General features: G+C 64.3%; 30 protein-coding genes and 1 other RNA gene. 21 read left to right on the forward strand and 10 right to left on the reverse strand.

Translation table 11 applies throughout. The features are described 5' to 3' along the window. The 3 genes from PHI64_RS16415 to PHI64_RS16425 all read right to left on the reverse strand — a co-directional run. On the reverse strand, positions 1-761 hold a 761-nt coding region (locus PHI64_RS16415), incomplete at its 3' end, for an IS66 family transposase zinc-finger binding domain-containing protein (RefSeq protein ID WP_299884894.1). Between the two features lie 70 nt (positions 762-831). Continuing rightward, positions 832-1164, reverse strand: a complete 333-nt coding sequence (gene tnpB, locus PHI64_RS16420; protein WP_299884897.1) for an IS66 family insertion sequence element accessory protein TnpB — start codon at positions 1162-1164, stop codon at positions 832-834. Further along, positions 1161-1565: a transposase gene (locus PHI64_RS16425; protein ID WP_299884900.1), complete on the reverse strand. Its 405-nt coding sequence runs from the start codon at positions 1563-1565 to the stop codon at positions 1161-1163. Before PHI64_RS16425 ends, tnpB begins: the two co-directional genes overlap by 4 nt. Before the next feature lie 387 nt (positions 1566-1952). Here PHI64_RS16425 and PHI64_RS16430 point away from each other — a divergent pair, with 387 nt between their 5' ends. The 6 genes from PHI64_RS16430 (at position 1953) to recR (ending at position 7210) form a co-directional block, all read left to right on the forward strand. Then, entirely contained in the window at positions 1953-2648 is a 696-nt protein-coding gene (locus PHI64_RS16430; protein WP_299884903.1) for a response regulator transcription factor, read from the forward strand. Beyond that, positions 2645-4063: an ATP-binding protein gene (locus PHI64_RS16435; protein WP_299884906.1), complete on the forward strand. Its 1419-nt coding sequence runs from the start codon at positions 2645-2647 to the stop codon at positions 4061-4063. The genes PHI64_RS16430 and PHI64_RS16435 overlap by 4 nt, the downstream gene beginning before the upstream one ends. A 36-nt stretch (positions 4064-4099) precedes the next feature. Next, positions 4100-4198: signal recognition particle sRNA small type (ffs, locus tag PHI64_RS16440), an RNA gene on the forward strand. Between the two features lie 101 nt (positions 4199-4299). Beyond that, a complete protein-coding gene (gene dnaX / locus PHI64_RS16445) occupies positions 4300-6249 on the forward strand; it encodes a DNA polymerase III subunit gamma/tau (RefSeq protein ID WP_299884909.1) in 1950 nt (649 codons plus the stop codon). Between the two features lie 21 nt (positions 6250-6270). Continuing rightward, positions 6271-6594 (forward strand): YbaB/EbfC family nucleoid-associated protein, encoded by a 324-nt coding sequence (locus tag PHI64_RS16450; protein WP_296569575.1) that lies wholly within the window; start codon positions 6271-6273, stop codon positions 6592-6594. A gap of 19 nt (positions 6595-6613) precedes the next feature. Then, complete coding sequence (gene recR / locus PHI64_RS16455) at positions 6614-7210, forward strand: recombination mediator RecR (protein WP_299884913.1); 597 nt, start codon at positions 6614-6616, stop codon at positions 7208-7210. Positions 7211-7241: 31 nt separating this feature from the next. Here the strand turns inward: recR and PHI64_RS16460 are convergent, their stop codons facing one another. The 5 genes from PHI64_RS16460 to PHI64_RS16480 are packed head-to-tail and all read right to left on the reverse strand — an operon-like array spanning position 7242 to position 21990. Further along, a complete protein-coding gene (locus PHI64_RS16460; protein WP_299884916.1) occupies positions 7242-9350 on the reverse strand; it encodes an HlyD family efflux transporter periplasmic adaptor subunit in 2109 nt (702 codons plus the stop codon). Next, positions 9347-10699 (reverse strand): HlyD family efflux transporter periplasmic adaptor subunit, encoded by a 1353-nt coding sequence (locus PHI64_RS16465; RefSeq protein ID WP_299884919.1) that lies wholly within the window; start codon positions 10697-10699, stop codon positions 9347-9349. Before PHI64_RS16465 ends, PHI64_RS16460 begins: the two co-directional genes overlap by 4 nt. A gap of 3 nt (positions 10700-10702) precedes the next feature. Further along, a complete protein-coding gene (locus PHI64_RS16470; RefSeq protein ID WP_299884923.1) occupies positions 10703-11473 on the reverse strand; it encodes an efflux RND transporter periplasmic adaptor subunit in 771 nt (256 codons plus the stop codon). Continuing rightward, positions 11470-13008, reverse strand: coding sequence for a TolC family protein (locus PHI64_RS16475; protein ID WP_299884926.1), 1539 nt, complete (start codon positions 13006-13008; stop codon positions 11470-11472). The genes PHI64_RS16470 and PHI64_RS16475 overlap by 4 nt, the downstream gene beginning before the upstream one ends. 48 nt (positions 13009-13056) lie before the next feature. Continuing rightward, positions 13057-21990, reverse strand: coding sequence for a cadherin-like domain-containing protein (locus PHI64_RS16480; RefSeq protein ID WP_299884929.1), 8934 nt, complete (start codon positions 21988-21990; stop codon positions 13057-13059). 239 nt (positions 21991-22229) lie between these two features. On the opposite strand from PHI64_RS16480, the gene PHI64_RS16485 reads away from it, so the two are divergent. The 3 genes from PHI64_RS16485 to PHI64_RS16495 all read left to right on the forward strand — a co-directional run bounded on the left by PHI64_RS16485 (position 22230) and on the right by PHI64_RS16495 (position 24905). Continuing rightward, the gene (locus PHI64_RS16485) at positions 22230-23417 is read left to right on the forward strand and encodes a CaiB/BaiF CoA-transferase family protein (RefSeq protein WP_299884931.1); all 1188 of its coding nucleotides are present in this window, start codon (positions 22230-22232) and stop codon (positions 23415-23417) included. Between the two features lie 82 nt (positions 23418-23499). Then, complete coding sequence (gene galE / locus PHI64_RS16490) at positions 23500-24519, forward strand: UDP-glucose 4-epimerase GalE (protein WP_299884933.1); 1020 nt, start codon at positions 23500-23502, stop codon at positions 24517-24519. Positions 24520-24536: 17 nt separating this feature from the next. Next, the gene (locus PHI64_RS16495; RefSeq protein ID WP_366945208.1) at positions 24537-24905 is read left to right on the forward strand and encodes a DUF2237 domain-containing protein; all 369 of its coding nucleotides are present in this window, start codon (positions 24537-24539) and stop codon (positions 24903-24905) included. Between the two features lie 6 nt (positions 24906-24911). Here the strand turns inward: PHI64_RS16495 and dacB are convergent, their stop codons facing one another. Then, positions 24912-26333, reverse strand: a complete 1422-nt coding sequence (gene dacB / locus PHI64_RS16500; RefSeq protein WP_299884939.1) for a D-alanyl-D-alanine carboxypeptidase/D-alanyl-D-alanine-endopeptidase — start codon at positions 26331-26333, stop codon at positions 24912-24914. 263 nt (positions 26334-26596) lie between these two features. Between dacB and petA the strand changes: the two genes are divergently transcribed. From petA to PHI64_RS16535, 7 genes are all read left to right on the forward strand, one after another. Then, entirely contained in the window at positions 26597-27190 is a 594-nt protein-coding gene (gene petA / locus PHI64_RS16505; RefSeq protein WP_299884941.1) for a ubiquinol-cytochrome c reductase iron-sulfur subunit, read from the forward strand. 3 nt (positions 27191-27193) lie between these two features. Next, complete coding sequence (locus PHI64_RS16510; protein WP_299884944.1) at positions 27194-28459, forward strand: cytochrome bc complex cytochrome b subunit; 1266 nt, start codon at positions 27194-27196, stop codon at positions 28457-28459. Then, positions 28459-29217 carry a cytochrome c1 gene (locus PHI64_RS16515; RefSeq protein WP_299884947.1) on the forward strand — a complete coding sequence of 253 codons (759 nt, stop codon included), beginning with the start codon at positions 28459-28461 and terminating at the stop codon, positions 29215-29217. Before PHI64_RS16510 ends, PHI64_RS16515 begins: the two co-directional genes overlap by 1 nt. Positions 29218-29323: 106 nt before the next feature. Then, entirely contained in the window at positions 29324-29920 is a 597-nt protein-coding gene (locus PHI64_RS16520; protein ID WP_296569802.1) for a glutathione S-transferase N-terminal domain-containing protein, read from the forward strand. Between the two features lie 97 nt (positions 29921-30017). After that, entirely contained in the window at positions 30018-30464 is a 447-nt protein-coding gene (locus tag PHI64_RS16525; RefSeq protein WP_299884950.1) for a ClpXP protease specificity-enhancing factor, read from the forward strand. A gap of 100 nt (positions 30465-30564) precedes the next feature. Further along, entirely contained in the window at positions 30565-31053 is a 489-nt protein-coding gene (locus tag PHI64_RS16530; RefSeq protein WP_299884953.1) for a hemerythrin domain-containing protein, read from the forward strand. A 229-nt stretch (positions 31054-31282) separates the two neighbouring features. Beyond that, positions 31283-32161 (forward strand): flagellar brake protein, encoded by an 879-nt coding sequence (locus tag PHI64_RS16535; RefSeq protein ID WP_299884956.1) that lies wholly within the window; start codon positions 31283-31285, stop codon positions 32159-32161. 18 nt (positions 32162-32179) lie between these two features. Here the strand turns inward: PHI64_RS16535 and PHI64_RS16540 are convergent, their stop codons facing one another. Next, positions 32180-33433 (reverse strand): D-amino acid dehydrogenase, encoded by a 1254-nt coding sequence (locus tag PHI64_RS16540; RefSeq protein ID WP_299884959.1) that lies wholly within the window; start codon positions 33431-33433, stop codon positions 32180-32182. A 135-nt stretch (positions 33434-33568) separates the two neighbouring features. Here PHI64_RS16540 and PHI64_RS16545 point away from each other — a divergent pair, with 135 nt between their 5' ends. From PHI64_RS16545 to PHI64_RS16565, 5 genes are all read left to right on the forward strand, one after another. Next, positions 33569-34570, forward strand: coding sequence for a class 1 fructose-bisphosphatase (locus PHI64_RS16545; protein WP_299884962.1), 1002 nt, complete (start codon positions 33569-33571; stop codon positions 34568-34570). A 110-nt stretch (positions 34571-34680) separates the two neighbouring features. Next, on the forward strand, positions 34681-38328 hold the full coding sequence (gene putA, locus PHI64_RS16550; protein ID WP_299884965.1) for a bifunctional proline dehydrogenase/L-glutamate gamma-semialdehyde dehydrogenase PutA: 3648 nt from the start codon (positions 34681-34683) through the stop codon (positions 38326-38328). Positions 38329-38362: 34 nt separating this feature from the next. Then, positions 38363-40105: an autotransporter assembly complex family protein gene (locus PHI64_RS16555; RefSeq protein WP_299884968.1), complete on the forward strand. Its 1743-nt coding sequence runs from the start codon at positions 38363-38365 to the stop codon at positions 40103-40105. 211 nt (positions 40106-40316) lie between these two features. After that, on the forward strand, positions 40317-40631 hold the full coding sequence (locus tag PHI64_RS16560; protein WP_299884971.1) for a c-type cytochrome: 315 nt from the start codon (positions 40317-40319) through the stop codon (positions 40629-40631). A gap of 261 nt (positions 40632-40892) precedes the next feature. Continuing rightward, entirely contained in the window at positions 40893-42077 is a 1185-nt protein-coding gene (locus tag PHI64_RS16565) for a porin (RefSeq protein WP_299884973.1), read from the forward strand. The last annotated feature ends 180 nt before the right edge of the window (positions 42078-42257 follow it).

Consider the following 42257-nt stretch of genomic DNA (forward strand, 5'->3'; position numbering starts at 1 on the left):
GCTCTTAACGCCCGCAGCTTGTGGCGGTTTGAAGCCTGCTCCTGCAAGCCGACTTCGAGGGGCCTACCCTCATCTTTGGTAAAGCATCGCTTCCACCTCAACAACGGTGGTCGCGTTCGTAGCACACAGTGATCGGCGTACTTGGCCACCAGCACGTGAGCCAACAGGCCTGCGGTGGGGAGGCCTTTGTCGATGACCTCAGCCGGCACGGGGGCCTGCACCAGGCGCTCGCAGGCGCGGCAGGCCCACTTGCCGCGCACATGGCGCTCGACCGTGAAGACGCCTGGGGTGTAGTCAAGCTTCTCGGCCACATCCTCGCCGATGCGTTTCATCTGGCAGCCACAGGTGCAGGTGGTGGCGTCGGGTTCGTGGCGGATCTCTGTGCGGGGCAGCTCTGGGGGCAGTGCCTGGCGTTTGGGCGTGCGTTGGGCGGCGGCCTCGGTGGGCGGGGTGCGGGCCTGCAGCTCGGCCAGTTCCTCTTCCAGGGCGGCGATGTCGGCCTGAACGGCTTCTTCAAACAAGGGGCGCTGCTGGGCATCGAGCTGTTCGCTCTTCACGCCGAAGCGAATGCGCCGCAGTTGAGCCAGTTCAAAGCTGAGTTTGTCGATCTTGGCGTCTCGCAGCGCAATGGCCTGGCTGGCCTGTTCAGCGCGCTGGGCATCTTGCTCGATGCGGACAAGCAGTTGAGCGGTGAGCGCACGCAATTCATCCGGGGGCATGGAGGCCAGGGCTTCGGCGTCGAATTGCGGCAAGGAAGACATAGCTTCAAGTATGCCGCAGCCAAGGGCGGCAGCCCATTCGCGCATGCCCTGATTGCAGGCTGGCCGGGATTCAAACGAGGGTGATGGCGCCGGTATGGCCCACGCGCTGCCAGGGCAGGCCCAGTACCAGGGCACCCAGTTGAGTGGTGCTAATGGGCAGGCTGGGCTGGGAGCTGGAAGCCCAGTTGAACTTGCCAGCGTGCAGACGCCGGGCCGCCAGCCACAGGCCGACACCGTCGTGGACCAAGACCTTCATCCGGGTGGCGCGGGCATTGGCAAACACATAGGCATGGTGCGGCTGCGCTGCACCAAAGACCGCGACTACGCGGGCCAGCGCCGTGTCGGGGCCAGCACGCATGTCCATCGGCTCGACCGCCAGCCAGGCCGCATCGATGCGGATCACCGCAGCCAGTCCTGCAGTGCACTCAGGCACTGCGCCGCTGCCGCCATTGGCCAGTACACGGTGATGAGCTGATCGCCCTGGCGTAGTTCGATACGAATGTCGGCGCTCGGCCCGTCCAGTGCCAGAGGAACAAAACCTGGAGACACTGAGGTCCCCTGCGCCTGGGGCGATGGCGCACTCATGGCGAGCAGGGATGCAGCCCGAGTTGCCCGCTTATGAGCCGGATCGCTCTCGAGTACCCAGCGCCGAACGAGGTTGGCATTGAGGCCGTTGGCCAGCGCAACCGCAGCCGTTGAAACGCCGGGTGCTTTGCACGCGGCCACGATCTCTGCCTTAAAGGTCTCGCTGTACCGACCACGACGCCGACCGGCGGTGGGCAGATTGATTGTTGAAGCGTCCATGTGTCCTCCAGAGGATGGTGTTGGAGGACATGATCGTCAGGGGATCACGAGCGATTGAGAAGATGACTTGGCTGGACGCTTACGAAATGAAGACACCCGCCGAGGCGTTCGCATTAGCGGCGTGACCTGTGCAGGATTTGGTGGGTCAATACATTAGCACCTGAGCAGGGTTTTACTGGGTCAATACACGCTTACGATCCCGGGGTGTCGCCGAACCACTTATAGGCCCGTGCTCAGTTCTCCTATCTCATGTCCTCGAGAAAGCGCCAGGGCCGTGGCATTGTGAGGGTTAAGGTGCGTAAAGCCCGGTTAAACCGTGGTTTGCAGTTCGAGTTAACGCAGGGGCGCTCTTATCATTTCAGCGCGTGCTATTTGGGAGGCAGCGGAGTGATTGGAAAGGTGTTGCTGGTTGATGACGATGTCGAGTTGTCGTCCATGTTGAGCGAGTACATCGTGAGGGAGGGCTTCGACGTTGATGTCGTCCACGATGGGGAGGCGGGAGTGGGGGCGGCTCTATCCGGCGCCTACAGTATTGTCGTGCTCGACGTAATGATGCCCGATGTTGGGGGGATTGAGGCTCTGCGCAGGATCAGGGGGCAGAGCCGGATACCTGTCTTGATGCTGACGGCGAGGGGGGATGACGTCGATCGCATCGTGGGACTTGAGCTCGGGGCGGATGACTATGTCCCGAAGCCATGTACGCCGCGGGAGCTTGTTGCGCGAATCAGGGCAATCCTGCGGCGTAGTCAGGATGTGCAGATCAATTCGGATGCGGAGGGAGGCATGCTGGCCGTCGGTCCGCTCGTCATGTGGCCTCAGATGCGTCGCTCCCATTGGCATGGCAGGGAGCTGGGGCTCACCAGTACTGAGTACAACCTGCTTGAGATTCTAGCGCGCAGTGCCGGGAGGGTTGTTAGCAAGGCGGAGTTGTCCGAGCAGGGGCTGGGACGTCCGCTCGCGCGGTTTGATCGGAGTATCGACGTCCATCTCTCGAGCATCAGGCATAAGCTCGGGCCCCGCTCCGATGGGCGCCCTTGGATCGAAACGGTGAGGGGGCTGGGCTACCAGCTGATTCGTGAATGAGGCTCGGGCGCCTCTTTTGGAAGTTCTTCTTCGCATTCTGGTTGGCGCTGCTGCTTGCTGGCGGTGGTGTGGGTGGCGCGGTCTGGTGGCACCAGCAATCAGAGCACGCGCTTCTTGCGGGTGAAGAGGACCACCTGCTGTTGGCCGGGCCGCGTGTAACTTTCAGCCTTAAGGCCGCTGTTGCTGTGTTGAGCCGTGGGGGGGAGGTTGCGTTACGGGATTTTCTGGCGGACATCGGGGAGGATGGGCGGTCTCCGCCGATATTCGCTGTGGATGCGGCGGGCAAGGAGCTGCTTGGGCGCCATGTCGATCTTGCCGCCGAGGCTCAGGCGCGTGCCTGGGCCTTGTTGGACAGTCCAAGGCGCGGTGCCAGGCTGTGGAGTGGCGAGGCAGGGAAAACCTGGCTGCTTTTCGTGCCGGCTGTGGCCACGGTGTCGGACAGGGCCTTTGGGGCGCCGTCTGGCGAGCCTCGTATTCCCTTCGGTCGGCGCGGTCCGCCTCCTCCAAACCCATGGTGGCCGATTCTCGCGGGGCTTGTCGCCAGCGTCCTCTTCAGCGCCTTGCTGGCCTGGTATTTGTCCAAGCCTATCCGTAGTCTTCGCTGGGCTCTGGGCGCGGTTGCAGAAGGGCAGCTGGATGCCCGCGTGCGGCCGCTGCTTGGCAGGCGTCGCGACGAGATCGCCGATCTTGCTGAGGACTTCGACCGAATGGCGCGACAGGTGCAAGCCTTGATCAGCTCTCAGCGTCGTTTGCTTCACGATGTATCTCACGAATTGCGCTCCCCGCTGGCCCGCCTCCAGGCCGCCATCGGACTTGTACGTCAGGATCCCGGGCGCTTTGAAGCAACGCTGGGCCGCATAGAGCGGGAGGCTGTTCGCCTTGACGATCTGGTGGGGCAGTTACTAACCCTGGCTCGACTTGATTCCGGGAAGAGTGATGCGCCCCGGGAATTGGCTGACTTGATCGATCTGGCGGCTGCCGTCGCCGACGACGCCTGCTTCGAGGCACGAGCGCTCGGCCGGGAGCTGAACTTCAAGGGGGATGGGGAGGCTGAGGCAATGGTGTGGGGGGAGCTGATTCAGCGCGCCTTCGAGAACGTCATCCGCAACGCAGTCAAATACACCGTCGAAGGGTCCTGTGTGGATGTGCATGCGGCCCGTGAGGGTGATGTGTTTGTCCTGTGTGTCGAGGATCGGGGCCCCGGTGTGCCAGTTGCTGAACTCGGCGCGATGTTCGAGCCGTTCTATCGTGGAGGCAATGTCGGTGGGGCTGATGGTTTCGGTCTTGGGCTGGCCATCGCCCGCCGTGCCGTGCTCGTGCATGGTGGAACCATTGACGCCGCGAACAGGGACGGTGGTGGTCTGGTGGTGGAGATTCGTCTGCCCATCATGCTGGAAATGGCGCAAAAGGGATAGGCGTGGTGCTGGCCAAGCTGCTAGAATGCCTGCCGTGGCGGGTCTCCCCGCATTGCAGCGCGGTGAACCTGGTCAGGGCCGGAAGGCAGCAGCCACAGCCGTTCCCTGCAAGTGCCGGGGGTCAGGCTCGCCACCCTAATTCCAGAAAAGGGGCGTCCAGGCTGACGCCCCTTTTTTCGTTTTGCGTTCTTGTGCTCGTTCTCCGGCACGCAGGTCGGGCCTGTTAGAATTCCTCCATGGCTTACCAAGTACTTGCCCGAAAGTGGCGCCCGCGCAGTTTCGAGACGCTCGTCGGGCAGGAGCATGTTGTCCGTGCGTTGACTCATGCCTTGCAGACGGGGCGCCTGCATCACGCCTACCTCTTTACCGGGACGCGTGGTGTCGGAAAGACCACCATCTCCCGCATCCTGGCCAAGGCCCTGAACTGCGAGACCGGTGTTACCGCGACACCCTGCAATCAATGTTCAGCGTGTACCGCCATTGATGCCGATCGTTTCCCGGACTATGTGGAGATGGATGCGGCGTCGAACCGCGGCGTGGATGACATGGCGGCCCTGCTGGACCAGGCTGTGTATGCCCCGGTGCAGGGGCGTTACAAGGTCTACATGATCGATGAAGTCCACATGCTCACCGGGCATGCGTTCAACGCCATGTTGAAGACGCTCGAGGAGCCTCCCGAGCACGTCAAGTTCATCATCGCTACCACCGATCCCCAGAAGATTCCGGTCACTGTGCTGTCCCGGTGCCTCCAGTTCAATCTCAAGCAGATGCCTCCTGGGCACATCGTGAGCCATCTGACCCGGCTCCTGGAGGCCGAGGCGGTGCCTTTCGAGCCCGGCGCCCTGCGCCATATCGCCAAGGCAGCCAGTGGGTCGATGCGGGATTCCCTGTCACTGCTCGATCAGGCCATCGCCCACGGGGCCGGCAGGGTGGAGGAGCAGGCAGTGCAGGATATGCTCGGTACTGTCGGTGACGACCATCTCCATGCGGTGCTTGAGTCCCTGCAGAACAATGATGTCCAGGCTCTGATGGCCGCTGCCGATGGCATGGAAGCGCGTAGCCTGTCCTTCGACTCCGCCCTCCAGTCCCTGGCCGGGCTTCTTCACCGGATAGCGCTGTTGCAGCTTGCTCCGTCGGCGCTGTCCGACGAGTTCGAGGCGGCCCGTCTGGCGCCCTATGCTCAGGCCTTCGACCCGGAGTTCCTGCAACTGGCCTACCAGATCGTCATCCATGGCCGGGAAGAGCTACCCTTGGCTCCGGACGAGGCGACGGGTTTCTCCATGACCCTGTTACGCCTGTTCGCCTTCCGTCCAGAGCAGCCCGCTGCGCTGGGGGGGGTGATGGCTGCCGGAGACGGCGGTGGCCAGGCCCGGGCGCTTCCCTCATTGCCCCGCCCGCCCGCACCCAAGCTGCAACCTGAGATAGCACCTGCGCGCGTCGCGTCGTCGGTGGTCTCCGGGGCGCCCCTCGAAGCTGCTGTGGTGAAGGCCTCTCCGCCCTTGCCCGAGGTGGTCACGCCCCCGGCGCCGGTTCTTGAGGCGAAGGCTGTCGTAGCGCCGGCTCCGCCGCCCACACAGCAACCGGCACCTGTTGTCACGCCGGAGCATGGCAGCAGCGTGCCTCCGTGGGAGGATCTGCCGCCGGAGGCCCATGAGCTTCCTTCCGCTCGCCCCGCGCCTGTTGTGCCTCCGGTTGTTGAAGCGCCGGCACCTGCGCCCGTCGAGCCTGTACAGGTGCTTTCTCTGCCGCTCGAGACGTCCCCTGTCCTTGCCGAGTCGCCCGCTGCCGGGGATGCCATCGGTGGCTCCGTGGACTGGCATGCCCTGCAGGAGCAGGTGGGGCTTGGAGGTTTCAACCTTCAACTGGCTCAGCACAGTGAATTGCTGGGCGTTGCGGACAATTGCTTCCGTCTGCGCCTTGCCAGCGATCAGCGACATTTACTGCAGATCAACAAGAACGGTGCCGAGAAGCTGCAGGAAGCCTTGTCGAATCACTACGGGCGTCCGGTGCGGGTGAGTATCGAAGTCGGCGAGATCGCCACCGAGACCCCCGCCCAGCGTAATCAGGCCGAGAAAGCCGAGCGTCACGCCGCCGCCCTTGCATCCCTTGAGCAGGACCCCTTTGTTCGCGAATTGATCGAACGCTTCGATGCGACGCTGGAGACAGCGTCGGTCAAACCCCTCTAACTTAATCCGGAGAGCATCACCATGATGAAAGGCGGCATCGCTGGCCTCATGAAACAGGCCCAGCAAATGCAGGACAACATGAAGAAAATGCAGGACAGCCTGGGCGGCATCGAGGTCGAGGGGCAGTCCGGCGCTGGCATGGTCAAGATCACCATGACCTGCAAGCACGATGTGCGTCGTGTCACCATCGACCCCTCGGTGATGGACGACAAGGAGATGCTGGAGGACCTGATCGCCGCGGCAGTCAACGACGCGGTGCGTCGTGTCGAGTCCACCACCCAGGAGAAGATGGCTGGCTTCACCTCCGGGCTCAACCTGCCCCCCGGCTTCAAGCTGCCGTTCTGATTGTCGGCTGACAGGCTTCATGAGTTCTCCCTCCAGTCTCGATGTGCTGATCGAAGCCCTACGCTGCCTGCCGGGTGTGGGGCCGAAGTCTGCCCAGCGGATGGCCTTTCACCTGCTGCAGCGCGATCAGCGCGGAGCCGCGCGGCTGGCGACAGCCCTGGGCCATGCGCTGGAGGTGCTGCGGCATTGTTCCCGCTGCAATACCTTCTGCGAGGAGGAGGTTTGCAGCCGGTGTGCCAATCCGCAGCGTGACGCTACCCAGCTGTGCGTGGTCGAGATGCCGTCCGATCTGGCGATGCTTGAGCAGACCCACAGTTACCACGGCATGTACTACGTGCTGATGGGCCGCCTTTCCCCCCTGGACGGGATCGGGCCACGGGAGCTGGGACTGGAGAAGTTCCTCGCACGCGCCTGCGATGGTGCTGTGCAGGAAGTGATTCTGGCCACCAACTTTACCAATGAGGGCGAGGCCACCGCCCACATGATCTCCGAGCTCCTGCGCAGCCGGGGCATTCGCGTCAGCCGTATTGCCCGGGGCATCCCCGTTGGTGGTGAGCTCGAACACACTGATACGGGCACCATTGCCCAGGCCTTGGTGGAGCGTCGCGCCCTTTGAGGCTGGTCTGTACCGGGGGCCGCCCGGTGTGTCAAAAGCCCAGCTCCCGAACCCCCAGCGCAAGAATCCGGTTTATGGCGGTGGGGAGCCATGCGCGTCCTTCACCGGCAATACGGATTTCGCCGATGGCGATGCGCTGTTGTTCCGGGATTTCGTTTAGCAGGACGCGTACCCGGTAAAGGGATTCCCGGGGGCTCCGTCCTGCGGCCGGGCCCTGTTGCTGATTCGGCAAGGTCGGAATCGGGCCCCCTGCTGCGGCGTCGAGGGCCGGATGAGGCAGGCTTGTGCTGCGTGTCGAATCAATCTCCACCACCTTGCCCTGCAGGATGCCGAAGGGCTGGCCAGCAGGGTGGAAGCGGGCGGTGTCACCAGGGCGGATGCGGTCCACATCGGCTTCCGGAATGAAGGCCTCGACAACCCAGCTCTCCGGATCAATCACCACCGCCAATGCTTGGCGTGGCGCGACCCATACGCCGGGGGCGAGACCCGCGTCCACGTCCACCAGAAGCCCCTTGAACGGTGCGGCGAGTTGCAGCCGGGCCGCTTCATCACGGAACGCGCCCGCTTCGGCTGCGTATTTGTCGTGCTGGCCCTGCAGTTGGGCACGCCGTTGCTCCCCGTCCGGCAGGCCACTCAGGCCTGCCAGCTCCCGCTCGCTGCTTTCCCGTTGGCCATCGGCGCGCCGGGCGGAGAGTTGCAGCTCGGGCGATTCCACTTCAAACAGCACCTGCCCGGCAGCAACAGGGCCCGCTGTGGCCAGCCTGACCAGGCGGCCAGCCAAGGGCGTATGCAGGGTGTGCTGGCGCTCCGCATGGAGCCAGCCGGTCCCGTTCAGGCTGCCCGGCCAGGGAATCAGGCCTGCGAGGATCAGCAGGGCCATGGCAATCAGAGCCCCGCGCTTGCGGGTTACGGGGATATCACCCCGGCGGCTGCGCCACTCCCGCAGTTCGGTCAGCAGTGGGCGGACCACGAACCAGCCGATCTCCACCAGGAAGAGCAGGATGCCCAGCGCCTTGAAGAACATGTAATACACCGCCACGGCGATGCCGATGAATACGCCCAGGCGATACAGCCAGGTGATCAGGGCAAAGGCGATCAGCCCCCTGTGCTGGCCCGCCGGAAGTCGCTCGGGCCAGGGCTCGTCGAGCCCGGCCACGTGGCGTCGCAGCCAGGTTCGGGCCAGGTTGCCGGCACGCTCATGTAGATTGGGCATGTCGAGCAGATCGGCCAGGATGAAATACCCGTCGAAACGCATGAAGGGGCTGGCATTCACCGCCAGGGTCAGCACCCAGCTCGTGGTGGCGAGGAAGAACAGCGCGCTGCGCAGGGGGCCGTCCGGCACCAGGCTCCAGGCCAGGGTAGCCAGGCCGGCCAGGGCCAGCTCGGCCAGCATGCCGGCGCTGGCGATGGCCAGGCGTTGGCGCGGATTGGCGAGCTTCCAGCTTTCGCTGGTATCGGTGTACAGCATGGGCCACAGCACGACCATCGCCACGCCCATGTGGGCTACCCGCACGCCGTAGCGCGTGGCCGTGAGGGCATGGCCGAACTCGTGGAGAGCCTTGGCACAGGTCAAGGCCAGGGCAAAGCCGACCAGGCCGCCGGTGCTCAGGTTGTCCACGAAGCTGGTGCGGAAGCTGTCCCACTGACGGCCGGCGAGCAGCAGACCGGCCAGACTGAGCAGGGCAATCAGCGCTGCCGTGGCGGGCTGGTAGAGCCAGTCCAGCCGCGGGGCGATGCGCCCGAGCCAATCCTGGGGACGGGCCAGGGGCAGGCGGAAGAACAGGTAATGGTGAAGCAGCCAGGTGAGGATGGACTCCTGCTGACGTGAAGCCCGTTCGGCGAGATTGCGGACACCTGCCGCGGTGGCGATGCGCAGCAGGCTGTGGCGTTCGAGGAAACGGGTGAGGGCCTCCAGGTCGGAGCTGTCCGGTGCCAGCGTGGTTTCCGACTGGATGGACTCGACGACCGCCGCCGGTGAGCCGAGGCCCCAGCGGGCGAGCATCTCGAAGTCCAGCCAGCCGATGCGGTAGAAGCGGTTGCACACCGGGTCGTGGATCATCCACGCCGGCGAGCCATCGCCATTGGCACTTGCCGGCAGCAGGCGCAGTTCTTCCCGCAGGGGGGGGAGCAGGGGCGTCACAGACCGGTCCATTCCCGCAGGCTGGCAAGGGGGCGGCGCATCACGTAGTAGGCGAGGGGCGCCCAGTCACCCGAAACCCGTGCCGTGCCCTTGAGGCCGATGCGGGGTGTTTCCGTGCCGGTGAAGCGCCCGCGCAGGCGGTAGGATGCGACGCCGTCGGGGCTGGTCACGGCCTGGTAGCTGGTTTGCAGCAGCTCACCATCCAGGGGCGAGAGGGGTTGAGTGTGCAGGAACAGGCGCAGGGGGGCACCGGCCTCCAGGTTGAGGGCGTCGCCCACCGGCAGCCATACCAGCACACCGGCGTCGCGGGGGTCGGCCAGCTGCATGACCCGCTCGCCGGTCTGGACGGGGCGGCCGAGCCAGTCATTGGGGTCACCAAATACGGCAATCCCATCCCGTTCGGCGCGGACTTCGATACGTCCGAGCAGTTCGGTGATGGCGGCCAGCTCGGCTTCCTTCTCTTTCACGCGGCCCTGGGCTGCGGCCATGTCTGCCTTGCTGCGGGTGTCGTCAAAGGCTTTCTGCTGGGCCACCAGTGCGTCGGCTTGGGCGATGGCCAGCGCCTTGACGGCAACCTCGCGGCGGTTGGAGAGGGTGGTGTCGTCCAGGGAGAACAGCGGCTGCCCGGCCTTCACCGGCACATTAGGTTGTACGTGGAAGGTCTTGATGACTCCGTCCTGGGGCGCGGCGACGGCCGGGGCGTGGAGGGCCACGACTTCAGCGGGGGCCAGGGTGGACAGGCGCACCGGGATCAGCAGGCTGGCCGCCAGGGCAAGAGCTGTCCATCGTGCAGCCCGGGTTTGACGCCAGTGGCCGAGGCGGTCGAGGAGGCGGGTGTGCTTGCGGGACAGGGCCCAGGCACAATAGCCGTAGGTGTCATGCAGGCGCGCCACAAGCTCGATCTCACCCTCCAGCCAGGGCTGCTCCCGCGCGTACAGGGCGAGCCCGACCCTGGTTCCATCCGGTGCGCCGAGGGGAACGGCGAGCAAATGGCCGGGCAGCCATTCGGCCCAGCCGTCGGCGATGTCATCCGATGCATCGGCCAGGTCGAGGGGGGTGGGCACCTGGAGGGCTGGCAGGCTGCGCACATAGCGGGACAGCCAGGCGGTGTAGGGTGAATCCTCCGCTACCGACACCAGGCCTGACGCAGCAGAGAGACGCAAGGTGCCGAAGGCGTCGCTGAGGAACAACGCCGCCTGACGGTAGGGGAAGAGCGCCAGGCTTTCGTTGGTCAGGGTGAAACCGAGGGTCGTCAGGCTGGTGGCCGCTCGGGCGCGGCCTTCCAGGTGCAGCAAGGTCTCGATGGCCGGCGGATTCAGCCGGGCGGGCGCTGTGTCGGGTGCAGCCACGGCTCAGCGAGGGGGGAAGATGGCGGTGCCGCTCATGCCGGGAAGCAATTCCGGGTAGCTGCCGGCCAGGGTGGCTTCGAGCTCCACGGTCTGGCTCACCGAGTCCACCCGACTGTTTACCGCACTGACCCGGGCGGGGTAGCGTTTGCCGGTTTCTTCGATAGCGACTTCGAAGGCGAGCCCATTTTTGAGCTGGCCCAGCCAGCGCGAGGGGGCATTGAGGCGCAGCTTGAGCGGGCCGGCTTTGACCAGGTCCACCAGAGGCTGACCGGCGGTGACGCTCATGTGGCTGCGCACATGCACCTTGGCGGCGCGACCGGACCAGGGGGCCGTGATGCTGCACTGGCTGACCTGGGCCTGTTGTAGCGCGACCTGGGCGCGGGCCTTTTCGGCGGCGCTGAGCGCTAGGTTGATTTCCACGTCGCCGGCCTGCTGCAGGGCTTGCATGCGTTTTTTGGCGTCGAGCTGTTCAACGGCCGAGGCCAGTTCGGCCTTGGCAATGCGCAACCGGGCATTGGGCTCGTCGCACTCCAGGCCGATCAACACCTGCCCGGCGCCGAAAGTGGAGCCGAGGGAGGTGTTGAGGGTCCGGATACGCCCCGGGATGGGGCTGGCCAGTGTGGTTTCCCGGTCGGGCGCGAGGAGGACGCGAATGGTATCGCCAGCCGGGGCTGCGGCAGGGGCTGCTGCCCGGGGCGCGGGAGGCGTCTGGGCTGCAGCCGGCTGGATGCCGGCCACGGCCAGACCAAGGAACAGAAAGCGGGTGAAGCTCACTTGGCCTCCACTGCATTGCTGGTCTGGGTGGAGAGGGCGAAGGCATCGCTCTCGGCCTTGCGCAGGTGTTCACCGATGCGGCCGCTGAGCGTCTTCAGATCGTCCTGCTCGAAGTTATCGGGAAGGGGGTCGAGGCCCACGGAGTTGTAGATGCGACCGTAGGCGATCTGGGCGTTGGCGTAGGCGTTGGCACGCTGGTAGTTGCCAAGCAGGGCGCGGGTCTGGGTGCGTACCGCCTCCAGGTCACTGTCGAGGCGGGCGGTGACGGAGGCCTTGGCGTAGTCGGCGAGGCGCTGATCCACCTGGGCGCTGGTGTCGGCGATCTGCAGGTCGGTCATGGCCAGACGGTAGCGCTCAACACCGACACGGACCTGGGTCAGGATGGCCATGGCCAGGGCCATGCGACGGGCTTCGTCGGTCTTGACCTGCTTCTCCTGGGCCTTCTCGAGGGACGGCAGGGCGGCCAGGCGCATCAGGTTCCAGGACATGCGCAGCCCACCCTGGATCCAGCCTTCGTTGTAGAGATACTTGTTCGAGTCGTACTGGGGGCCGACGTCGAAGGTGATGCCGGGCAGCATGGAGAGCAGCTGCTTGCGGGCCTCGTCACCGGTGATGCGCTTGCGCAGATCTTCTTCGCGCAGTTCGGGGCGCTGGGCGAGGGCCATGTCTTCGAGGGCGCGGACGTCGGCGGGGATCTGAGGCAGGGGGGCCTCCTTGTTGTCGGCGACGGTGAAGGCGGTGCCCGGCGGTACGTTCATGAGGGCGGCCAGTTCGCGCTTGGCGTATTCGAGATCCTGGCGGCGCAGATTGAGCAGGGAGGTGGCATCCAGCAGGGCACGCTGGTAGTTGAGGGCCTGGACCGGCGGGATGATGCGCTGGCTCTCGGCTTCGCGGGAGCGCTGCAGGGCGTCGTTGGCGCGCTTCAGGACTTCCTCGGCCTGGGCCGACAGGCGCTGGGCGCCGAGGGCACGCCAGTACGCGGCGCGGACGTCCTGAAGCATGTTCTGCACGACCTTGCGGCGGCGTTCTTCCGCAATCAGGAACTGATCGGCCTGCTGGCGGGCGCGGTAGTAGGAGACCCCGAAGTCGAGCAGGTTCCACGAGAACTCAGCACCGGCCAGCCAGTGGCGGCGCTCTTCGGAGGTGGAGGGGCGCAGGGACTGGAGGCGGTCTTCGATGCCGATGCTGGTGCCGCCAGAATCATTGTTACGCGCCCGGTAGCCAGCGGTGGCCAGCAGTTGGGGCAGCATGTCGTAGCGGGAGTAGTCCGCCAGACCGAAGGCCAGGGCTGACTCCATCTTCTTGAGACGGTAGTCAAGGTTGTACTTGAGGGCGCGGGCGAGGGCTTCGTCGAGGCTCACCGCGCCGTCGATGGGGGCCTGGTCGGCGTACATCTGCGCGGTATCAGCGCTGATACGGTTCTTCACTTCGTCCTGACTGACGAGGGTCGGCGTCACCGAACAGCCGGCGAGGACAAGCGCGGCGGCAATGGCGCCGAGACGGGGGAGTGCTGCGAGGCGGCGAGTGGCGTTCATGGCGGTCGGTTTCATGGTCGTGGAGATCATTGTCGGTGGTTTCCTGAATCAACGCTTGGCGCTGGGCGCCAGCGGGCTGCGGCTGGTCTGGGCGGCTCTCGGCCGCAGGTCGGAGGCTGCATTGCGGATCTGGCTACTGAAGCCCTCGGCGGCTTGCCTTGCCGGGGCTTCGGTGCGGGGTGACTCCGGGTTTGCCACGGGCGCTGCCGGGGCCTCGATGGCCGGTTTCGGGGCGCCGATGGCAAACGGGTCGAGCAGGGTAGTCACGCCGGCAGCAGCGGTGTTGCCGCGGCTACTGCTCTGGGCGTCGGCGATCTCCGCCTCGGCCTGGCTGAGGCGTACCGAATGCTGGACGTGGAGGGCATGGGTTGTGGCGATGGGTTCATGGCGCACGGCATGCTGTACGTACAGCGCGTGGCTGTCGTCCAGGTAGTCGCCGAGGATGGCGCTGCGTACCTCACCCACGGTGGCCCTGTCCGCCAGGTTGGGGACGATACCGGAGCCAATGCCCCGTTCGATGGCCACGTCGGCCACGCCGGGCAGCACGTGCAGGGCGGGGACAAAGGGCGGGAACAGGCGTGGTACCGGCCAGCGCTGCTCGGACGGCTGGGAGTAGAAATCCAGGGGAGACAGCGGAGCCGAGCCTGTGCCGGGCGGTGTGGGCTCGGGCCTGGGCAGGATCACGTCGGGGGTGAACTCGACCAGCGCCGTGAAGGTGTTGGGGCTGACCTGGAAGAGCTGACCGTCAAATACCGAGAAGTCGAAGGTCTGGGTGCGGGTGGCTGCGCCCGGCACCAGCACCAGCTTGCCGGCGTTGAGGTCGGCGATGCTGATGACCTGGCCTGGCACCACGGGCACGCCGTCGAGGAGCAGGCGGGCGTCGGGGGGCAGGGTGTCGATGCGCACGGAGGCCATCGGGTCCTGGTCGGGGTCGGCGTAGCCGAAGTCGGCCGGGCTCAGGGGCCGGTTCTGCCCGTCCTTCAGGGTGACGGTTTTGTCGGTGCCGGTGGGCGGGTCATTGACCGGCTTGACCGTGAGGGTGACGGTGGCGGTGGACACGTCGCCATCGGCATCGGTGATGGTATAGGTGAAGCTGTCGGGGCCGTGGTAGTCCGGGTTGGGGGTGTAGACGAAGCTGCCGTCGGGATTGACGACCACGCTGCCGTGGGCTGGGTCGGAGGCCTTGGCCCAGACGTTGCCACCATCGCCGGACGGGGTGTCGTTGCCGGTGAGGGTGCCCGACAGCGGCGTGTCCTCCGGGGTCTCGAGCACGTCGTCTACTGCAATGGGAATGTCGTCGACGGGGGTGATCTGGATGGTCACGATGGCGGTATCGGTGCCGCCGTGGCCGTCGCTGATGGTGTAGGTGATGACCGCCGTGCCATGGAAGTTGGGGGCCGGGATGAAGTCCAGTGTGCCATCCGGATTGACGATGACCGAGCCCTGCTCGGGCGGGACGGTGGCCGAGGTGACCGTGAGCGGGTCATTCTCCGGGTCGGAGTCGTTGGATAGTACCGGGATGCCCCGCAGCGGGGTGTCTTCGGGGGTGACCAGGATGCCGTCGTCCACGGCGACGGGAGGATCGTTCTGACCATTGATGGTGATGGTCAGGGTTGTTGTCGCAGTGTCGCCGTCCTTGTCGGTGATGGTGTAGGTGAACACCTCGGTCAGGGTGTCGCCAGCACGCAGGGTCGCCACCGTGGGGTGGGTGTTGTCGAGGCTGTAGGTGTAGCTGCCGTTGGCGGCCAGCGTGAGGCTGCCGTAGGCACCCGCCAGGGGCGTGCCGATTGTGCCCGGGGTGGCGCCGAAGCTCACGTGGGTGACGGGGGCCGGGACGACATCGGCGCCCAGTCGATCGGCGGCGTCACCGGCGGAGCCCGCCGCAAAGACATTGCCGCTGGTGGTGGTGGGGGCTGTGGTGAAACCCTCATTCACGCTGTTGGTGTCAGGGTTGGCCGTGGGATGGTCGTCGACGATGAGCACCGTGAGGGTTCCGCTGGCACTGCTGCCGCCGGCGTCATTGATCTCCAGTGCGATGACGTCCGTGCTCTGGTCCACGCCCGGGGTGGTCTGATCGGCGGTCAGGGTGTAGGTGTAGTTGAGGGTGCCGGAGGTGGGCGTGCTGCCTACCGTCGTGCCCGCGGTGAAGCCGGTCAGGGTCAGCTCGCCCTTGCTGGTGGTGATGGTGACGGGCGTGGTGCCCAGGGCGTTGATCTGCGCCAGGGTCACCAGGGTGCCGTCGATGCGCACGCTGTCGAGGCCGTCATCGGCGCTGAGGGTGATGCTGCCGGTGGCGGTTTCGCTGGTGTCGGCCACGGTGGTGAGGCCAGCCTCGAACACGGTGGTCTCGCCCGCTGCTGTGCCGTTGCCATCCACTGGTGTGATCGACGGGCCACCGTCGGTGACGCCGTCGATGGTGATGGTGAGTTGGGCGATGTCGCTGAGGCCGCCTGGGTCGGCCAGGGTGTAGCTGAAGACTTCTGTGAGGGTGTCGCCGGTCTTGAGGGCGTTCACTGCCGGGTTGGCGTTGTCGAGGGTGTAGGTGTAGCTGCCGTCTGCGCCAATGCGGAGGCTGCCGTAGAGGCCGGTGACGATGGTGCCGTCGGCGCTGGTGGTGCCTGCTGCGATGGCGGTCATCGCGCCGCCGCCGGCTTCGGTGCCGATGCGGATGCCGGTGATGCCGAGTTCAGCGTTGGTGTTGTCCAGGTCGCTGTCTTGCCCGGGTGTGCCCGGCTTGACGTTGCCGGCCACCGATGCGCTGCCCTCGGTGATGCTGTTCGTGTCGTCCACCGCCACGGGGGCATCCGGGACGGAGACTACGTTGAGGGTGGTGGTGAGGATGTTGGAGAGCTGGGTGCCGTTGCTGGCAGCGTCGCTGTTGGCGTCCCGCACCTGCCAGCTGATGGTGCGCGGCGCGGTGGACGGGTTCTCGCTGGCGTTGCTGTAGCGGACGGTTTCGAGGGCGGAGAGCACGTTGGCCAGGTCGGTGGCGGCTCCCGACAGGGTCAGGGTGCCGGTGCCTGCGTTGTAGCTCTGGGTCCAGCCGGGGGGCAGGGTGCTGGCGGAGAGGGTGTCGCCGCTGCCCAGGCCGGCGCCGATCTGTACGGTGGCCGACACCATCTGGGTGTCGTCCACATCGGTCAGGGTCCAGCCGGTGGGCTCAAGCAGGAGCGCCGGGTCGTTCTCGGTGAAGGTCCGCGTCGAGCCCGCGCCGCCCAGGGCCGGGGTGTCGTTGACCGGCACGATGTTGATGAGCCGGGTGGTGGTGCCGGTGCCCGTGCCGGCGCCGCTGGAACCGCCATCGCTGAGGCTGTAGGTGACGGTGCGGCTGCGGTTGGCGGGGGTGTCGTTGTTGTTCGGGTCTTCGCTGGTGCTCAGGTAGGTGAGGCTGCGCAGGACGCTCTGGTAGTTGGCTGTGGTGTCGGTGCCGGACAGGGTGAGGACGCCGGTGCCCGCGTCGTAGCTGGCGGTGATGGCCGTGCCGGTGGTATCCACGGCGAGCACGTCGCCCGGGAGGAAGCCGCTGCTGAGGCTGATGCTGCCACCGCTCATCTGGGTATCGTCGGCGTCGCTGAGGGTGATGGCGTTGTCGACGCTGAGGGCCGGGTTGTTCTCGGTGTAGATTTTGGCGCCGCCGGCGGACAGCACGGGGTTGTCCACGACCTGGTTGATGTTGATGATGATGTTGCCGCCGCCCGACAGTTGGCCGCCTCCGCCCTGATCTTGCCCGCTGCCTGCGGTGCCGCTGCCGGCCGTGTTGGGGTTCTGGTCGTCGATGGTGTAAGCGAGGGCGACGGACGCCGGTGGGGCGTCGCTGCTGTTTCGGTAGGTGACGGCCTGCAGCACGCTGTCGGCGATGGCGGCGGTGGCGCTGCTGTTGAAGGTGATGGTGAGCGTGCCGCTGGTGTTGGTGAAGCTGCCTACTACGGTGCTGCCGCTGCGGATGTCCGTGCCACTGAAGTTGATGCCGGAACTGCCGCTGCCGGTGACGCCGAAAACATCATCGGCGTTGGCGCCGCCCTGGCGCTCGATGCGCAGTACGGCACCGTCCCAGCTCGGGTAGATGTCAAGTTCGGGGTCAACCAGGGTGGCATCGGCGTCTACCACGATCGCTGCACCGCCTTCGGTGAAGGTGTTGGTTGAGATGGCATCAAGGCCGGCAATGCTGGGGGCCTCGTTCACATCGGTGGTGATCAGGGAGAAAGTGTTGGTGGCCAATGTGGGGCCGCTGACGCCGGAGGGCAGTTGCGTGCCGCCGTTGTTGTCATCGTCCACGGTCACTCGGAAGGTGATGACGCCATTGACGTTGGTGTCGGTGGGCTGGTAGCTGACCGTGGCCAGTGCCGCAAGCAGGTCGGCCCGATTGCCGGTGAGGATCACATTGCCGGTGCTGCTGGTGACGCTGAGGCCGGTGGTGGTGCCTACCAGGATGGTGCCGTAGTTGGCCGCACTCAGCTGAGCGTTGAGGGTGATGGTGTAGTTGTCGACCCCCACTTCGAAGCCTGCGGTTGCATTGCTGATGTCGGCGGCATCATTGAAGCTGATGGTGTTGCCTGCCCCGACGAACTCGAAGCTGCCATCGGTGATGAACTTGGTGCCGCTGGGCATGCTCAGGGTCGGCGCGTCGTTGACCGGGCGGATGGCGATGGCGATAGCCGCGCTATCGCTGCCCGTGCCGCCGCCGTCGATGCCGGTGTTGCCGCCGTCGTCTACCGTGAGGCTCAGGGTGTCGTCGCCGTTGTAGTGGGTTGCGCTCTGGTAGTAGAGGCTGGTCAGGGCGGCGTTGAGGTCAGTGGCGGAGCCCTGCAGGGTGACGGTGTTGGAACCCACGGCGCCGGCCGTCACGGTGAGCCCGGCGGGTGTGCTTGAGCCCGTGCTGCCGAAGTAGATGTGGCTGCCCGTACCGGCCGTCAGGGTGATGGTATTGGTGGTGCTGGAGAAAGCGTCGGGGTCGGAGAAGGAGAGGCCGGTGATCTGACTGCGGACGTCTTCATTCACCGTCTGACTTGGTGTCGGGTTGGTGATGACGGGCGGGTCGTTGATGTCGGAGGCGACGACGTTGAAGACCACGCTGGCCACGTTGTTGGTGGCGTCGATGGGGGTGCCGTCGGCGTTGGTGGTACCGCCGTTGGCGCCACTGGTGAGGGCGCCGGAGGCGTCACGCAGGCGGTCATCCACCGAGATCTTGATCTTGAGGTTGGCGAGGTCGGGGTCGGTGCCATCTGTGGCAGCGCGCAGCTGGTTGAGGGCCGCTTGAACGTCGGCCAGGCTGCCCTGGAAGACGACGATGTTGTCGCCAGGCCCGTTGGTGACGGTGACGCCCGCGGGGAGCGGGCCGCTGAAGCTCAGCACACCGGCGGCAAAGGGGGCGTCTGCTGCATCGAGGAATTCGGCCGTGACCTGCACGAAATCCTGCTCGCCTGCGCCGATGCCGCCTGCCACGTCGAGATCGGCCAGGGTGATGGCCGGCAGGGCTACCGGTGTGACCGCCGAGTTGACCACCAGGCTTGAGCCTGCTGCGGTGATGGTGGGCTTGTCGTTGGCGGGGGTCAGCTCGATGTTGTAGCGGGACGGGGCGGGCATGCTGCCCTGGGGCACCGAAATGCTGTCGTTGGAGACGAAGTCACCGTCGCTGACCACGTAGTCGAAGAAGTCGGTTGAGGTCTCGCTGCCATTGTGTTGATAGGTGATGCGTCCGTTGTCCAGATCGGCCTGGGTGAACACTGACCCGACGGAAAGGACGGCGCCGCTCAGCCGTAGGTCACCGTTGGCGGGGGCGGTGGTGATCCGGTACTGACGCTGCTCGGTGCTGTTGTCGGTGTCGCCGTACACCAGATGGGCGACGTTGTTGGCCGGCAGCGTGGGGGTGCCGGCGCCGACGATGCCGTTGGTGTTGGCGTAACCCAGGGCGCCCCCGATGGTGGCTGTGGACCCTTCGGCGATGGCCCCGGCCTCGCCGCTGATCAGCTGGGATTTGTGCTGGTACTGGGGGGCATCGTTGACGGGCGTGAGGATGATCGGGACGATCAGCTCGGTGCCGGTACTGGTGTGATTCGTGGCTGTGGCGGTGCCGGCGGTGATGCCCTGATCGTCGATGGGCACCAGCCGGAAGCTGTCGGTGAAATTCTCGCTGCTGTCGTGGGTGTAGACCAGCTTGCCGGCGGCGAGATCGGCCGCCGTCACGTAGTCGCCCACGCCGATGGCTGCCCCGTCGAGCGTGAGGCTGCCATGGGTGACGTTACCGGTGATCTGGAAACGCAGGGCATTGTCGACGGCGTAGCCGGTTTCGTTGTCGGAGGCCGAGTTGTCGGCGTCGGCGAGGACGATGTTGGCCGATGTGATGGTGATGCTGCTGCCCTCGGGCCCGAAGACGCGGTTGCCGTTGGTGGCGGTGGGCGTGTCGTTCTGGGGGGTGACGGTGAGGGTGAAGTTGCGGACAGCGGTTTCGGTGGAGCCGTCGGAGACCGAATAGGTGAAGACGTCGTTGAAGTCTTCACCGCCAGCATGGACGAAGGTGACGCGCCCGGCATTTACGTCGGCCTGGGTGAAGCTGTCAAAGTACTCCAGGGCCACGCCGTTGAGCCGGATGCTGCCACTGGTGGGCAGAGACAGAACCCGGTAGGTCAGCTGGCCGGGCAGGGTGTCCGGGTCGGTGGCGGTGAGCTGGGTGTCGTCGAGGGTGATGGTCTCACCCTCGAGCAGCGAGGCGGCGTTGCTGCCACCGGTGGTGGGCACGTCATTGACCGGCGCGGGCGGTGGCACGGGGCTGCCATCGATGCCGGTGCTCTGCACATTGATGCTGAAGGTGTTGACTGCGAGAGTGTCGGTCCCGGGTACATAGATGCCGCCATCCCGGGGGGTGGGGTAGATGCGGCGGTCGCCGTCCTTGACGGTGAAGCTGATGCTGTCGGTGCGGGGGGTGGCGGAGAGGGTGATGTAGACCAGCCGTCCGTCGTTGATGTCCTGCTGGGTGAAGGTGGCGCCAGCCACGAGCCGGGTTCCGCCGAGGCTGAAGTAGCCTTCGGCCGGGTTGGGCACGGCTGTTAGGGTGTAGGTGAGGCTGCTGTCGGGTGAGTCGGTGTCAGTCACCTGGAGCATTGCCGGGGTGACCGTCAGGCTGGTGCTGGTGCCGGTGAGGGTCTGGGTGACATCGGTGGTGAGTACCGGGTCATTGTTGTTGCCGATGATCCCGATCTCGATCGTGGTGTCGTGGGACTGGGGGGTGCCGGTGCCGCCACCGCTGTCGGTGATGCGCATGTCGAAGCTGTCAGGCGTGCCGCTGGGCTCACTGCCATCGTGGCTGTAGGTGAGCTTGCTCAGATCGGCCACGATGAAGGGGCTGCCTGCGCTGGCGGTGGTGATCGCAACCCCGTCGTATTTGAGCGTGCCATGGGTGGGCAGGCTGGTGATGCTGTAGCTGAAGACCGTGTCGTCCGGGTCGCTGCCCGAGATGGCACCGCGAGGGGTGGACACCGGAGGAACCAGATTGGTGTTGGCGGTGAGGCTGACGTCCTGCTCGCCTTCGAAGACAGTGACCGTGCCGGCTACGCTGGGGGCCTGGTTGACCGGGGTGATCGCCACGGTGACCACCTGGTTGGTGAGCAGGCCGCCGGCGCCGTCATCAACGGTGATGAGGAAGGTGTCGTTGGTCGGCGCCAGCACTTGACTGCCGTTGTGGGTGTAGCTGAGCTGGGCGATCTGGCTGACGGCGAAGGTGGAGCCGACGGACAGTTCGTTGCCTGCCAGCTTGAGCACCCCCTGGCCCGGCAGGCCGGCGACCTTGATGATGACTTGGTTCTGGGTGTTGTCCACGTCCGACAGGCCCAGGTTGACCTGAGTGAAGCCCACTGCGCCCACATTAGTGGCGGCGCTGAAGTTGGCAGTGCCGCCTTCGGGCACGCTCAGGGGGGTGCCGCCCGTGAGTACCGGTACATCGTTGGTCGGGGTGATGGCCAGGTTGATCGTGCGGTTCGTCGAGGTGCTGCCGTCGTTGGTCGTGATGGTGAAATCGGCGGCGCCACTGGCTTCCGGCAGGCCGCGGAAGTTCATGCCGTTGATGGCGGCGTTGATGTCGCTGAGGGTGCCGCTGAAGGTCACTGTGCCGGTGCCGTTGCCGGTGAGGCCGATGAGGCCTGTGGTGCTGGCGAGGGTCAGGGTGCCGGTGGTGGAGCTGAGGGTGACGCTCTGGTTGTCTCCGTCAGCGTCGGCGATGGTGATGCCGGTGATGGCGATGTTGCTGTCTTCACTGCCGCTGCGGGTGGTGCTGATGCTGTCGGTGATGGTCGGGGCGGCGAGCAGGCCGCTGAGTCCATGCAGGGCCAGGGAGGTGGCTTCGATGCTGCCTGAGGCGGCTTCAAGGGTGGTGTCGCCGCCACTCCCGGTGGAGCCTGTGAGGTTGGTCGAGGCGGCGACATCGGCACCGGTCAGGGCGGCCAGGCGGTCGATGAAGGTGGTGCCCTGGCTGGCCACGTCACAGCCATAGATCAGGATGTCGGCGCTGGCGCTGAGGTGGCTGCCGATGGTGGCGAGTTCGCTGCGGTAGTCTTCCAGGCTGGCTGTGTCGAGGCTCTGGTTGCCCAGCACGATCTGGTCGGCCGAGCCGTGGCTGATGAGGTGCAGGGTGGTGATATTGTCGCGGGCGTTCAGGGCACTGGCGATCTGCTCAAGGCCTGAGCGAGTGGGGTCGAGAACGAGGACTTCGCTGCCAGCGGGCAGACCGGCGACGAGTTCCTGCCAGCCGCGTACGGCGGGGTCGACAATGACCAGCTCGGTGCGGCCCGTCTGCCCGGTGGGGCTGAAGGGCTGTTCGGCGGTGGCGGCCGGTCGTTGGCTGTCGTCATGGGTGTCGGTGGCCGGGTGGCTTGAGCTGTCGTCGTGCTGGTCGATGGTGACCGGCGCGGCACCATCGAAAAGATGGCGGGGTTCAAGAGCGAGACGATGGGAAACGGGACGAAGCGACTTCTGGGCGACTCGAGTAGACATTTCAGCACCTCGCGCCGGGCGGCACGTTTGTGATTATCGGAATGGAAGCGTGGATCGTGCGATTCAGTACACCCCGATAGGGCAGGGGGCAAGATCCTTGCTGGCAGCGGCGGACCGCATTAAAGATCAATATCGAAAGCCAGACCGCATACTTGAGGGCGCTGGCTCGTGTGTTTGCAAGGTTTAACACAATCTGGCAGATATTCGAATGGCAATCGAGAAAAGAGGGAGAAAACCATATGAAACCGATGCAGGGCGTGAAGGTGCTGGAGTTGGGCACCTTGATCGCAGGGCCCTTCTGTACGCGCATTCTTGGGGAGTTTGGTGCGGATGTCATCAAGGTGGAGGCCCCGGATGGCGGTGACCCCCTGCGCCAGTGGCGCAAGTTGCATCAGGGTACGTCCCTTTGGTGGTCGGTTCAGGCACGCAACAAAAAGTCCTTGACCGCCAATTTGAAGCATCCAGAGGGGGTGGCCATTGTTCGTCAGCTGGCGGCCGAGGCGGACATTGTGGTGGAGAACTTCCGCCCCGGTGTGCTCGAGAAGCTCGGGCTGGGCTGGGATGTGTTGTCGGCGGCGAATCCCGGGTTGATCATGGTGCGCTTGTCGGGCTTTGGCCAGACCGGCCCTTACAAGGACAGGCCGGGGTTCGGGGCGATTGGTGAGTCCATGGGCGGGCTGCGCTATATCACTGGCTTTCCGGACCGTCCGCCGGTGCGCACGGGGATTTCCATCGGCGATTCGATTGCAGCCTTGTGGGCTGCCATCGGTGGGTTGATGGCCTTGCGCCATCGGGAGGTGAATGGAGGGCTGGGCCAGGTGGTGGATGTGGCCCTCTATGAAGCGGTGTTCGCCATGATGGAGAGCATGGTGCCGGAGTTTGATGTCGCCGGCTTCGTGCGGGAGCGGACGGGTAACATCATGCCGGGCATCACGCCTTCGAATACGCATACCACTCGCGATGGGCGCCACATCATCGTGGGTGGCAACGGCGATGCGATCTTCAAGCGCCTCATGCTGGCGGTGGGTCGCCCTGATCTTGCCGACGATCCGGGCCTCGCCAGCAACGCGGGGCGCGACCTGCGGGCGATCGAGCTGTACGGGGTGATCGATGCCTGGGTGGCGGCGCGGGATGGTGACAGCGTGCTGGCCGCCTTGGAGGCGGCCGAGGTGCCGGCCAGTTCCGTGTACTCGGTGGCCGACATGTTCCGTGATGCCCAGTTTGCGGCGCGGGGCATGCTGGAGAAGGCGAGCCTGCCCGACGGTACGCCGATGTGCATCCCCGGCATCGTGCCGAGGCTCACGGAAACCCCGGGCTCAACCGAGTGGCTGGGGCCAGGGCTGGGCGAGCATACCGATGAACTCCTCCGTGGCCTGGGTTTCGATGCGGAGCGGATTGCTGCGCTGCGGGCGGCCGGGGCAATTTGACATATCCGTTGGCGCTCGCCCGGGCCTGTTGCTTGGCGAGCCGCGTTATCATCGGGGCATCAACCCTTCACTGGAACAGTGCATGCCTACCATTCTCGTGACCGGCGGTGCCGGCTACATCGGCTCCCATACCTGCGTAGAGCTCCTCGGCGCCGGCTATGACGTGGTCGTCGTCGACAATTTCTGCAACAGCAAGCCGGAAGCCCTGCGGCGGGTCGAGGCCATCGCTGGTCGCCAGCTGCTGGCCTTCTACAATGCTGACGTGCGCGACAAGACCGCCCTGCGCGAGTTGTTCAAGGCCCATGCCATCGATGCGGTGATCCACTTCGCGGCGCTCAAGGCGGTGGGGGAATCCGTTGCCAAGCCCTTGATGTACTACGACAACAACATTGCCGGCACGGTGGCCCTGACCGAGGTCATGGGCGAGGCGGGGGTCAAGTCCCTGGTGTTCAGCTCATCGGCCACCGTGTATGGCGACCCTGCCAGCGTGCCGATCCGCGAGGATTTTCCCACCGGCCCGACCAATCCCTACGGGCGCACCAAATGGATGATGGAGTTCGTGCTGTCCGACCTGGCGGCGGCAGACCCGGAGTGGCGAGTGGCGCTACTGCGCTACTTCAACCCGGTGGGGGCTCACGCTAGCGGGCGTATCGGCGAGGATCCCAACGGGCTCCCCAACAACCTGATGCCCTTTGTCAGCCAAGTGGCGGTAGGGCGCCTGCCCCGGTTGCGTGTCTTTGGCGGGGACTATGCGACCCCTGACGGCACCGGCGTCCGCGACTATATTCATGTGGTCGATCTGGCGGTAGGGCACGTGGCGGCTGTGCGGCGGCTGGCGGAACGCCCCGGTGTGCTGACGGTCAACCTGGGGACGGGGCGTGGCTACAGCGTCATCGAAGTGGTCAAGGCCTTTGAAGAGGCCAGTGGCCGTCCGGTGCCCTACGAGATCGTGGCCCGCCGCCCCGGCGATGTCGCCCAATGCTATGCCGAGCCAGCCCTGGCTGAACGGGAGTTGGGCTGGCGTGCGACGCGGGGCATAGACGAAATGTGTGCTGATTCATGGCGCTGGCAAAGCACCAATCCCCAGGGGTATCCCGATTGAGTACAGAAGACCTGCCGGTGAGCGATGCCCTCAACGTACTGGGAGGCCCCTTGCTGGCCTGCAGTTATGCCCCCTTGACGGGCTGGATGCGGACGGGGTGTTGTGAGTCCGACCCGGATGATCTTGGCCGCCATCATGTGTGTGTCAAGGTGAGCGCCGAGTTTCTGAGGTTCAGCGCCTTACGTGGCAATGATCTGTCTACGCCGCGCCCCGAGTATCGCTTTGCCGGCCTCAAGCCCGGTGATCGCTGGTGCCTGTGCGCCCTGCGCTGGCGAGAGGCCTGGGAGGCCGGTGTGGCGCCGCCCGTGGTGCTCGCGGCAACACACATGGCGGCACTTGAGGTGATTCCCTTCGATGCCCTCAAGCGTCACTCCCATGAGGGTTGAGTCGCTTCACTGCGCAGCGGTCCACTCCAGCAGTGCGTCCTGGGCTTCACGGGCTGCGCCGGCATTGGGGTGGTTGATCATGAGCACCACGGCGTAGCGCCGGCCGCTGGCACCCAGCACGTAACCTGCCAGGCTACGTACCCCGTCCAGCGTGCCCGTCTTGATGTGGGCTGTGCCGGCGGCAGGGCTGTTGGCGACGCGGCGCCGGGCCGTGCCGTCACGTCCGGCAATCGGCAGGGACGACATCAGTTCGGGCATCGTCCTGCTGCGCCAGGCGGCCCGCAGCAGATCGCCAAGGCTGAGGGCGGTCACGCGTTCGTTACGTGACAGTCCCGCGCCGTTTTCGATGACCAGCCCCTCCGTGGAGATGCCCGATGCCCTCAGGCTGCGTTCGACCACCCGTGCCCCGGCAGCGGCGGAGTCACGGCCCGGCTCGGCCAGTGCGCCAAGGGTGGCCAGCACGTGGCGGGCGATCACATTGTTCGACCATTTGTTCATGTCGCGCAGCACCTCCGGCAGCGCCGGCGAGCTGGACTCGACCAGCACCTGGCTGCCCTGGGGCGGTGGTGCCTCGCGGAAGTGCCCTGAGATCTCTCCGCCCAGCTCGCGCCACAACGCCCGAAACAGCCCCTCGAACAATCGTTCGGGGGGGAGCGGGGCGAGGTTCCAGTCAAAGCTTGCAGTACATCCAAGAGGCAGGTTGCCTTCCAGACCCAGGATAGTATTGCCACTCTCCTCGCGTGGGCTTGCCGTGAGATGGGTGACGGGGTCGCCGCAGGTGTTGCCGGCAAGGCGACGAATCCGGTTGACGACGAGCAGTCCGGTGGGTTGTGGGTCCAGGGTTGCCTCGGCACCCTCCGAGGTGGGCTGCATGCGCAGCTGGATCGATCCGAAGTCCACAGTCAGGGCGTTGGCGCCTGCGTTGTAAGGCCGCAGGGGGCGTTGGTCGAAGGCTGCGGGGTCGTGGGACGGCAGGCTGAAGAAGCTACGGTCGGTCAGGACGTCGCCTTCGATGCGCTTGACGCCGCGTGAGCGCAGCTCGCGGAGTATCAGCCACAGTCGCTCTCTTGACAGGCGCGGGTCTCCACCGCCGATGATCGACAGGTCGCCCTTTAGCACGCCATCCCGGATCGGCGCACCGACCATGATGCGGGTCTTCCAGGTGAAGGTCGGACCGAGCTGATCGAGGGCTGCAAACGTCGTCACCAGCTTCATCACGGAGGCCGGGTTCATTGGGGCGGTGACGCGGTGGCTCAGCAGCGCCGACGCCCCTTCCACATCCTGAATCAGCACGCTGGTTGCACTCTGGGGAATGCCGTTGCGGGCAAGGCTGGCGTCAAGGGCCGCTGGCCAGCGCTCTCCACCACTTGCCGGGGCGGTTGTGAGGGTCAGGGTGAGAACGAGCAGCGCTATGGCGGGGGCAGGCATGGGGCTTGGGGGATAGGGTGGTGTCGGCAGGTGATTATGCCGCTGTGGCCTGCCGGTGTTTTGTTGCGCCGCAGCATAAATCGGGATCTTTCATGTCTTTGCGCCGGTTTCCTTCCTGTCCGGGAAGCCTGAGAACGCCATAATTCCCAATGCTGGCGCGGGTTTAGGCCACTAGCCCTTTTTTTGGGTAAGGGTTTTCGCTATACTCCGCAGGTTTTCCGTATTGCGATCTTCGAAGTCTCTTTTATTGAGGTTAGTGGGCCATGAGCGTGGATCAGAAAGTAGATGCGGGTCGGCGCCAGCTGTTGCTGGTGACGTCGGCGGCAGGGGGCGTGGGCGCAGTCGCCGCGGCCGTGCCGTTCGTCGCGAGCCTGACGCCGTCGGAGCGTGCGAAGGCAGCCGGTGCGCCGGTTGAAGTGGATATCAGCAAGCTGGGCCCGGGTCAGATGATGACCGTCGAGTGGCGCGGCAAGCCGGTGTGGATCATCAACCGCACCAAGGAAATGCTGGATTCCCTGAAAAAGACCGATAGTGAAGTCAGCGATCCGGCTTCCGACAAGCCGATGCAGCCGGCTTATGCCAAGAACGAAACCCGCTCCATCAAGCCGGAAATCCTGGTGGCGGTCGGTATCTGTACCCACCTTGGCTGCTCTCCGTCCGACAAGTTCAAGACTGGTGCCGAGAGTGGCGTTTCGCCTGACTGGGCCGGCGGCTTCCTGTGCCCCTGTCACGGCTCCACCTTCGATATGGCCGGCCGTGTTTATAAGAGCAAGCCTGCACCGGATAACCTCGAGATTCCGCCGCACAAGTATCTGGCCGATACCAAGATCCTGATCGGCGAAGACGGAAAGGCATAAACGATGACCACCAAAGCTCAAGCGGTAATCGACTGGGTTGACGAGCGTTTTCCGCTGACGTCCTCCATCAAGGGGCACCTCACTGAGTATTACGCCCCCAAGAACTTCAACTTCTGGTACTTCTTTGGTTCCCTGGCCCTGCTGGTCCTGGTGATTCAGATCGTTACCGGCATCTTCCTGGTCATGCACTACAAACCTGATGCGTCCCTCAACGCGTCCGGTGTGCCGGTGGCGTTTGCCTCTGTCGAATACATCATGCGCGACGTGCCGGGCGGCTGGCTGATCCGCTACATGCACTCCACGGGCGCCTCGGCGTTCTTCATCGTGGTGTATCTGCACATGTTCCGCGGTCTGCTCTACGGTTCCTACCGCAAGCCCCGCGAACTCATCTGGATTTTCGGCACCCTGATCTTCCTGGCGCTGATGGCCGAGGCCTTCATGGGCTACCTGCTGCCCTGGGGGCAGATGTCCTTCTGGGGCGCCCAGGTGATCGTGAACCTGTTCTCTGCGATTCCCGTCATCGGTCCCGACCTTTCGGTCGTGATTCGTGGCGACTTCGTGGTGTCCGACGCGACCCTGAACCGCTTCTTCTCCTTCCACGTCATCGCCGTGCCGCTGATTCTCATCGGCCTGGTGGCAGCCCACATCGTTGCTCTGCACGAGGTTGGTTCCAACAACCCGGATGGCGTTGAGATCAAGAAGAAGAAGGGCCCTGATGGTCACCCGCTGGATGGCATTCCCTTCCACCCCTATTACACCGTCAAGGACATTGTGGGTGTGGTCGGCTTCCTGATCGTCTTCTCCTTCATCGTGTTCTTCGCACCTGAAGGTGGCGGCTACTTCCTGGAATTCAACAACTTCATTCCCGCCGATCCGCTGAAGACTCCCCCGCACATCGCGCCGGTCTGGTATTTCACCCCGTTCTACTCGATCCTGCGTGCGGTCACCTATCCGCTGCTCGGCATCGACGCGAAGTTCTGGGGGGTGGTGGCCATGGGCGCAGCCGTGGTGATCATCGCCTTCCTGCCCTGGCTGGACCGCAGTCCGGTGAAGTCGATCCGCTACAAGGGCGGTCTGTTCAAGGCCATTCTGGCGATCTTCATCGTTGCCTTCTTCATCCTCGGCTACCTTGGCGTTCTGCCTCCGACCCCGGGTCGCACCCTGGTATCCCAGATCTGCTCGGTGATCTACTTCGGCTTCTTCCTGTTGATGCCGTGGTACTCCAAGATGGACAAGTGCAAGCCCGAGCCTGATCGGGTGACCGGTTAATGAGAATGAAAGCCATGAAAAAACTTTTGACGTCTCTCCTGTTCGCACCGCTGCTTGCCTTTGCAAGCGGTGCCGAACTGCACCTCGACAAGGCTCCGGTGTCCACCGACCCGGCTGCACTGCAGAACGGTGCAAAGCTTTTCGTCAACTACTGCCTCAACTGCCACGGCGCCAGCTACATGCGCTACAACCGGCTCCAGGAGCTGGGTCTGTCCGAGCAGGCCATCAAGGACAACCTGATGTTCACCGCCGACAAGGTCGGCGAGCCGATGCGCATCGCCATGCAGCGTGATGAAGCCAAGGCCTGGTTCGGTGCCGCCCCTCCGGATCTCACCGTGATCTCGCGTTCCCGTGCGTCCGAGTTCGGCAGCGGTGCGGACTGGCTGTATACCTATCTGCGCAGCTTCTATCGTGACAGCGAGCGTCCGACCGGCTGGAACAACGTGGTTTTTGAGAATGTGGGCATGCCCCATGTTCTTTATGAACTGCAAGGCGAGCAGATTGCCAAAGTGAGCGAGAAGGACGATGGCCATGGCGGCAAGATCAAGGAGATTTCCCTTGAGCTGGCCAAGCCGGGCAAGCTGTCCAAGGAAGAGTACGACAAGGCAAGCGCCGATCTCGTCTCCTACCTGGTTTGGATGGGCGAGCCGATGGCCGAGAAGCGTAAGAACATCGGTACTGCGGTGATTGCCTTTTTGGGTCTGCTCTTCGTTCTTTCCTATCTTCTGAAGAAGAATTACTGGAAAGACGTCCACTAATCGGCGGAAGGTTTCGCCGATGCAGTCACTTGCTGTCACTGAGCAAGACGCACCACGCGCCCGTCGCGTGGTGCGTGATACCGAGTATTCGTGGGGTAACACAACGATGATGAATTTGTATTCCGGAACGACAGATCCTTTCAGTCACCGGTGCCGTATCGTGCTCTTTGAAAAGGGCATGGATTTCCAGGTGATTGATGTCGATCTCTTCAACAAGCCGGAAGACATCGCCGTCATCAACCCGTATAACCGGGTTCCGGTGCTGGTTGATCGTGACCTCGTGCTTTACGAGTCCAACATCATCAACGAGTACATCGACGAGCGTTTCCCGCATCCCCAACTGATGCCGCCCGACCCCATCATGCGTGCCCGGGCCCGTCAGTTGTTGCACACTTTCGAGCTTGAGCTGTTCTCCCATATCGAAGCCCTGGAGAAGAACCCCAAGGGCGCCGACAAGGAGCGTGCCCATGTGCGCGATCAATTGACTCAGCTGGCGCCGATCTTCACCAAGCAGAAATTCCTGCTGGGCGAAGAGTTCTCCATGCTGGATGTAGCGATCGCCCCCTTGCTGTGGCGTCTCGATCATTACGGCATCGAGCTGCCCCGTTCGGCAGCTCCTTTGATGAAGTATGCTGAGCGCATTTTCAGCCGTCAGGGCTTTATCGATGCGATGACGCCCTCCGAGAAGGTCATGCGTCGCTGAGTCTTGCATCCCGGGCCGCGCTCTGTCGCGGCCCTGTCTATTCTTTCTCTTTTCTGTGGCCTTTCTCTCGGCCTCGTTTGTCTTCAAGGTCCCGGTCATGAGCGACGCTTCCACCAAGCCTTATCTGATTCGTGCCATTCATGAATGGTGTGTCGATCAGGGGCTGACACCCTATCTCGCTGTGGCGGTTGATGGCCGTACCATGGTGCCGCGTAGCTTTGTGCAGGATGGTCAGATTGTTCTGAACATCGGGCCGGATGCGACCCAGAGTCTGGTTATGGGCAACGAGCTGATCGCCTTTCAGGCCCGTTTTGGTGGCGTCGCGCAGAATATCTCCGTCCCTGTCGATAACGTGTCGGCCATTTATGCCCGCGAAAACGGTCATGGTATGGCGTTTGAACTGGCCTCTGGCTTCGAGCACGAAGCCGGGGAGGATGCGCCTGAGTTCGCCCCTGACGGGGCTGACGATGCCGGGCCGGGCCAGGAAGTATCGACCGAGTCTGGCAAGGCGGGGCTTCGTAGCCATCTGAAACTGGTCAAATAAGCTCAGCATTACACCTCCGGCCCTTGACCTTGCTCAGGGAAGTTGTTCTTGCCGAGGTATAAAGTGGCGCGCAATTTTTCAAATCTTGAGGTTTCAGCGCATGGCTGCCATGGAATGGACTGACAAACTGGCTCTGGGTCTGGGGCCGATGGACGATACTCATCAAGAGTTCGTCGATGCCTATAACCGCTTGCTTGCGGCCTCCGGTGAAGCTCAGCTGATAGAGATGGATGCGTTCATCGCGCACACCGTCGAGCATTTCGACCAGGAAAACCGCTGGATGGAGTTGATCGGCTTTCCGGGCTGCCACAAGGCGGAGCATGATCGCGTCCTGGCCGTCTGTCGTGATGTGCGTAAGCGCATGGAGCGGGGCGATGCCGCTCTTGGACGCCAGCTGCTGCAGGAGTTGCCTATCTGGTTCGACAATCACGTCGCCACCATGGATTCTGCGCTTGCCGCATACATTGATTCGATCGGGTTTGACACCCAGACGGGCGAGATTCGTAATCCACCTCAGGAAGGGGGCGAGGATGGATCTTCCGCCTGCTGCACGCCGCCCACCCAGAAGGCGGACAGCCTGCCGGCCTGACGTCCGTCGATTCAGTGTGCTCCGGCCCCACCGTGGGTCGGGTGTTAGCCTTCCTGCTTTTTTCCGGGTTTCGCTCTGAAACCTTCCCCTTGGTGCCCTTTGGCGTCCCTCCTGCACTGTCCTTGCCTCCAGTGTGCCCGGGAGGGCGCAAAGTAGTTGGAGCAAGGGCTAAAGTCCCTGCTTTGGGGGACGATATGAATTGCACTTGAATCCCGTGGGTGGGTGTGCGATGTCCTTTGTGCGAGTCAATAGTGGTGAGGTTGAGGTTGGCCGCCCGGTACCCTGGCCCCTTTACGATGATCGCCATCAGCTCCTGCTGGCTCGTGGCGTCGTTGTCGAGACTGAGTCCCAGAAAAATGCGCTCATCGAGCGCGGTCTTTTCCGCAAACTGAAGGTGAGCGAGACCCGTCCGAGCCAGGAGCTCGGTGGTCGCCCTGCGGACGACTTGTGCGGCTTTGACGAGATCAAGCTGGATATTGGCGATACCCTACAGTTGCAGACACAGAGTGACAGCGGCCAGTCGCGTTATTACGTCAAGCTGATCGGTTACCTCAAGGGCAAGAGCATCATCGTCACCACCCCGACCCAGGAAGGCAAGGTTCTCCTGATGCGGGAAGGGCAGAGCTTTGTGGTGCGTATGTTTTCGGGAAAGAGTGTTTTCGCCTTCGGCGCGACCATCTTCAAGGTGGCAAATGTGCCTTTCCCGCACTTGCATCTAACTTACCCGAACAGTGTCCGTGGCCTGGTGGTTCGTCGGGGCGCCCGGGCGCGGGTCAATCTCATTGCTGCCGTTGCAGGAGCAGACGGGCGTTCGCATGCGGCGACCATCCTGGATCTCAGCATCGGTGGTGCCATGCTGATCGGCAAATCACCGATGGGAGTCAAGGATGACCGGCTGGCCATCAAGTTCCGCGTGATGGTGAGTGATGTGGAGCAGTTTCTGACCATTCCGGCCGTGCTGCGCTCTGTTCATGCCACGGCAACACCGGAAGGGGGGGGGCCCCAGATTCAGCATGGGGTCCAGTTCGAGGATTTGCCCCATGCCGAGCAGGTCGTATTGTCGGCCTTCGTCTATCGGATCTTGTTTGAGGAGTCGGCGGACGGCTGATCTTTGGGCCAGCCCTGTTCAGGTGCGGAAGGGGAAGGCAGGCTCAGGCGTGCGGCCGGTCATGATGTCGGCCAGCGCTCGGCCCGAGCCGCATGCCAGGGTCCAGCCCAGGGTGCCATGGCCGGTGTTCAGATATAGGTTGTCGATGCGCGTGCGCCCGATCAGGGGCACGTTGCTCGGGGTTGCCGGTCGCAGGCCGCACCAGTGCTCGGCTTGTTCCAGGTTGGCGACTCCGGGAAGGTGCTCTTCCAGCCATTTCACGATGCTGGCACTGCGTGCCGGGTTGGGGCTGAGATCGAAGCCGTTCAGCTCGGCCGTGCCGGCCACTCTCAGTCGATCGCCAAGCCGCGAACACACAATGCGGCGAGATTCGTCGGTGAGGCTGTGTTTTGGGGCTCGCTCCGGATTCACGATGGGGACGGTGATCGAATAGCCCTTGACCGGATATATCGGCAGGTGCACCCCGAAATGTGCGATCAGTGCCGGGCTGTAACTGCCTGCTGCCACGACCACGGCATCTGCCTGCAGGACACCTGCCTTGTGGTCTGCATCGAGTACGCGGATGCCGCGAATGCGGCCGCGTATCATGTCGAAATCGTAGATGCGTGCGTCGTACATGAAACGCACACCGGCTTCCCGGGCTTTGGCAGCCAACTCGCGGCAGAACAAGTGTGCGTTGCCGCTTTCGTCGTCCAGACCGTGCATGACACCGGCCAGACGCGGGCGCAGGGAGGCCAGCGCGGGCTCAAGGGCGATGGCCTCGTCCGTCATGAGGATCCGGGCGCGGATACCCAGCGCTTCGAGCTCCTTCTGGCGTGCGGGAACGGCGCTGAATTCGCGCTGGCTCTGGAAGAGGTGGAGGATGCCGGCGTCGCTGGACTCGTACTGGATGCCCGTTGCTGCCCGCAGCGCCTGCAACTCCTGACGGCTATAGATGGCGAGGTTGGCAATGGCGGTCGTGTTGCGCACGCTGCGTCCGGGCAGGCATTCGCGCAGGAAGGCGGCGGCCCAGCGCCACTGCTTGTAGTCGGCACGCAGCCGGAAAAGGAGCGGCGCATCCTTGCGGCCAAGCCAACGCAGGATGGTAGCGGGGGCTGAAGGGTTGGCCCAGGGTTCGGGGTGGCTGATGGAGATCTGGCCGCCGTTGGCAAAGCTGGTTTCCAACCCGGGTCCGGGTTGGCGCTCCACGACGGTGACACTGCAACCTGCTTGCGCCAGATACCAGGCACTTGTGACGCCTGCCAGGCCGGCGCCGATGACCAGAACTTCCATGATGCCTTGTGATGAGTCTTTCGTAGAAGGGTGGATATCCACCGCAGCGGAATCCGGCCCGCAATCATAAACGACGAAAGGCCTCGATCCGGGCGATAATCCTTACTTTTACAGGTTATTCCGGAGAGTCGAGTCATGCGTCGTGTCACGCTTACCCAATTTCTGATCGAACAGCAGCGCAAGGGGCTGATGAGTGCCGATCTACGTCTGCTGATGGAGGTCGTTGCCCGGGCGGTCAAGGCAATTGCCGTCAATGTCTCCAAAGGCGCCCTGGCGGGTGTGCTGGGTGAGGCCGGCAGCGACAACGTGCAGGGTGAAGCCCAGAAGAAGCTTGACGTGATCGCCAACGACATCCTGATCCAGGCCAACGAGTGGGGTGGGCACCTGGCAGCCATGGCCTCCGAGGAGGTCGAGGAGATCCGGCCGATTCCGGGTGAGTACCCGAAGGGCGCCTACCTGTTGCTGTTTGATCCGCTCGATGGCTCCTCCAACATCGATGTGAACATTTCGGTCGGCACGATCTTCTCGGTGCTGCGTTGCCCTGAAGGCGTCAATGCCGCTACAGAGGCTGATTTCATGCAGCCGGGCAGTGCCCAGGTGGCCGCCGGTTATTCGGTATATGGCCCGTCCACCCAGCTGGTGCTGACGGTGGGGGATGGCGTCCATGGCTTCACGCTGGATCGCGAGATGGGCAGTTTCATTTACACCCACCCGGACATGAAGGTTCCGGAGGACACTAAGGAATACGCCATCAACGCGTCCAACGAGCGTTTCTGGGAGGCGCCCGTCCAGCGCTACGTGAGCGAGCTGAAGGCCGGTGCAGAAGGTCCGCGGGGGCGTGATTTCAACACCCGCTGGGTGGCCTCCATGGTTGCAGACGTGCACCGTATCCTGACTCGGGGCGGCATTTTCATGTACCCCATGGACAGCAAGATGAAGGACAAGGGCGGCAAGCTGCGCCTGATGTACGAGGCCAACCCGATGGCGATGATCGTTGAGGCAGCCGGCGGGGCGGCATCCACCGGGCGGGAGCGCATCCTTGACATCCAGCCGAGCAAGCTGCATCAGCGTGTGCCGGTTATCCTGGGTTCCCGTAACGAGGTAGAGCGGGTCGTCGCCTACCACCTCGAGGCCTGATCCTGCTTTTCTGACGATTCAATCGGCGCGTTTGCGGTGTCGGTTGAATCGTTTTTATCTGGGCTGGTCGAACCTGACATTGGCGTGTGCCGATTTTTTCAGGTGATCTCATGACTGCTGCCCCTGATCTCGATGATGCCTCTCTGGAGGCCGAGCTGGTGGCTTTGCGCCAAGCCATGGAGGCCGCACTGCGACGGCCTGAGGTCGAGGCCGTTCAGGCGCTGGCTGGAGCACCTCTGCCCTCGGCAGACCAGGCGAAGCGCATTGCCTTGCTGGCGGAGCAGCTTGCCATCGGCGTACGTCAGCGCCGCCGCCGGTCCGGGGGCGTTGATGCGTTGATGAACGAGTTTTCCCTCGGCAGCAGCGAAGGCGTGGCCCTGATGTGTCTTGCCGAGGCCCTGCTGCGGGTGCCCGATGACGATGCCCGCCTGTGCTTGATCCGGGACAAGCTGCGTGCCCGTGACTGGTCGGCCCATGTGGGCCACAGCCCGTCCTTGTTCGTCAATGCGGCCGCCTGGGGCCTGGCGCTCACCGGGCGTCTGCTGGCGCCCGACGAGGCGGCGGGCGTTCCTCACGCCCTTCAGCGCATCGCCGTGCGCGGCGGGGAGGTGCTGCTCCGGGAGGCCATGGATTACGCGATGCGTCTTGTCGGGCAGCAGTTTGTGCTTGGCGAGACCATCGAGGCTGCGCTGGAGTGTGCTGCAACGGGGGCCGCAGCGGACTATCGCTATTCCTTCGACATGCTCGGGGAGGCCGCTGTGACGGCCGACGAGGCGGCGCGCTACGCTACCGCTTACGCCCACGCCATTCAAGCCATCGGTCATCAGGACCGTTGGCGGGGTGTTCATAAGGGCAATGGCATTTCCATCAAGCTGTCGGCCCTCCACCCGCGCTATCACTGGTCCCAGCACGCCAGGGTGTTGCATGAGCTCGTGCCCCGGGTGCGCCACTTGTGCCTGTTGGCCAAGCGCCACGATATCGGCCTGACCATCGACGCTGAAGAGTCGGATCGGCTGGACCTGTCCCTTGATGTGCTTGCGGCGTTGGCTGCAGACCCGGCGCTGGATGAATGGTCGGGCCTGGGTTTTGTGGTGCAGGCCTATCAGAAGCGGGCGCCGGTTGTCATCGAGTGGCTGGTTACCCTGGCACGCCGCCATCGGCGGCGCCTGATGGTGCGCCTGGTCAAGGGGGCTTACTGGGATGCCGAGATCAAGCGTGCTCAGCAGGATGGCCTGATCGACTATCCCGTCTATACCCGCAAGGCACATACCGACCTGGCTTACCTGGTCTGTGCCCGACGCCTGTTGGCGGTGCCCGACGCGGTGTTTCCTCTGTTTGCCACTCATAACGCCCATACGGTCGCGACCATTGTCGAGGCGGGCGGCCCGTTCCGGCCAGGGGACTACGAGTTCCAGTGCCTGCACGGAATGGGGGACAGTCTTTACCGGCAACTGGTGGGGGCGGAGGATGCGCGCTTGCGGCGGCCGGTGCGGGTGTATGCCCCGGTGGGCAGTCACCGTACCCTGCTGGCCTACTTGGTGCGTCGGCTGCTCGAAAACGGCGCCAACACCAGCTTCGTCAACCGAATTGTCGATGATCGCGTGCCGGTTTCCGCTCTCGTTGCCGATCCGTTGGTGCAGGTGCAGGCGGGCGCCGGCCATCCCCATCCGGGTATCCCCCTGCCTGAAGATATGTACCCCGGGCGTCGCAACAGCCGGGGCTTCGATCTGGCGGCAGCCCCTGTCCGGCGGGCTTTCAGGGCCGCCTTGGCGCAAAGCCGGGAAGCGTTCGTGGAGGTGCAGCCGCGGGTCAGCGGTGTGGACCCCGGCGGGATGGACGGAGCGGTGGATGTCTGCAATCCGGCTTGCCGCACCGAGCGGGTGGGGGCTGTGCGCGTCGCCACGCCGATCGAGGTGGAGGGGGCGCTGCAGGCCGCCGTGCATGCGGCGTCCGACTGGGCCGGCGCCGGGCCGGCGCATCGTGCCCTGTGTCTTGAGCGGGCTGCCCAGGCCTTTGAGGCTCGCACCCATGCCCTTGTGGCGCTGCTGGTGCGGGAGGCAGGAAAGACCATTCCTACGGCGCTGGGGGAGGTCCGTGAGACGGTGGATTACTGCCGCTATTACGCCAGCCGTCTGCGGGCTGGTGATCTTGATGGCAGCATTCCCCTTGGCTGTGTCGCTGCGATCAGCCCCTGGAATTTCCCGCTGGCGATCTTTGTCGGTCAGATTGCTGCCGCCCTGGCGGCCGGCAATCCGGTGATCGCCAAGCCTGCCGAGCAAACTCCGCTGATCGCCGATTGGGCTGTTGCCCTGTTCCACGAGGCTGGGGTGCCGCGCGCCGTGCTGCAGTGCCTGCCCGGAGGGGGCGGGCTGGGGGCGGTGCTCGTGGCGGACGAGCGCGTTCGCGGTGTGCTGTTTACCGGATCGACAAAAGTGGCCTGCGGCATCCACCGCCAGCTGGCAAGCCGGGGTGATGTGCCGCTGGTGGCAGAGACCGGAGGCATAAACGCCATGATCGTGGACTCCACCGCCCTGCCCGAACAGGTGGTCGGCGATGTGATCACTTCGGCCTTCGACTCGGCCGGCCAGCGTTGTTCGGCCCTGCGTCTGCTGTGTCTGCAAGAGGATATTGCCGATCGGGTTCTGGAATTGCTCGATGGCGCCATGGCCGAGTTGTGCCTCGGTCCGCCTGAGGATTTTTCAACCGATGTGGGGCCGGTGATCGATGCCGCGGCCCGTCTCCGTATTGACGCCTATGTGGATGCATTGCGTGCCAATCGCTGCCGTGTCCTGACCCGTAGTCTTCCCGACGGGTGTGCCCGGGGCCATTTCGTGGCGCCTACCCTGATCGAGATTTCGTCTGTGGCCGACCTGCGCCAGGAGGTCTTTGGGCCTGTGCTGCATATCGTCCGCTATGCCGCCCGGGATCTGGATGCGGTGCTGGATGCCTTGGCGGCCCAGGGGTATGGCTTGACTCTGGGCATCCAGTCGAGGATTGACGAGTTTGCCCAGCGCATCATCGGGCGGGTGAGGGTGGGCAACATCTACGTCAATCGCAGCATGATTGGCGCGGTGGTGGGGGTGCAACCCTTTGGCGGAGAGGGGCTTTCGGGGACGGGGCCGAAGGCCGGTGGGCCGCTTCTGCTTGGTCGGTTGGTGCAGGGGGCGTCGGTACCACTCGCCAATGTATCGCGCCCTCAGCGTCCTCTGCTTGCCTGCCTTGAGGCGTGGATCAACACTGGTGGGGCAGGGCTGGCGGAGGCGGAGCGGAACGTTCTTCTCGCGGCGATCGATGCCTACCGGCAGGCATCGTTGGCTGGACTGGCGGTGTCCTTGCCGGGGCCGACCGGCGAGAGCAACACCCTTAGTTTCCATCCCCGGGGGCTGGTTCTGGGGATGGCCAGCACGGCTGCCGCCTGGCTCCACCAACTGGCCGTCGTGCTGGCCACCGACAACCGCCTCCTGCTGGCTGACAGTGCAGCTGCCGAAGCTTGGCGAGGTTCATTGCCACCAGCCGTGCAGGGTATGGTGGATGTGCATCCGGATGCGCTGGTCCAGCCTTGGGCGGCAGCCCTTCTGGATGTGCCCGAGGCCCCGTCATGGCGGAGTGTGCTGGCCCGGCGTGGGGGGGCGATCCTGCCCTGTCTGGTGCCGGAACCCCACTATGCTCTCGCGCACCTGATTGTCGAACGTTGCGTCAGTGTCGATGTCGCTGCGACCGGGGGCGACACCGGGCTGCTCCAGCTCGGAGAGGCCTGAACGGGCGTGGCGCTCGGGCTGGTAGAATCCGCGGGTGCTGCGCCATTCCAGTTTTATCCGCCTGTCGTTCATGTTGCTCGCCCTTGCCGGGGGCGTGTCTGCCCATGGGGCAGACAGCTTGGTCGAACTCCAGGCTCCCGATGCTCTGCGCCCGCTACTCGTCAAACACCTCGATTTCCTTGAGCGCGCCCCGGAAGATGTTCTGGATGCCGCCGGCCGGGTTGCCCTGATGCGTCGGGCGCGCAAGGAAATCCGCGAGATCCTCGCCACGGAGGGGTATTTTTCGCCGGCCATCGAAAGGCAGGATCTGGAGGGCGAGCGCCTGCGCGTCGTGGTCACGCCGGGGCGCAGGACAAGCATATCGGCCCTCGATCTGCGTTTCGCCGGTGACATCACCGGTTCCGGTGGGGATCGCCCGCAGCGCCTGGCGGCGCTGCAGGCCGCATGGGGCTTGCCGGTCGGGCAGCCTTTCCGGCAAGCCGACTGGGATGGGGCCAAGCAGCGTCTGCTCGATGCCCTGTCCAGCCGCGAATACGCTGCCGCACGCATTTCGGACAGCCGGGCCCTCATCGACCCGGAGACCGCCAGCGCCCGGCTGGAGGTGGAAGTGGACAGTGGCCCGGTGTTCCGCTTCGGGGCATTGCAGATCAACGGGCTATCGGACTATGACGCCAGCCTCATCGAGCGCTATCGCCCACCGGAGCTTGGCGAGCCCTACAGTCAGGAGCGGCTGCTGCGCTTCCAGACGGCCCTGCAGAACACCAGCTACTTCGCTTCGGTGGTTGTCGATATCGATCGTAGCAGCGCCACTCCGGACGCCGTACCGGTGCGGGTGGACGTCACCGAGGCCAAGCCACGGCGCATCGGCTTCGGGGCCGGCGTCAGCAGCAATACCGGCTACCGGGTCGAGACCAGCTATCGGGACGCCCACTTCATGGGCCAGCCCTGGAACCTGGTCAGCGGTGTGCGCGTCGAGCAGCGGCGCCAGCTGGGCTACGCCGATGTATTCCTGCCGCCGTCCGCCTCCGGCTATCTGGACAGCGTCGGCGCCCTTGCCGAGCACACCAACATTTCGGGCCTGCAGACCCAGCGTCAGTCCATCGGCGTGGTGCGGACCATTCCCCGGGGCAGCATGGAGAACCGGCTGGCCCTCAATTACCAGCAAGAGATCCTGACCCCGGAAGGCAGCCTCCGCTCCAGCCGTTCGGCGCTCACCGCCAACTGGTCCTGGACCTATCGGGCTGTCGACAACATGCTCGATCCGCGGCACGGACAGGTGGTCAACCTCCAGTTGGGGGGCGCGTCCCGTGCCTTCCTGTCGGATCGCAATTTCGTGCGGCTATATGGGCGCTACCAGCACTTCTTTCCGATCGGAGAGCGGGATGTGCTGATTCTCAGGGCGGAGGGTGGCATGACCATCGCTGCCAGCCGCGATGGTGTTCCCCAGGATTTCCTGTTCCGCACCGGCGGCGCCCAGACGGTGCGGGGCTACGCCTACCAGAGTCTCGGCGTGACCGAAGGCAGCGCGATCGTCGGCGGCCGCTACCTGGCCGTCACCAGCGCGGAGTATGTTCATTGGTACGAGGGCAACTGGGGCGTGGCGGCTTTCGTCGATGCCGGCAATGCCAACGATCAGCGGGAGCTGTTCAAGATGAACCTCGGCTACGGGTTCGGGCCGCGCTGGCGGAGCCCCGCGGGGCCGATCGCCGTGGACCTGGCCTATGGCCAGAGTGATCACCGGGTCCGTCTCCAGTTTGCCGTGGCCATCGCCTTCTGACTTCTCGCCCCTGAACCCGGTGACGGCCTTAAGCCCCACAGCCTGCCTTGGCCGTGCTGGCGTCAACGCCCGGCCGGGTTCTGGCGTTGAGGCCTTGCGACCCTTTGCCACGTGGCCGGCCCCTCGGACGCAGCCCATGAGAATTGGCAAATCCGCAGGGGAAGTTTAGACTTCCCTGATATTTTTTTGCCACACAACCCAAGAGGATCACATGAAGAAACTCGTTGCTGTCGCCGCCATCGCCGGCCTGATGGGCTCCACCGCTGCATTCGCCGACGCCGGTGCCGATCTGGCCAAGGCCAAGAACTGTCTGGCCTGTCATGCCGTCGACAAGAAGCTTGTCGGCCCGGCCTACAAGGATGTCGCTGCCAAGTACAAGGGTGACAAGACTGCCGAAGCCAAGCTTGCCGAGAAGGTCGTCAAGGGCGGTGTTGGTACCTGGGGCCAGATTCCGATGCCTCCCAACCCGCAGGTCAGCCCGGCCGAAGCCAAGACTCTCGTGGCCTGGGTCCTCGCCCAGAAGTAAGCGACGCGGCCTCGTCCCGGCCAGCCTTCGGGCTGGCTTTTTTGTTTTTGGCCCGCCGCTCCGAGGCGCCATGGCAAAAGCTTTGGCTCTTGTCGCGAAATTGCAACACTTCGTCGGGGCGTCTTATCCAAAAAACAACGCTGTCCTTGCTTCACCCTTTGCCTCGCACCCACAATGCAGGCCAACTTCTCGTTAGAGAGGTGAAATTGGTCGGCCCCGCGCAAGCGGTGCGTGCCAGTCTTCAATCAAGAGGAGAAACATATGCAAAAGAAACTGATCGCTCTGGCCGTTGCCGGCCTGGCTTCCACCGGTGCCTTCGCTCAAGCCAACGTGACCGTTTACGGCGTGGCTGACGCTTCCTTCGACGTCGTCAAGATCTCTGGCGATGCGAACAACGAACTCGGCAACACCACCCGTGTTTCCACCAACTCTTCCCTGATCGGTTTCAAGGGTGCTGAAGCTCTGGGCAACGGCCTGACCGCCGTGTTCCAGTTCGAAAGCGCTGTTGGCTTCGACAACGCCGGTGCCCTGGGCGCCAACCGTGACAGCTACGTCGGCCTGGCCGGCGGCTTCGGTACCGTTGTTCTGGGTAACCTGACTGGCCCGACCCGCGCTCTGGGTGCTGCTGTTGATGTCAACGTCGGTGCTACCGGCATCGGCGCCAACTCCGCTCTGCTGGGCAAGCTGGGCAACAACCTGTTGAATACGACTGATTCTGCTGGTAACTATCCCCCTATCGTTGCTGGCGCCCCCAGCAACACCACCTGCGGTCGTTCCACCACCTGCACCTCGATCTTCGACACCCGCTGGAAGAACGCCATTGCCTACGTGTCCCCGAGCTTCGCTGGCCTGAACGCCACCGTTGCCTACGTGGCCAACGAGAACAAGTCCCTGCACGGCCTGGCCGCTGCCAACACCACCGGCTACGACGTCGGTCTGAAGTACGCCAATGGCCCCGCCATGGCTGCTGTGACCTACAACGCTGTTTCGACTGGCAGAGCTGATGATCTGAAGATCAGCGATCTGCGTGTTGGTGGTAGCTTCGCGTTCGGTCCTGCTTCCGTTCGTGCCATCTTCGATCTGGCCCGTGCTGACAACTTCGGCGGCAACAAGGTCACCCAAGCTGTCTACGGCCTGGGCGCCACCTTCAACGTGACCCCGGCTTCCAAGCTGCTGGGTCAGGTGTATGTTGCTCGTGACCTGAAGGTTAACGGCTCCAGCGCCAACGACACCGGTGCCAAGCTGTTTGAAGTTGGCGTCGAGCACAGCCTGTCCAAGCGCACCATGCTGAAGGCCACCTACGCTCTGATCAACAACGACAAGGGCGCTACCTACGACTTCGGCATCAACGCTGCTGGCATCAACACCGGCGCTCTGCCGGGCGGCGCCAATGCTGTTGGTGGCACCGTTCAGGGTCTGTCCCTGGGCCTGCGTCACACCTTCTAATTCAGACTTCGTCTGAGTTAGGAATTGACGGGCACCTTCGGGTGCCCGTTTTTTGGTGCGCCCAGCATGGGCGCACTCCTGCGGGTGTAAGTCCCGCCGTAAGTTGATCACAGCGAACGAAGTGAAGCGCAACTGCGTGAGGGCGACCGAGCGTGGGAAGGAAGCGTGGAGCATAAGCTG

This window comes from Zoogloea sp. (assembly GCF_028689785.1).
GTDB lineage: Bacteria > Pseudomonadota > Gammaproteobacteria > Burkholderiales > Rhodocyclaceae > Zoogloea.

What these genes read in the sequence shown, in the direction of transcription:
- PHI64_RS16450 (WP_296569575.1), top strand. Translation starts at nt 6,271, where the DNA reads ATGATGAAAGGCGGCATCGCTGGCCTCATGAAACAGGCCCAGCAAATG.
- PHI64_RS16480 (WP_299884929.1), bottom strand. Translation starts at nt 21,990, where the DNA reads ATGTCTACTCGAGTCGCCCAGAAGTCGCTTCGTCCCGTTTCCCATCGT.
- PHI64_RS16540 (WP_299884959.1), bottom strand. Translation starts at nt 33,433, where the DNA reads ATGGAAGTTCTGGTCATCGGCGCCGGCCTGGCAGGCGTCACAAGTGCC.
- galE (WP_299884933.1), top strand. Translation starts at nt 23,500, where the DNA reads ATGCCTACCATTCTCGTGACCGGCGGTGCCGGCTACATCGGCTCCCAT.
- putA (WP_299884965.1), top strand. Translation starts at nt 34,681, where the DNA reads ATGACTGCTGCCCCTGATCTCGATGATGCCTCTCTGGAGGCCGAGCTG.
- PHI64_RS16545 (WP_299884962.1), top strand. Translation starts at nt 33,569, where the DNA reads ATGCGTCGTGTCACGCTTACCCAATTTCTGATCGAACAGCAGCGCAAG.
- dnaX (WP_299884909.1), top strand. Translation starts at nt 4,300, where the DNA reads ATGGCTTACCAAGTACTTGCCCGAAAGTGGCGCCCGCGCAGTTTCGAG.
- PHI64_RS16565 (WP_299884973.1), top strand. Translation starts at nt 40,893, where the DNA reads ATGCAAAAGAAACTGATCGCTCTGGCCGTTGCCGGCCTGGCTTCCACC.
- PHI64_RS16560 (WP_299884971.1), top strand. Translation starts at nt 40,317, where the DNA reads ATGAAGAAACTCGTTGCTGTCGCCGCCATCGCCGGCCTGATGGGCTCC.
- petA (WP_299884941.1), top strand. Translation starts at nt 26,597, where the DNA reads ATGAGCGTGGATCAGAAAGTAGATGCGGGTCGGCGCCAGCTGTTGCTG.
- recR (WP_299884913.1), top strand. Translation starts at nt 6,614, where the DNA reads ATGAGTTCTCCCTCCAGTCTCGATGTGCTGATCGAAGCCCTACGCTGC.
- PHI64_RS16525 (WP_299884950.1), top strand. Translation starts at nt 30,018, where the DNA reads ATGAGCGACGCTTCCACCAAGCCTTATCTGATTCGTGCCATTCATGAA.
- PHI64_RS16475 (WP_299884926.1), bottom strand. Translation starts at nt 13,008, where the DNA reads ATGAACGCCACTCGCCGCCTCGCAGCACTCCCCCGTCTCGGCGCCATT.
- PHI64_RS16485 (WP_299884931.1), top strand. Translation starts at nt 22,230, where the DNA reads ATGAAACCGATGCAGGGCGTGAAGGTGCTGGAGTTGGGCACCTTGATC.
- PHI64_RS16510 (WP_299884944.1), top strand. Translation starts at nt 27,194, where the DNA reads ATGACCACCAAAGCTCAAGCGGTAATCGACTGGGTTGACGAGCGTTTT.
- PHI64_RS16535 (WP_299884956.1), top strand. Translation starts at nt 31,283, where the DNA reads ATGTCCTTTGTGCGAGTCAATAGTGGTGAGGTTGAGGTTGGCCGCCCG.
- PHI64_RS16435 (WP_299884906.1), top strand. Translation starts at nt 2,645, where the DNA reads ATGAGGCTCGGGCGCCTCTTTTGGAAGTTCTTCTTCGCATTCTGGTTG.
- dacB (WP_299884939.1), bottom strand. Translation starts at nt 26,333, where the DNA reads ATGCCTGCCCCCGCCATAGCGCTGCTCGTTCTCACCCTGACCCTCACA.
- PHI64_RS16520 (WP_296569802.1), top strand. Translation starts at nt 29,324, where the DNA reads ATGATGAATTTGTATTCCGGAACGACAGATCCTTTCAGTCACCGGTGC.
- PHI64_RS16530 (WP_299884953.1), top strand. Translation starts at nt 30,565, where the DNA reads ATGGCTGCCATGGAATGGACTGACAAACTGGCTCTGGGTCTGGGGCCG.
- PHI64_RS16425 (WP_299884900.1), bottom strand. Translation starts at nt 1,565, where the DNA reads ATGGACGCTTCAACAATCAATCTGCCCACCGCCGGTCGGCGTCGTGGT.
- PHI64_RS16515 (WP_299884947.1), top strand. Translation starts at nt 28,459, where the DNA reads ATGAGAATGAAAGCCATGAAAAAACTTTTGACGTCTCTCCTGTTCGCA.